Below are 48247 nucleotides of genomic sequence, written 5' to 3' on the forward strand. Positions count from 1 at the left end.
CGCGATGTTCTACCAGCGGGAATGGACTGGCGGGAAACTCGGCGTGGTGGAATATGAGCAAGGCAAACACAGCTTCACAGTAGAGAACGTACTAGGTGCCATTGGCTTTGCCGACAAGGACGAGCCCGAAGGGATCTACAGTTGGGACATCAGTTTCGGTGTCAGTGCTGAGCAGGCTGACGCGCACCAGCTTGCCCGTGATCGCGTCATGGAGGTCCTTGCCAAATTGCGGGCAGCGGGCTGGAAGCGATATATCGACGTAGAAGACCCACGCCTTACTGGCAAGCAGGCTTGGAATTTCGCCGCTTCGCGCGCAGCAAACTGGGCGTACTCGCTGGATTCTACCTACACGCCAACGCTGGATGAATGGATCGAAGCAAAAGGGAAATTTCCAAAGTGGGTTTTCTATGCGGATGGCGTATATCTTGAGTTTTCGATTTTTGAGAGCAACATGGGAGGCTTCGTCGGTAAGAGTACGTATCTTCTGGGTGTGAACGTAAAGAACGAGTACGCTTTTTATGGTCTTGGCTATTTCCCCGGCGATGCCGAAAAAATTCATAACTGGAAAACCCTCCTTCCCGCCGAACTCGAAAAATACCACGCGATGAGACTCAAGACGGAAGCCGCGCTCAAAGCCCAGGGCTTCACGATCGACACGACATATCAAGACCCGCCGATCAAAGCGCTCCAATCGCTTTCCGGTACGGCGACCCAATAGGCGAGAACCTGCAATGGAACGGGCAAACCTGCAAGGAAAAGCGCAGATTGTCGTAGGCGACACCACCAGTCACGGCGGCAAGGTGATTTCCGGCAGTCCCTCATCGACCTGGAGCGCAGCGGAAATTCCCATTGCCCGGAAGGGCGATCGGGTGACGTGTCCGCTGTGCGCGCCACATCTGTTTGAAATCGCCGAAGGTCTGGACGGCTGCGATGATTTCGGTCAGCCCATGGCGGTAGAAGGTCACAAAACGACCTGCAACGCGATCCTGATTGCGCAACCTACACCGCACGCTGATTGACTTCACGGCAACAAGGAACAAGTAGTGGCAGCCAATCTTCAGGCAAACGGGCAAACGAATCCGCAGCCGGACACGTGCGAGGATGCGCAGTACGACTGCAACATCATCCGGCCGCTCGTTCGACTCGGCCCGCCCCCCATCACGCCGGCAAAGGCACATCCTCAATCAACTCCACCCGCACCGCACGAATCCTGCGGTCGACGAAATACCCACCACCTTCCACATACCGCAAATAAAGTCGCCCGCACAACGAGCATTGCCACACGGCGCAGCGGTTATACGGAAAGTACCGCGGCGCGATAGGCGCATCCGCTGCCCAGTAACTGGTCTTTCCCGGCAGATACTCGCGGAACGTCGGCTCCGGATCGTCCTCCGGCAACAGCGTGCCGATTTCCTCGAACTGCGTTTCATCGAGCGACAAAGGCTGCGATTGCCAGCCGTCCAGTGGCGTCTTCGTGCACGAGCAGGGCGCAGTGGCGCGCGTCTGCGCATCGCGCGCGAGTTCGAGGAGTGTTGCAGCGGTCAGATATCGCGCCATGAAGTCCACTATCAGTTGTTCATCATCCGTTCCCGGTGCGGAACGACCCACGAGCGGTCGAACTTGCCGTCGGCAATCGACTTCAGCGCCGCCGCTTCCTTCGCGTGCTGACGGCGCGCGCCTTCGATCACCGCCTCCACATCGGCGGGGGCGATTGCGAGCAAGCCGTCTTCATCGCCGACAATGATATCCCCTGGATGCACTACCATGCCGCCGACCGTGACCGGCACGTTGATTTCCCCCGGTCCGTTCTTGTACGGCCCGCGATGCGTCACGCCGCGCGCATACACCGGAAACTCCCGCTGACGCAACGCACCGACGTCGCGGATCGCGCCGTCGATCACGAGGCCCTGCACGCCGAGACTTTCCGCGTAGCTCGCCATGATCTCGCCCATTAGCGCCTGCGTGAGATCGCCCGCGCCGTCGATCACCAGCACGTCGCCGGGCCGGCAAAAGTCGAACGCGCGATGAATCGCGAGGTTGTCGCCCGGCCGCGTGTGGACCGTGACGGCGGTGCCGGCCATCGGACGCGGCTGATGATAAGGCCGCAAGCCCACCATGCCGCTCGCGCGCGCCATGTTGTCGCTCAGCAGCGAGACGGCCAGCTCACGGAGTGCTTCGAGTGTGGCCGGGTTGGCCTGCTGTGCGGAGTCGTATTCGCGCCATCCGATTGGATTCATACCGTTGCCCCTTGAGTTCCTTGTGCTGCGAGTTGTCGATCGAGTTGACGCGAGAGCCGCGGATACACGGCGCGCGCGTTGTCTTCGTAAATACGCTGGCGGTCCGCGTCGCTGAGCCATTCGATGGCGTCGATATAACGGCGCGTGTCGTCGTAATAGTGGCCGGTCTCCGGATCGATGCCCTGTACCGCGCCGATCGTTTCCGACGCGAACAGGATGTTGTCAACCGGAATGACCTTGGCGAGCAGTTCGGCGCCGGGCTGGTGATACACACAGGTGTCGAAGAACACGTTCTTCAGCAGGTATTCACTGAGTAGCGGACGCTTCATGTCCTGCGCGAGTCCGCGATAGCGTCCCCAGTGATACGGCACCGCGCCGCCGCCATGAGGGATGATGAAGCGCAGCGTCGGAAAGTCGGCGAACAGATCGCCCTGCAGCAACTGCATGAACGCCGACGTGTCGCCGTTGATGTAATGCGCGCCCGTCGCGTGAAAATTCGGATTGCACGACGACGAGACGTGGATCATCGCCGGCACGTCGAGCTCCACCATCGCTTCATAGAGCGGATACCAGGAGCGGTCCGTGAGCGGCAAGCCGGACCAGTGGCCGCCGGACGGATCCGGATTCAGATTGCAGCCGATAAAGCCAAGCTCTTCGACACAGCGCCGCAATTCCGCGATGCAGTTCGAAGGCGGTACGCCGGGCGCCTGCGGCAACTGACACACACCAACGAAGTTGCGCGGAAACAGTTCGCATACGCGATGCACGAGGTCGTTGCATTCGCTTGACCAGAGCGCGTTGGCTTCGGCGGTGGCGAGGTGGTGGCCCATGCCGGCCGCGCGCGGCGAGAAGATCGTGAGGTCGGTCCCACGTTCGCGCTGAATCCGCAACTGGCCGCCCTCGATGCTCTCGCGGATCTCGTCGTCGGTAATGACAGGGCGCGGTGGCGGCGTGCCGCCGTCCTTCAGCGCGGCAATCTGCTGCGTGCGCCAGGCTTCGTGCTGACGCGGCGAGGTCGTGTAGTGACCGTGGCAATCAATGATCATGGTGTGCAAATCCTGTGAGTTGTCCTTGCGCGCGCACATGGCGCGCGCGCAGATTCAGTCCGCTGTTTTTCCAAACTGTGTGTGCGGCCGCTTCGCTTCTCAGGCGCGCGGGGCGGCGTCGCCGGTGGCGAGCGAATTCGCTTCGTCCTCAGCCGGTGTGACTCGCATGACGAGCGCGATGATCGTCGCGACAATCAGAAAGGCGGCGATCGTCAGCAAAGCCAGCTTGAAGTTGCCGGTGGCGTTGCGCACGAGGCCGATGCTCCACGGACCAACCAGCCCGCCGAACTGCGCGATGGTGTTGATCAGCGCGATCGTCGCGGCGCCCGCCGCGCCGGTTCTGAACGACGACGCGAGGCTCCAGAACAGCGGGTTGCCGGCATAGATGAACAAACCGGTCACGCACAGCAGCGCATAAGCGATCACCGGGTTCGGCGCATACGCGCTGCCGGCAATGGCTAGCGCGCTCATGCCGTACACGAATGCGAGGTGCTTCTTGCGATCGCCGGTGCGGTCGGAACTGCGGCTGATGAGGAAGGTGCCCAATACGCCGAGCAAGGGCGGCGCGGCCGACAGAAAGCCGACTTCGAGATTGCTCAGATGGCCGAGACTCTTGACGATCTGCGGCAGCCAGAGGAAGAGGCCGTAAATACCGACCAGCGCGCAACCGAACAGACACGCCAGGCTCCATACGCGGATGTCGCCCGCCACGCGCAGCAGCGGAAAATGCGTGTTGCCGCCCACGGCCTCGCGCTCGGCGGCGAGCGTCGATTCGAGCCAGCGCTTTTCGTCGTCGGACAGCCAGTCGGCGTCGGCGGGGCGTTCGGTCATGATGCGCAGCGTCAACAGGCCGAGCAGCATGGCCGGCACGCCTTCGAGGATGAACATCCACTGCCAGCCCTGCAAACCGAGAATGCCGTTCGCGTAGGTCATCAACGCGGTCGAGATCGGACCGCCCAGCACCGCCGAAAACGAACCAGCGATGATGTATCCCCCAACCGCGCGCGCACGGTAACGCACCGGAAACCATTTCGTCAGATAGACCGCGACGCCCGGCAGAAAACCCGCTTCCATCACGCCGAGCAGAAAGCGCAGCACGTAGAAGCTCGAATCGTTGAACACGAAGGCCGTCGCCGCGGCGACCGCGCCCCACGTCAGAAGAATGCGCACGATCCAGCGGCGTGCGCCGACACGATGCAGCAACAGGTTGCTCGGCACCTCCAGCACCATGTAGCCGACGAAGAAGATGCTGCCTGCGAAGCCGAACACGGCCGGGCTGAAACCGAGCTGCTTGTTCATGTCCAGCGCGGCGAAACCGATATTGATCCGGTCGAGATAGTTGAAGAACATCATCGCGAAGAGCAGGGGCATGAGGCGCCCGTAAACTTTTCGCATGGTTACGGCTTCGTTGATCGCGGTCATCCTGTCTCCTACCTTGCGGCGACGGCCGTAGCCGTGGCTGCGTTCTAATCATGTGTGAGGTCAATGATACGAACGCGCGGACAGGGAGTCCAAGACCGGTTGCTTATGCTTCTATAATTTTTTTCTTATAGTGTGCGTCGGTGAGCGGGGCGGGAAGGCAAGCCAGAAATGCCCGCAGATGAGGCGAAGCATCGTCGGTGCGAAAGGTGGCCGCGAGCGTGGAGCGGTACGACGAGCCCGGTCCCGTAAGGTGACGGTAAACCACGTCGGTGCGTCCGTGCCGCGCCACCGATTCGCCAATAAACGTCACGCCGAGACCCGCCGCAACCAGGGCAATCGCGGTCTGGATTTCATAAGCCTCATGCGCGACGAGCGGTGTGATTCCCGCATCGCGATAGAGCGACTGCACCGAGCGTTTGAACTGGGCGTTCTGATGCTTTGGATAGAGAATCAGCGGCGTATCGGCGAGATCGGCAATGCTCACCTTCTTGTGCGCAGCAAGCGGATGGCTGGGTTCGAGCGCGGCCACGACGCGCTCGCGCAGCAGCGGATACGACGTACAACCTTCAACCGTCAGCGGCTGCCGGCCGATGCCGATGTGAATGCGCATGTCGCGCAGCGCATCGGTCTGTTCCTCGGTGAGCATCTCGAAGAGTTTGAGTTCGACTTGCGGATACGCCTTGTGAAATGCCTTGAGCGCGGGCGGCAAAACGCTGTACATCGACGAACGGGTGAATCCGACGCTCAGCCAGCCGCGCCGGCCAACGCCGATTTCCTGCGCGACGAGCGTCACCTGTTCCAGAGAGCCGAGTATCTGACGCGCCTCGCTGCACAGATAATGGCCCGCTTCGGTCAGACTCAGCGGACGTCTTGCCCGATCGACCAGTTGCGTGCCGAGCCGTTCTTCGAGTGAACGGATCTGCTGGCTCAGCGCGGGCTGCGCGATATGCAGACGCTCGGCGGCACGGCTGAAATTGAGCTCCTCCGCGAGAATCACGAAGCACTGCAGGGCTCTGATGTTCATATCGGTTTTCCTGGTCTCCTGTTCAGGTGGCGGGGCAATCCTTGCGCCTGAAATAAGCCACTAGCCGCGAATCGGCCTGACGCCCTCACGATTCAGCCGGCGCTCGCGTCTTTGCGCTAATCGACGGTTGATGGAACATGCCGTAAATCTCATCGAGCAGCCAGGCAATGCCCGGATCCGCTGAAAATTGCGAGTGCGAGTGGACCTGAATTTCGATGGGTGGCAGCGCGAACGGCAAGGGCAGGATGCGAAATGCCTTGTTGCGGTTGAAGCGCTGCGCAATACTGCGCGGAAAAATCACGGCAAGGTCGGTATGCTGAACGATCTCCGGCGCCACCACGAAATGAGGCAGGCGCAGCACGATATCCCGGCGCAGATTCAATTCTTCCAGCCACTGTTCCACCATCCGGTGACCGGTCGCGTTGGTGCTGGCATACACATATCGCAAGCTGGCGAGGTCCTCCTTGGTCGGCTTCTGTTTGCGCAGCGGATGACCGGCGCGCACCACGCAAACATGTTCGTCGACAAAGAGCGTCTTGCTCACGCAACCTGGATCGAGACCGGGCACGTAGCCGAGCGCCAGATCGATCTTGCCGCTGCGCATGGCCGAACTCACCGAATCGACGGAAACATTCGCAATCTCCAGGCGAATGCCGCGCGCGCTGCGGTCGAGCATCGAAAGAAGCGGCGGCAGGAAATAGAACTCCGACATATCCGACATGGACACGCGAAACACGCGCTGCGCCGTGGCGGGATCGAACTTGGCGATTTGCTGGACCGCGTCGTTGATGATGCCGAACGCCTGCGTGAGCGGCGCGTGCAAGCGCAGGGCGGCGTCGGTGGGGACCATGCCGGTGGGCGTGCGAACGAACAGCGGATCGTCGAATAAAATGCGCAACCGGCGCAAGGCGTGGCTGACCGCCGGTTGCGTGAGTCCGAGACGCTCGCCCGCGGCGGTCAGGCTGCGCAGATCGGAGATGGCCAGAAATACGCGCAGCAGGTTCAAATCCGTAATGCCGGGGTGCGACTTGGTCATGACGTTCGGATCGCGGCGAGAGAGGGCATTTATTTGGGTTTCAGATTACCGTAAATGCTGCGCATAGGGAAATGCAGCGTCGCGCCGCTGTACGGCGGAAAGCTATTGAAGTCCTGCTTCATGCTGGCGCGAATCGGCGACGCCAGGGCAGCCGCTAGCGACGCGGGGTCGTCGAAGACGACTTTGTTGCGTTGCATGGCCGTGGCGCGTTCGATGCCGAGACCCGAGCGGTAATCGAGCCGCGTGTAGATTTCGAGTTCGCGAATGCCGGGCAATTGCGCCATTAGCGGTGGATGATGCGCGAGGTAATGCGAGAGCCATGCGTTGAAGTCCTGCGCTTCGCCTTCGTAGCTGACGAGGTAGGTGCAGCGGACGGCGCGAGTGCCGAAGTCGCCTGGATCCGGTGTGGTGAATCGCCTGACCGCCATCGCTTGCTGGGTGAAAGTGAGACCCGTGCTCGAAGATTCGTTTACGACGTCGTGTATTGCGCCCTTAGGTTGCAGCGCTTGTTCAAGCAGGTCGAGGTCGTCGAAGTACCCTTGCAGCACGCAACGAGGTCGCGCGGAAGCGTCGGACTTCGACAAAGGATCGCAGTCGTCCGATTCCGCGGGCAGGTGGATCACGAAACTGCGTAGTCCCTCTACGTTTCGCTGTGTAAGTTCGAACCGCGACAGATCGAGAGACCGCGCTTCACGCGCAGGCTTACCGTGGCCAACGAGAAAGAAGCAGACTTCCACATTCACCTCGCGCCTTGCGCGGCAACCGACGGCGAAGCCGCCGCTTGCGGCCGCGTCAACCGATGAAACTGCCTGCCGAAATAGATCAACCCATCGCCATCCGAGCGCAACGCAATGTGGTGGATCTGCGCGAACATGACCGAGTGCGAGCCGACCGTCTTGATGTCGACGATCTCGCCTTCGAGACTGGCGATCGCATCCGCGAGCACCGGCGCCGCCGACGCGCCGCTCGTCCATGCATGGCGCCCGAAGCGCTCGTCCATCGAGCACGTAGTCATGCCGGCGAAATCACGCGCGAGTTCCTGGCACTCGGCGGCAAGCACGTTGATGCACACGCTGCGGTTGCGATGCAGTACGTCGTGCACATAGCTTGCCTGATTGATACAGACGAGCATGGTCGGCGGCGCGTCCGTCACCGAGCACACCGCGCTCGCGGTGATGCCGCAGCGGCCGCCGGGTCCGTCCGTGGTGATGATGTTGACGGCGGCGGGCAGGCACGCCATCGCATCGCGGAAACGCTTTCTGGTGTCTTCGATCGTCACGTTCTTTTCCTGTTGCATGGCTTGAGGCAGGGCGTGCCGAGTCACGGAAAAGGCGTGACGGGCGGCACACCGGCGAACAATGCGCCCGACGCGTCGTACGTGCCTTCGCCCAGAAACGCATGCTGCGTCACCACGATCGAATCCCGCACGAGACGCTGCAACCGGTTCTCGCGATAGATCGCGGCGATGCCGGCCATCTGATAAGCCTGCATCACCACTTCGGCGCCGATCTGCGCGGCGTGCGTCGCGCTGAGGCGCAACAGATTGGCCTGTTCCTGCGAGACGGGATCGCCGTCGATAATCGTCTGCCACGCGGCTTCGGCGGATTCGTAGAAGAAGGCACGGGCACTGCGCCAGTTGGCCTCCGCTTTCGCGAGGCCCGAGCGGTAATAGCCGCGATCGGCGAGGCGCGGCGCGCCGGTGGTGGTTTTGGTCGAGCCGGACAGGCCCGTCAGCAGATCGAGCGCCGCGCGCGCGAGTCCGATGTTGACGGCCGCGTGCACCTGCGCCTGATAGGCGACGGCGGGGTAGCGGTAGAGCGGTTCGTCGATCAGCGCCGCGCCGCCGCGCACGAAGGTCCATTGCGCATCGACGAATTTTTCGCGCAGCCGCAAATCGTGGCTGCCGGTTCCCTGCATGCCGACCACGTTCCAGTTCTCGACGATCTCGACTTCATGCGCGGGGAACACGGCGGTGAACGGTTTGCCCGCGCCCGCATCGCCGGAATTGGCGGGCGTGCCGCCGATGCCGACGCCGATCCAGTCGGCGCCCTTGCAGCCGCTCGCGAAGCGCCACTGCCCGCTGACCACGAAGCCGCCCGACGCTTTGGTGGCGGGTTGCAGCGGATAGAGGCCGCCCGAGAAAACCTGGTCGGGGCCGGTGGCGTAAATCTGCTGCTGCGTCTCGATGGGCAATGCGGCCAGATAGGTATTCGCCGAGCCGAATGCGGCGACCCACGCGGCCGAGCCGTCGGCGATCGCGATGCGTTCGAGCATTCGCAGGAATTGCGCCGGCGGCAGCGCGTCGCCGCCGAAACGTTGCGGCGTGCTCGCGCGAAAGATGCCGGCGCGCTTCATCTTCGCGATCATGTCGCGCGGAACGTGGGAGAGTTGATCGAACTCGTCGCGGCGGCGCTCGATCTCGCCGATCAGCGCGTCGAGTGTGATCGGGCCGGCGTAGTCGGGATACGGATCGGCGTGATCGATTGCGCGAGGTTCGTAGGCGTAGGTCGAAAGACTGCTCATCTGAAGGCTTTGCATGATTCTGGCTTGAGAATGGGAGTGAATGAGTGCGGACGAAGTGGCGTCGATAGAGCGTTAAGCGCTTTCGTGCTCGACGTGCTCTCTGGCTTTCGCCTGAAGCCGCAGCGCCTTTGGAAAGGTCTCCGGTGCGAAGCAGGTGGCGAGGACTGTGATCAAACCGAGCACGACGAGATAAATCGCCACCGGCGCGGCGCTGCGGTAGTGCGCGAGCAGCGCGGTCGCCACCATCGGCGAAAGTCCGCCGCCGAGTACCGATGAAATCTCGCGGCCGATACCGAGCCCCGAGAAGCGCAGATGAACGGGCAGCAACTCGCTGATGAAAGCGGGCTGTGCGCCCTCCAGAATGCCGAGCGTGATGCTGTTGGCGAGTACGAGCGCGGTGATGACTTTCCACAGCACGCCCGAGCCGAGCAACGTGAAATACGGATAGGCGACCAGCACCATCGCCACGGCGCCGGCGAGGTAGACCGGCTTGCGGCCGACACGGTCCGTGAGACGGCCCATGAACAGGGACACGGGAATCATCAGCAGCATCGACACGGTCAGGCCGCCCAACACCCAGCTCGATTTCAGGCCGATGAACTGACCATACGCAATCGAGAACGCGAAGAAGATGTACGACGCCGCGCCTTCACCGAAGCGCAGGCCGAACACCGTCAGTACCTGGCGCGGACATTGGCGCAGCACTTCGACGATCGGCATGCGGGCATCGCGGCGAGTCGCCTTGACCTCGGCAAACTCCGCGCTTTCGTCGACGGAGCGGCGCATCCACAGACCGAGCGCGACCAGCACGGCGCTGCAGAGGAACGGCACGCGCCAGCCCCAACTGTGGAAGTCGGCGGGCGAGAGCGTTTGCACGAGCAGAAACGCGGCGGTGGACAGCACGAAGCCGAATGCAGCGCCGCACGGACTCCAGGCTGCCAGCCCACCGCGCCGGGAGGCGGGCGCGCTTTCGTGAATCAGCAGAATGCTGCCGCTCCATTCGCCGCCGGCGGCGAGACCTTGCAGAATGCGCAGCAGCACCAGCATGACGGGCGCCGCGAGGCCGATCTGCTGATACGTCGGCAGAAGACCCATGCAGACTGTAGCCGTGCCCATGACGAGCAGCGTCAGCATCATGACCGTCTTGCGGCCGTAGCGGTCGCCGATATGGCCGCACAACACGCCGCCGATGGGCCGCGCGATGAAGCCCACCGTAAAGCCGCCAAATGCCGCGATCGTACCCGTCAGCGGATCGCTGCCGACCGGAAAGAACAGCTTGCCGAATACGAGAGCGGCAGCGGTACCGTAGAGAAAAAAGTCATACCATTCGAGAACCTGCCCGAGCACGGCGGTCGTCACTGCGCGACGAACCTTGCTGGTGGGCCGGGTTGAGGTTAAGGATGTCAGAGCGGCTGTCGCGTCAGAATTCATGGCGGGTCATGGCAGGTGGAAGGTCACGATGTGGAGGGTCGCGCGTTCTCGCCATGTTGTTCGGCAGGATTGGCGAGACGAGCCCGGCAGGCATGATCGAACGATAGGACCGGGAAATAACGCGGTCAAATTCGGGCCAAAAATGGCCGTCATGAATCGTGTGCATGACGGTTACGGTATTTCGCGCGAGGCCGTTGCGGCGACGGGCGTGTTGGCGTTCTCTGGATAGGGGAACGGGTTTTGATTCGGGGGGCTGAGATTTGGCGGAGTGCAGAGCGAGCCGCTGAACGGCGGTCTTATCCTGCGAACAACGGAGGGGACCTGCATTGCAGCTGACCGACTTCGATACGCTGAGCTTCGACTACTTGCTTCTTTCACGACCATGAACCGGCGAAAGCGTTTGGGCCGGCGTCGTGCTGGATTTATCGCGGGCAAATGAGAACTGCCGCCTCGGCGCAGCGCCTCTTACGAGTGAGAAGCGATGGCGTTCGGCGGCAGAGCATTCGGGCATCAAGACATCAAAGCACGGGCAACGGGAGGCTCGTCAGTCAAGCCCGCCCTGGCACATGTACTTGATCGACATGTAATCGTCGAGTCCATATTTCGACCCTTCGCGGCCATAGCCCGATTCCTTCACGCCGCCGAACGGCGCCGCTTCGCTCGACACCGCGCCTTCATTGATGCCGATCACGCCCGCTTCGAGCTGCGCGGTCACGCGATTGATGCGCCGCACGTCCTGCGTGTAGAAGTAGGCGGCGAGACCGAACGGCGTGTCGTTGGAGAGGCGGATCGCTTCGGCTTCGTCGTCGAAACGGAATAGCGGCGCGACCGGGCCGAAGGTTTCTTCGCAGCAGACGAGCATGTCGTCGCGCGCGTCCGTCAGCACGGTCGGCGCGTAGTAGTTCGGGCCGAGTTCCGTCAAACGCTTGCCGCCGACCAGGATTTTCGCGCCGTGTTTGACGGCATCCTCCACGTGACGGGCAATCTTGTCGATCGCGCGTTCGTTGATCATCGGGCCGATCTGCGCGTCCGGGTCCGTTGCGGGCGCAACCTTCAAAGCGGCGACGCGTCGCGCGAGCAGTTCGGCGAAGCGCTCATAGACGCCAGCTTGCACATACACGCGGTTCGGACACACGCAGGTCTGACCGCCATTGCGGAACTTCGCCGCCATCAGGCCGACAACGGCCGCGTCGAGATCGGCGTCGTCGAACACGATGAAGGGCGCGTTGCCGCCCAATTCCAGCGAGAGCTTCTTTAGCGTGCCCGCGGATTCTCGCGCGAGATGCTTGCCGACCGGCGTCGAACCGGTGAACGTGATCTTGCGCACGCGCGCGTCGGCGAGCCAATCGGCCACGGCGGCAATGCCCTGTTCACGCGACGCCGACAGCATGTTCAACACGCCGTCCGGCAAACCGGCTTCCTGCGCGAGCGCGGCGAGGGCGAGCGCGGTGAGCGGCGTGTCTTCGGCGGGCTTGGCGACCACGGTGCAACCGGCCGCGAGCGCGGGCGCGATCTTGCGGGCGATCATGGCCAGCGGGAAATTCCACGGCGTGATCGCGGCGACTACGCCCACCGGTTCCTTCACCGCGCTCATGCGCTTGCCGCGCTGCTGCTGCGGAATCAGATCGCCGTAGATGCGGGTCGCTTCGTCGGCGAACCACGCCACATACGACGCGCCGTAAGCGACTTCGCCGCGGCTTTCCGCGAGCGGCTTGCCCTGTTCCATCGACATCAGCTTCGCGAGGTCGTCGGTATTGGCGACGATCAGCGCGTGCCAGCGGCGCAGAATCTCGGCGCGCTCGCGCGGCAGCTTGTCGCGCCATGCAGGGAAGGCGCGGGCGGCGGCGTCGGTGGCGGCGCGCGCGTCCACGGCGCCGCTGTTCGCGACTTCGACGATCGTTTCGCCGGTGGCCGGGTTGGTGACGGCAAAGCGGGCGCCGTCGGCGGCGCCGGTCCATGCTCCGTCGATCAGGTTTAGCGGGCGGATCAGTTCATTGCGTGTCAATGCGAGAGACATTCGGTTGCTCCTTCAGGTTGCCCTTGACGTAGCGAGGCTCGCGGCCGCGTACGCGCGTCGATTGATGGATCGATGCTACGCCTCTGCCTCAATCGATGAAATTGCCAATCGAGGCGCCGGCGGTTTGCACGCCGTTTTTTTTCGGCGATGACAGCATTTTCTGCTGATTACCCTGCAAATTCATTTCAGCCGTCGCGGGCCGGTCGACGCGCGCACCACTAAGGTGGGCGGCGGCGCCAGCACCATCGACGGCTGCTGGTGCGGCGTCTGGATCAGCCGGATCAGACTTTCGATCGACAATTCCGCGATCGCCGCGGTTTGAATCGCGACCGTCGTGAGGGCAGGGTGCACCTGGTGGGCGAGTTGAATGTCGGTAATGCCGATCACCGAAACGTCGTTGGGTACCGAACGGCCCAGCGTGATCAGGGCCTGCGCCGCGCCGATCGCGAGCAGGTCGTTGGTCGCGAAGATCGCGGTGAGGTGCGGCCGGTTCGCCATCAGTTGCATGCAGGCGGAGTAGCCGGCGTCGATCGAGTCGCGGATCTGCAGCACCGCGGCCGCATCGGTCTCGATGCCGGCGGCGCGCATCGCCGCGCGAAAACCGTTGGAGCGCGCGTCCTGCAAGCCGCCGCAACCGTCGCCGATCAGGAGGCCGATTTCGCGGTGGCCGAGTTCGAGCAGATGCCGCGCGGCCAACTCGCCCGCGTGGGCAAAGTCCACGGCGATGCAAGGCAGCGCGGGCGGCGCTTCCGGGTGCTCCCACATGGCCAGCAGGATCGGCGCGCTGTGCGTGGCCGACGCGCACAGGTCGTTGATCGTGATGTCCGTGTTCATGACGAGCACGCCGTCGGCCAGCGTGCCCGCGATCTGGTTCAGATAGGCGCGGCCGATCTCGGCGTCATCGTCAGTATTGCAAACCATCAGGAAGTGGCCGGCTTTGCGCGCGGCGCGCTCGGCGGCCAGCACGAACTCAGGATAGAACGGGTTCGATATATTCGACAGCATCAAGGCGAGCGTCGACGAGCGGCCCTCGGCCAGCGCACGCGCATTCAGATTGGGCCGATAGCCGAGATCGGCGATTGCCTTGAGCACGCGTTCAGCCGTTTCCGGGCGCACTTTCTCGCGGTTGCGCAGCACGTTGGAGACGGTCGCGGCGGTAACGTGAGCGCGCTTCGCGACTTCGGACAAAGTGACCATATGCGATTTATCCCATATTCAGGGAATGCGATTCAAATGTTGCAAGCTGAGGACGACGTTGATAACTTGCTGGAAAACACAGCGGAGACACCCACCATGACTTTTTCCTTCGAACTCGAATTTAAGCGATTAAATGCTTGCTGCACAAGGGCTAGCCACTTATTTTTCACAGAAATTTAAGCGGTTAAATCCGAAGGAGGCAGCATGGCAGCGATTCGCTTGACGAATGTGCAGAAGTCGTACGGTGACCATCCGCCGGTGATCCGACGCGTGAATCTGGAAATCGCGCAGCACGAGTTCTGCGTCTTTCTTGGGCCGTCGGGTTGCGGCAAGTCGACCCTGCTGAGAATGATCGCCGGTCTCGAAGACCTGAGCGAAGGCGAGTTGCACATCGGCGGCCGTCTCGTGAACGACGTGCCCGCCGCGGCACGCGGCGTGGCGATGGTGTTTCAGAGTTACGCGCTGTTTCCGCACATGACCGTGTTCGACAACATGGCATTCGGACTGAAACTCGCGAAACAGCCCAAGGACGTGATCGACAGCAAGGTCCGCGAAGCCGCGCGCATTCTGCAATTGGATGATTATTTGCAGCGCTATCCGAAGGCGCTTTCGGGTGGCCAGCGGCAGCGCGTCGCAATCGGCCGGGCGATCGTGCGCGAGCCCGGCGTGTTTCTGTTCGACGAGCCGCTCTCGAATCTCGACGCTGCGCTGCGTGGTCAGACGCGAGTCGAAATCGCGCGCCTGCATCAGCGCTTTGCCAACGCGAGCGTGGTGTACGTGACCCACGATCAGGTTGAAGCGATGACCCTCGCCGACCGGATCGTGCTGCTGCACGCCGGCGCGGATGCGGAGCGCTTCGGCAGCATCGCGCAGAGCGGCGCGCCGCTCGAGTTGTATCACCATCCGAAGTCGCGCTTCGTGGCGGGCTTCATCGGTTCGCCGCGCATGAATTTCATCGACGCCGTGGTCGACTCGATCGAACCAGGCAGTGTGACGGTCTCGTTGCTAAAAAGCGGCGAGCGCTTGATCGCGCACGTCGACGGTCAACGCTTGCAGCGCGGCCAGCCGGTCACGCTCGGCGTGCGGCCCGAACATCTGCGCCTCGATGGCGACGGGCAATTCGTGCAGTGCACGACGGTGCTCTCGGAACGGCTCGGCGAGCACAGCTATATTCACGCGGATCACGCGGCGGGCACGCTCATCGCCAAGGCTGCGGGCGATACGCCGATCGGTTCCGGCGAGCGCATCGCCATTCATGTTCCGCCTTCCGCGTGTCATCTGTTCGACGCGGATGGATTGGCATTGCGGCGAAGCACCTTCGAACCCGAGCGGGCCGCCGCTTGAGTTTTCATTTGTGAGCGCTGACAGCACTCACTGATTCATCAAAGCCGAATTCCGCCACAGAGCGGGTTACATCGCCGGCAGCCACACGCTGCCGGTCAACAAGGTATCAAGGAGACACAAGATGATTGCTCTTCGCCTTCGCCGTCTTGCACACGTGTCGATCGCAGCCGCGCTGGTTGCCGGCTCGCTCTGCTGTGCCGCCGTCGACGCCGCCACGCTCAACGTCAACGTATCGGCGCGCGGTAATCAGCGCTCGACGTGGCAGGACGCGTTCGACAAGTTCAAGAAAGCCAATCCCGATGTCGATCTCAAGGTGACCTACATCACCGAGGAAGCGTACAAGGTGCAGATGAGCGGCTGGCTCGCCACCGATCCGCCCGACGTCGTCTCGTGGCACGACGGCGAGCGCATGGCGTATTACGCGCAACGCGGCCTGCTCGAAGACCTGTCGTCGGACTGGAGCAAGAACGGCTGGTCGCAGCAGTACGCGTCGGTGAAGGAAGCGTCGACATATAAGGGCAAGCAGTACGCGGCGCCGCTCGGCTATGACGCCTACGGTTTCTTCTATCGCAAGGATCTGTTCGAGAAGGCCGGCATCAAGAGCGAGTTGAAGACGTGGGACGAATTCCTCGATGCCTGCAAGAAGCTGAAGGCGAGCGGCGTGGCGCCGATCGCCGTGGCCGCGCGCGATAGCTGGACGCTCGCCGCCTGGTTCGATTACCTCGATCTGCGCATCAACGGCAACGCATTCCATCAGCAATTGATGGCGGGCGAAATTCCGTACACCGATGCGCGCGTCAAGAAGGTCTACACCGCGTGGAAAACGCTGATCGACGATCACTACTTCATCGACAACGCGCTCTCCTACGACCTCGATTCGATCGCGCCGTTTCTCGTGAACGGCAAGGCGTCGATGATGCTGATGGGCACGTTCTTCTCCGCGAGCATTCCGGCGAACCTCAAACCGCAAACCGGCTTTTTCCGCTTCCCGGTGATCGACGCCAATGTGCCGATGGCCGAAGACGGTCCGGTCAACGTGCTGCTGATTCCCGCGAAAGCGAAGAACAAGGCCGACGCGCGCAGACTGCTCGCCTTCATGGAACAGCCGCAGATCAACGCCGATCTCGCGAAGGGCTGGGGCCAACTGCCGTCGAACAGCCAGTCGGCGGAACCTGAAGACGCGATTTCGAAGGTCGGCTTCCAGACGCTCGCCAACACCAAAGGCGGCATTGCGCAGTTCTACGATCGCGACATGCAGAAGGAAATGGCCGACGAAGGCATGAAGGCGATGCAGCAGTTCTACAGCGATCCGTCGCAACTCGACGCCGTGCTCGTGCGTCTCGAAGCGACCCGCAAGCGCATCTACCAGAAGTAAAGAAGTAAGCCTTGGAGCGCCGGCGACGTAGCAACGGCCGGCGCTCGTCCTCGATTCGTCTTCGATTTTCCGACGAGGCCCGATCCATGTCTCATTCCGCAGCGCGCCGCCTACCCGCGGCTTCGCACCGTCACGTCTCGACGACGCGCCGTCACCAGCACCGCGCCGCGTTTTTTTTCCTGTTGCCGGGTTGTGCGTTGTTCTGCCTGTGCGTGGTGTATCCGATCATCAGCAGCATTTCGCTCAGCTTTTACCACTGGGACGGCATGACGCCGAAGACCTTCGCGGGTTTCGACAACTACATCGAGCTGTTTCATGCCGACACGTTCTATACGGCGCTCAAGAACAATCTCATCTGGCTCGTGCTGTTCCTGCTCGCGCCGCCGCTCGGCCTGCTGTTCGCGTTGTATCTGAACCAGCATATCCGTGGCATGCGCGTCGTGAAGTCGCTGTTCTTCGCGCCATTCGTGCTCTCCGGCGTGGTGGTCGGTCTCGTGTTCAGCTGGTTCTACGACCCGGGCTTCGGCTTGCTTCGTTTGATTGTCGGCCACGGTATTCCCGTGCTCGGCGATCCGCACACGGTGACGTTCGGCATCGTCTTCGCCGCGCTGTGGCCGCAAACACCGTTCTGCATGGTGCTGTATCTCACGGGCCTGACCGGTATCAATCCGGAAGTGGTCGAGGCGGCGCGCATGGAAGGCGCCAAGGGCGTGAAGTTGCTGTGGTACGTGATCCTGCCGCAACTGCGGCCCGCCACGTTCATGGCCGTGGTGCTGACGGTGATCGGCGCGCTGCGCAGCTTCGATCTGATCGCGGTGATGAGCGGCGGCGGTCCGTTCGACAGCTCCACCGTGCTCGCCTATTACATGTACGACCAGGCCATCAAGTACTACCGCGAAGGCTATTCCGCGGCGATTGCCGTGGTGCTGTTCGCCATCATGCTCGTCTACATCGTGTTCCATTTGCGCCGCATGTTGCGCGAAGAACGCTGATCTCCAGGAGTTACGCGTCATGTATCCGCTTCCCGTCGAACGCTGGAAACCGCTCAATCGCACGCTTTACAAAGTGTCGCTGCCCATCGCGCTGCTGATCTGGCTGCTGCCGATGCTGGCCGTGCTCGTCACGTCGATCCGTTCATCGGACGAGCTTTCGCAAGGCGATTACTGGGGCTGGCCCAAACATTTCGCGCTGATCGAAAACTACGGTGCCGCGCTCACGCAAACGCCGATGCTGCATTACTTCACCAACAGCGTGCTGATCACGGTGCCCTCGGTGATCGGCGCGATCGTGCTGGCGTCGATGGCGGGTTTTGCTTTGGCGACCTATCGGTTTCCGGGCAATACGGCGGTGTTGTTCGCGTTCGTCGCCGGCAATTTCGTGCCGATCCAGATCCTGATGATCCCGGTGCGCGACATGGCGCTGAAGGTCGGACTCTTCAACAGCGTCTGGGCGCTGGTGATTTTCCACGTGTCGTTTCAGACCGGGTTTTGCACACTGTTTCTGCGCAATTTCATCAAACAGTTGCCGTTCGAAATGATCGAGGCCGCGCGCGTGGAAGGCGCGAGCGAATGGACTATCTACCTGCGCATCGTGCTGCCGCTGATCCGGCCCGCGCTCGCCGCGCTCGGCATTCTGGTGTTCACGTTCGTGTGGAACGACTACTTCTGGGCACTGTGTCTCACGCAAGGCGACGACGCCGCGCCGATCACGGTGGGCGTCGCGGCGCTCAAGGGCCAGTGGACGACCGCGTGGAATCTGGTCGCCGCCGGTTCGGTGCTGGCCGCGTTGCCTTCCGTGCTGATGTTCTTCGCAATGCAAAAGCATTTCGTCGCCGGTCTGACCTTCGGTGCAAGCAAGGGCTGAGCGCCTGTTCGACGTCATCCAACAACGAGACTTTCTCATGCAACTTGGTGTCTGTTATTACCCGGAACAATGGCCGCGCACGATGTGGGCCGACGACGCGAAACGTATGGTCGATCTCGGCATCACGCATGTGCGGATTGCCGAATTCGCGTGGAGCCGGATGGAGCCGCGCGCCGGCGAATTCGTGTGGGAATGGCTCGACGAAGCCGTCGCCACGTTGGCGGCCGCGGGGCTGAAGCTCGTGCTCGGCACGCCGACCGCTTCGCCGCCGAAGTGGCTGATCGACGCGTATCCGGAAGTGCTGCCGGTGCGCGCCGACGGCACGCGCTGGAATTTCGGCTCGCGCCGTCACTACGATATATCCAGCGAAACCTATCGCCGTGAATGCGTGCGAATCGTCACGGCGATGGCGCAGCGCTATGGGAGGCATCCTTCCATCGTCGCGTGGCAGACCGATAACGAACTCGGCTGCCACGATACCGTACCCAGCTATTCGCCAGCAGCGCTCGGGCGCTTTCAAAGCTGGCTGCGGCGGCGCTACGAAACCGTCGAGGCGCTCAACGACGCGTGGGGCAACGTGTTCTGGAGCATGGAGTATCCGTCGTTCGAGGCGATCGGCTTGCCGAACCTCACGCCGACCGACGCCAATCCGATTCATCTGCTCGACTTCCGCCGCTTCATGTCGGACGAGGTGGCGAGTTTTCATCGCGAGCAGATCGATGTATTGCGCGAGCACGCGCCGAAGGCGGACTTGCTGCACAACTTCATGGGTTTTTTCACGACCTTCGATCACTACCGCTTCGCCAAAGACAATGCGCTCGATGTCGCCGCGTGGGACAGCTATCCAATCGCGCGCACCGAATCGATCGCGCTGCCCGACGAGCAGAAGGCGCGTTATGCGCGCACCGCGCATCCCGACGTTTCCGCGTTTGACCATGACCGCTACCGCGCGATAGGCAACGGACGCTTCTGGGTGATGGAGCAGCAGGCCGGGCCGGTCAACTGGGCGCCGTGGAATCCGGTGCCCGCGAAAGGCATGGTCCGGCTGTGGGCTTACGAGGCGTTCGCGCATGGCGCGGAACTGGTGTCGTATTTCCGTTGGCGTCAGTGTCCGTATGCGCAGGAACAGATGCACTCCGGGCTCAATCTGCCGAATAACGAATTGTCGCCGGGCGGCCTCGAAGTGCAACAGGCGGCGCGCGAGATTGCCGCTTGCGCCGCGCTGTCGGAACTCGCCGCGCCGTCGCGCGCATCTGTTGCGCTCGTATTCGACTACGAGACGCAATGGATGTTCGAGATTCAGCGTCATGGCAAAACCTTCGATTATCAGACGCTCGCGTTCGACTACTACGAGTCGTTGCGCGAACTCGGGCTCGACGTCGATATCGTGTCGAGCCGCGCGGATCTAACGGGCTATGCCATGGTGGTAGTGCCCAGCATTGCGGTGATCGACGACGCGCTCGTGCATCAGATCGAGCGGAGCGAAGCGCAATGGGTCTTCGGCCCGCGCAGCGGCTCGAAAACCGACAGCTTCGCCATTCCTTCCACTCTGCCGCCCGGCGCCTTGCAACGCGTTCTGCCGATGCAGGTGCTCGAAGTCGAGACGTTGCGGCCCACGCTGGCGCCCGCGGTGTCGATCGGCGGCATGCATGGTGCGGCGATACATTGGCGCGAGCACGTGCGGGCCAACGGCGACACGCAGGTCGACGCGCAATTCGACGACACGTGGCCGGCGATTCTCTCGCACGGCAAGGTTCGCTATGTGGCGGGCTGGCTGTCGCACGCGTTGCATCGCACGGTATTGCAACAGGCGGCGCATGAGGCCGGCGTCGAGACGCAGCTATTGGCGGAAGGCTTGCGCATTCGGCGACGCGGCGATCTGACGTTTGCGTTCAATTTTGGCGCAGAGCCCGTGCATGCGCCGGCGCCGACAGGCACGACGTTCGTGCTCGGTAACGCGCTGTTGAAAACGGGCGATGTCTGCGCGTGGAAGAACGTCTGAGGCCGTTGGCTGTTCGACGGAATCGAATCGAACCGAGTCGAAAAAGTGTGTGTTTGTCGGAGGGTGAAACTCAAGCGCTTCAACCTGGGACCAGGCGGCCTTCAGACTAGCCGCCCATCAATAGATGGAGGATGACAGATGAACAGAAGAGAAATGCTCGGCTGGCTCGCATCGACGGCGGCGGCAGCCGGCGCCGGTGCAACGCTCGGCGCACCGGCGCTCGCGGCCGAACTGCAGGCCTCGGGCCGTGGCAGTCGCTTTGCAAAAGGCGCGGACGTATCGACGCTGCTCGAACTGGAGGCGAACGGTGCGAAATTCTATGAGCACGGCGTGCCGCACGACTGTCTGCTGCTACTGAGAAGCCACGGCGTCGATTCGATTCGTATCAAGGTCTGGAACGATCCTGGCAATCCGAACTTTTTCCCGGCCGATCAAAGTCCCGCTGCCGGCTACAACAATGCGGAGCATGTGCGTGTGCTCGCGCGCCGCGCCGCCGCGCTCGGCATGCGCGTGCTGATCGACTTCCATTACAGCGACTGGTGGGCCGATCCGGGCAAGCAGTATCCGCCGCACGCCTGGGCCGGCAAGGATATCGTGCAGACCTGCGCATTGCTGTCGGAGTACACGTCGAGCGTGCTGAAGATGCTCAAGCGCGACGGCGTGCATCCGGAGTGGGTGCAAGTGGGCAACGAGATCACCGGCGGCATGCTATGGCCGCTCGGCAAATACGATCAGTGGGACAACCTCGCGCAATTGCTGAAGGTGGGGCACGACGCGGTCAAATCTGTCGATGAACGCATCAAGGTCATGCTGCATGTGGACAGCGGCGGCAACAACGCGACGAGCCGCTGGTGGTTCGACAGCGCGACCCAGCGCGGCGTCACGTTCGATGTGATCGGTCTGTCCTACTACCCGCAGTGGCAAGGCTCGCTGAGCGACTTGCAGGACAATGCAAACGATCTCGCGACGCGCTATGACAAGGACGTGATGGTGGTCGAGACCGCATACCCGTGGACCACCAGCGACGGCGATTCCGAACCGAACTCGATGACCAATGTGGGGTCCGCGACTTACCCGCAGACCCCGGCAGGCCAGGCGCAGTTTCTCGGCGCGTTGACGGACATCGTCAAGGCGATACCGGACGGCCACGGCAAAGGCGTGTTCTGGTGGGAGCCCGAATGGATTCCGACGCCGAACGTCGGATGGAAAGTCGGCACCGGCGATCAGTGGGACAACAACACGTTGTTTGATTTCCACGGCAACGCGCTGACGTCGCTGGACGCGTTTCGAAAACGCTAGCGGCTAGAGCCTGCCGTTATTGCGTGGGCGCCTGCGCCTTATTACGGTTCGCGCAATCCGACGTGAACATCATGCTCGCCTGATCCGGCGTCATGTGCGGCGCGTCCGGGCTGTAGATCTTCTCGATGATGGCGCTGACCGCTTGCCGGTCAGCCGCATCCTTGTAGTACTTGGCGGCCTGATCGAGTGCTTGCGCCTTGGTCTTTTTGTGCGCGCGCCACGAGGCGACCTGCCCGGCGATATCGCCGATCGCAAAGCATTGGTCGCTGACGGTTTGCGCAACGGCTTGAACGGCCGGCTGCGCGAGACACACCGCAAGCAGCGCGGATACGACTACGCGTTTCATTCCCTGAATCCTGTGGTTAGATGAGCAACGGTGCAAAAGCGCTGGCATCTACCACCGCGGCAACCGAATGGGTCAACAACCGCGTAGTTTATCGGGAAGTGACGCGTCGCGTTTTCTGACGCGAGGCAGCAAAGAAAAAGCCGCCTCGAAAGGCGGCTTAAAACAACCGTCAGATCATCCCGCGCACGGCAACTCAATGCCCGAACGACTCCGCCTTCGACGCACCCACGTTCGTCACATGCGGCCGTGCCGCCTGCTTGATCAGCAAGGCCACGCAAGAAATCAGACCCGCCACCGCGACCATCGCGAAGATGCCCCCGAACGTGAAATGGCGGCGCGTCAGTTCGGCCACGAGGAACGAACCCGCGATCCCGCCGAAGCGCCCGATGCCGAGCATCCACGCCACGCCCGTGCCGCGGCCTTCGGTCGGATAGAACGCGGCGGCGAGCGCCGGCATCGACGATTGCGCGGTATTCATCAACACACCGGCGACGAACACGATGAACACCAGCGCGCCCACGTTGCCCACCGCCTGGCCGATGAAATACACGCTCACGGCCGTCAACGCATAGCAGGCCGCGATGATGCGGTTCGCGTTGAAGCGGTCCATCAGCACGCCGCACAGCACCGCGCCCACGCCGCCAAGCGGGAACAGCGCGGAAATCAGTGTCGCGCGCTGCGGCGTGAGGCCGGCGTCCTTCAGCAGGATCGGCATCCAGTTGATCGACGCGTAGAAGATCACGAGGCCCATGAAATAGGCGATCCACAGCATCACGGAGCCGATGATGTACGAGCGCGACAACACCACCGCCATGCCCTTGCCGCCGGTCTGCGGCGCGGTTTCGGTCATGATGAAGCTGCCCGCTTGCGCCGCTTCGCTCGAAATGCGCGCGAGCGCCGTGCGAATCCGTTCGACCGGCTGGCTATTGGCCACCATGTAGCGGACCGATTCCGGCATCTTGATCACGAGCAAGATCAGGAGCAGAAGCGGCGTGATGCCGCCGAGCAGCAGCACGCTGCGCCAGCCGAAATGCGGAATCATCCACGCGGCGAGGAACCCGCCGAACGCGGCGCCGAGCGGGAAGCCGCAAAACATCAGGTTGATCAAGGTCGCACGGCGGCGATCCGGGCAGTATTCGCCCATCATCGTCACGGCGTTCGGCATGGCCGCGCCGAGGCCGACGCCGGTGATGAAGCGCAGCGTCGTCAGTTGCTCGATGCTGGTCGAGAAAGCCGAGCCGAGGCACGCCACGCCGAACAGCAGCACCGAGCCGAGCAGCAGCGAGCGTCGCCCGAGCCGGTCGGACAGCGGTCCCGAGCCGAGCGCGCCGCAGGCGAGGCCGAACAGCGCCGCGCTCAGTACGGGCGCGAGCGCCGGCCTGGTGATGCCCCATTCGGCGATCAGTGAAGGCGCAATGAAGCCGATCGCGGCCGTGTCAAAACCGTCCAGCAGGACGATGATGAAACACATGAAGAACACGAGCCACTGGAACGGCGAAAACGGATGCTCGTTGATGAAGGTCTGAACGTTCACAGCGGTGCTGCGGTTCATGATGGTCTCCTCACTGCTGAATACGGAAAGGCTCGTGAGTACGAGCCTTTTCTTTTTATACGATCGGACGCCGTTTTAGAAGCGGTGCACGATGCCCACGCCGGCGGCGAACTGGCTGCGCGACGACGACGGCGCGCTCTGGAAGCCGTCGCCGATGGTTGCCGTCGCGCTGATGATGTGGCCCGAACCGGCGGTGCCCAGCGTATTGCCGTTGGTGCGCTGGAATGCCTGCAACGCATAGAGGCCGGTGCGCTTCGACAACGCATAGTACTCGGACAGGTTGACCTGCTGGTACTGCGCCGAACTCGTGATGCCATTCGCCTTGGTGGCGCGCGTGTAGCTGTAGCCGGTCGCGAAGTCCCACGAAACGGTCGGCTTCCAGTGCAGCACGACGCCGCCCGTGTTGAAGATCGCCGTATCGCGGAAGCTCGAGCCGACACCCGGAATGTACTGCACATTCGAGTAGGCCGCGGACACGTCCCAGCCATTGCCGAAGTTATAGCCGCCGGTCACGGCAAAGCGCTGTTGCGCCTGCGCCGTCTGATAGCCGTTGGTCACGGCCGACACGCCCGGCTGTGCGCCGTTGTTCGAGACGGTCGAGTCCGCGCCGTATGCGCCGCCGCCGAGGGTCGAGTTGTTGATGCGCATGAAGCCGACCGCGACGCCGACCGGGCCGTTGATGTACTGCACCGCGCCGCTCCACGTCGAGCCGCGATTCAGGCTGCCCGGCACGCCACCGAGCGAGTACGAGCCGCTGAACGTGAAGCCGTACAGTTTCGGCGAGGTATAGACCAGCGAGTTGTTCGCGCGGTAAATCGTGTCGAGCGCGTCGACGTCGCCCGGGTGTGCGCCGTAGAAGCCGGTGAGCCACGTGGTCGGGCTATACGGCGACAGCAGCGAGTAGTACGCGGTGTACTGGCGGCCGGCCTGCAGCGTGCCGTACGTCGGGTTCGTCACGCCGACCCATGCCTGGCGGCCGAACATCGCGTTCGTATATTGCTGCGCGCCGGTGGCGGAATTGAAACCCGACTCCAACTGGAAGATGGCTTTGGTGCCGGCGCCGAGGTCTTCCGCGCCCTTCAGGCCAAAGCGGCTGCCGGCCCACACGCCTTGCACCATCTTCACGTTCGATTTGCCGCCCGAGGTCGAGCCGAGCGAAGGGGCCTGGCTGCTTTGATAGCCGATACCCGTATCCACGATACCGTACAGCGTCACGCTGCTTTGCGCGAAAACCGGTGCGCTGGCCAGAGCGGCGATCGCGCAGGCGAGCCGGGTCATTGTGATATTGCGATTCAAGAGGTGTTCTCCAATTCGACCTGCCGCGACTGCGACGGCAGTCCCGGCGACCCGGTCGTCATCAAATTCTTGTGTGCGTGTTGTTCGCATATAGAACTGTGATTCTTTATACGAACAAGTGTGCACTGTAAGTAATATGACAAGGAAGGGTCAACGCGGGATTACCCGACTTTGTTGCGGACGCACATCGGTTGGAAAAAGGCGCTGGACAGCGAGAACGATCACGCAGGCCGCGACGCGCGTCGGCGCGCCGGGAGGGGATGGGATTGGGAAGAGAGAGGAGCGCCGGCCTGACAGGCACCGCATGGTGCGGCGCGGCGCCCGGTGCGACGCGTGACGTGTAACGCGGCGTTCAGAAGATGACGTAGACCTTGCGCATCGTCTCCTCGACTTCCCAAAGCCCTTCGGTATTGGCTTCGAAGAAGAGCGTGTCGCCGCTCTCGAAGTGGATGGTCTCCTCGTTATCGGGCGTGAAGCGGCCGCGCCCCGCGATGAAGTGCATCACCTCGGCCTGCTTGACCGAGCGGCGGTACGTGCCGGCGGTGCATTCGAAAATGCCGGTATCGATGGATTCGCTGCCCTTGATGACGCGTTGCACGCCCGACACCTGAATCGGCGTCGTGCCGGGCAGCCCGGCCTTGCCCCAGTCCTCCAGATTCTGCAGATTCACGCTTTGCTTGAGCTGCTGTACCTTCATCTTCTCGTTACCTTTTTGAGTGTGCACGGGCCGTGTCATTGGCCGCTGGTTTGGGTGCTCGTCACGGTCTGCTCGATCTTGCCCAGCCGTACGACGGTCACGCCGGGCCGCAGTTGCCGCAGCGAAGGCATGACGAGCATGCAGTTGTCGTAGGGCGTGGTGACCGCCTCGCCGTTCGACCAGCCAATCACGGCGCCGGCCTCGGCGAAGATCTCCAGCCCCGTGTAGGGCGCCGCGAATCGAAAATCCATGCTGGTGGCCACCACCGGCTGCGTCACGCGGACGATGTGCTGCGCGGGCGGCAACGGCGCGAGCCAGCCCGCCGGCAGATCCGCTTCGTCGACCACGCCGGCCAGCAACAGGAAGCGCGCGGTGGTGTCGCGCGCGACCGCAACGGCGCTTTGTTCCCAATGCTGTCCGCATTCGATCAGCAGCGCGTTCTTCGCGCTGGCGGGGTCGCCGAAGCCTTCGTAGTCGCGCATGCGGCGGCCTTCCGGGTGGCCTTCGTCGCAGATCACGGTGGCGGGCGCGCCGAGCCGCACGGCGAGGTCGATGCCTTTTGGCAGCGGTCCCGCGACGATCAACGGTTTGCTCTTCTCGTGCATGGAATGCAGATCGAGCAGGGCGTCGACCGTGTCGATCACCGGCCGCATTGCGCGTGCACGCGCCAATTCACTGGACGTGCGCGACGCGTCGTCGAGCACCGCGGCGGTCCACACGCGATTGAAATCCTGATCGACGAAGCGGGCCGCATCGGGCTCGGCGGGATCGAAGCGCTGATACGCAGCGACGTTCGCGAACGCCAGCGTGAGGCGCCCACGCCGCGGCCGCAACTCGCGCCGCAGCAATTCGTCGACGACGATCGCGCCGCACACCTCGTTGCCGTGCGTGAGCGCGTTGATCATCACGTGCGGACCCGGCGCGCCCGAGTCGAACGTATGGACGTAGGCGATGCCGGACGCCGATTGTTCGTGGCGCGAAATATCGGGGAATTCGACTTCGATGGGGTAGGCTTCCATGCTCATGCGAGTTGTCCTGGCAGAGAGTGAGCGAAAGACTCAGGCGAGCTTTGCCGCGATCGCCTGGCCGACTTCGGTGGTGTTCGCTTTGCCGCCGAGGTCGCCGGTATGCGGGCCTTCCACCAGCGTCGCTTCGATCGCGGCGAGAATCGCGTCGTGCGCCTCGCGCTCCTTGCCGGCGTGATTGCCGAGGAAGTCGAGCATCATCGCGGCCGACCAGATCATCGCGATCGGATTGGCGATGTTCTTGCCTGCGATGTCCGGTGCCGAGCCGTGCACCGGCTCGAACAGCGAGGGAAACTTGCGGTCCGGGTTCAGATTGCCCGACGGCGCGAGACCGATCGTGCCCGTGCAGGCAGGACCGAGATCAGACAGGATATCGCCGAACAGATTGGTGGCCACCACCACGTCGAAGCGATCCGGATTCAGCACGAAGCGCGCGCAGAGAATGTCGATGTGCTGCTTGTCCCACGTCACGTCCGGATACTGCGCGGCGACGCCGGCCGCGCATTTGTCCCACCACGGCATGCTGATCGCAATGCCGTTGCTCTTGGTGGCCACCGTGATCTTCTTGCGCTCGCGCCGTTGCGCGAGATCGAACGCGAACTTCAGCACGCGTTCGCTGCCGTGCCGCGTGAAGACGGATTCCTGCAGCACGAATTCGCGCTCCGTGCCTTCGAACATCACGCCGCCCACCGACGAATATTCGCCCTCGGTGTTTTCACGCACGATCCAGAAGTCGATGTCGCCCGCCTTGCGGCCCGCGAGCGGCGAAGGCACGCCGGCAAAGAGGCGGGCCGGGCGCAGGTTGATGTACTGGTCGAATTCGCGGCGGAACTTCAGCAGCGATCCCCACAACGAAATATGGTCGGGCACCGTGTCGGGCCAGCCCACCGCGCCGAACAGGATCGCGTCGGCCGATTGCAGTTGCGCTTTCCAGTCGTCCGGCATCATCTTGCCGTGCTTCGCGTAGTACTCGCAGCTCGCCCATTCAATGTGCTGATACTCCAGCTCGATGCCGAAGCGCGTTTTCACCGCTTCCAGCACGCGAATGGCTTCGGGCATGACTTCGACGCCAATGCCGTCGCCGGGGATGACTGCGATCCGATATTTCTTCGACATGTTGTGCTCCTCCGTTGGGCTTCTGGATGATTCGACAAGGGCTATTTTATTCCTGCTGTTTGAGACTAAAATGGTCGCTTTAGTTAAGCCACTGTGCACGATTCGTGTACAAACGCCGCTGCCATCCATCAACCTATGAGCGCCGTCCCATCACCCGATCTCGGCGATTTGCGCGTGTTTTGCGAAGTCGCGCGCAAGTCCAGTTTCAGCGCGGCGGCGGAGGCCTTGTCGGTGTCCGCGGCGTACGTCAGCAAACGCATCAACGTGCTCGAGACTACGCTCGGTACGCGTTTATTGCACCGTTCCACGCGCCGGGTCGCGATCACGGAAGCGGGCGAGCGCGTCTACACGTGGGCCGAAAAGATTCTCGACGATGTCGATCAACTCGTGGAAGACGTCTCCACCACGCGCCGCATTCCCGGCGGCAAGCTGCGCATTTCCAGCAGCTTCGGCTTTGGCCGGCGCTTCGTGGCACCCGCGCTCGCGCGCTTTTCCGAGCGCTATCCGCAATTGAGCGTGCGGCTCGATCTGTTCGACCGTCTCGTCGATGTGGGCGGTGAAGGCTTCGATCTGGATGTGCGCATCGGCGACGAGATCGCGCCGCATCTGATCGCGCGGCGGCTCGCGTCGAACTATCGCGTGCTGTGCGCGTCGCCCGGCTACCTCGCGCGGCATGGCGCGCCGCGCCAGCTCGCCGAGCTGTCCTCGCATGCGTGTCTCGCCATCAAGGAGCGCGACCATCCGTTCGGTCTGTGGCGTTTGACGGTGCGCGGCGAGGCGGTCTCGATCAAGGTCACGGGACCGTTGTCGACCAATCACGGCGAAGTGGCGGTGGAGTGGGCGCTGGCAGGACGCGGCATCGTGCTGCGTTCCATGTGGGACGTGCGGCCGCTGCTCGAAAGCGGCCAGTTGCAGCAGGTGCTGCCCGAGGTCACGCAACCGGCGAATCTGTGGGCGGTGTATCCGGCGCGGCTCGCGCAATCGGCGAAGGTGCGGGTCTGCGTGGACTTTCTCAGCGAGGAATTCGCGCAATCGAGTCCGCCGGCAAACGGTGCAGCAGGCGCGGACATGGCGGAACGTTGAACGCCGAACCCTGAGCGACAAGGTCCGGCGGATCAAGGACAAAGCAATGCCTAGTGATGATTCTGCGAGAACAGCGTTTCGAGCGGGTAATGGCTCTTCACGAACGGCGACTTGATGATCACGTAGCTGAAGTACTTCTCGATGCCGATATCGCGTTCCAGCAAACCTTCCACGATGCTCTGGTAATGGCTCACGCTGCGCGTGACGAACTTCAGCAGGTAGTCATAGCCGCCGCTTGCCAGATGGCACTCGACAATCTCGTCGACGTCGCGAATCGCATTCACGAACTTGATGAAGTCTTCCCGCCGATGATCGGCGAGCGTGACTTCAGTGAACACGATCTGCACGTCGCCGAGCTTTTCGAGCTGGATCTGCGCACCGTAGCCGATGATGTAGCCGGCTTTCTCCAGACGCTTGACCCGGATCAGGCAAGGACTGGGCGACAGGCCGACCGCGTCGGCAAGCTCGACGTTGGTTATGCGGCCTTTCTTCTGCAATTGGGAAAGTATGCGCAGGTCAATCCGGTCTAGCTTGCAGTCGCTGCTCATCGTAACGTTGTCGCTCCGGCGATCGGTGTGTGGGGCTGGGATGGCCCTCTACTCTAGCATGCGGTGGCATGAATTTTGACCTTCAACGCGGCGCGCACGTCGGCTTGTGCGAGAACGTCGTCGAGGGTCTTTTCAAGCCGTTCGAACATCAGATCGAACTCGGCCTCGGTGTACGAGAGCGCCGGTGCGAAGCCGAGAATGTTGTCGCCGAAGGCGCGGAAAATCAGGCGGTTTTCATACGCGGCGGCGGCGATCCGTTCGGACAGTTTCAACGCCGGGTCGAAGCCCGCCTTGCTGTCCTTGTCGGCGACGAGTTCGAGCGCGCCAAGCAGGCCACGGTGGCGCGAGTCGCCCACCAGCGGATGCGCGAGCAGCGCGTCGAGGCCTTGCGCGAAACGCGGCGCGCGCGCCACGCCGTTCGCGAGCAGCCCGCCTTCGTGATACAGGCGCAGCACTTCGAGACCAATGGCCGCGCTCACGGGATGCGCCGAATACGTATGGCCATGACCGACCACCGCTTCAGCGTCGCCGTTCGCAATGCCCTGATAGATTTCGTCCGACATCAGCACGGCGCCCATCGGCGCGTAGCCCGAGGTCAGGCCTTTGGCCACCGTCATCAGATCCGGCTCGACGTTTTCCCCTTGGCACGCAAACAGCGGACCGGTGCGGCCGAATCCGGTGATGACTTCATCGGCGACGAAGAGGATGCCCAGCTTACGGCAACTTTCACGCATCGCCTTGAGCCAGCCGACCGGCGGCACGATCACACCGCCCGAGCCCTGAATCGGTTCGCAGAAGAACGCGGCGACGTTCTCAGCGCCGAGTTCGGCCACCTTCGCTTCGAGCGCGGCCACCGAGGCGGCGATCAGCGCGGTGTCGTCGGCGAAATCGCTGCGGTACGCGTACGGCGACGGCAGATGATGCTGGTTCGGCAGCGGCAGATCGAAGTTGCGGTGGAACGCGGGCAGGGCGGTGAGGCCGGCGCCGGTCGTCGACGAGCCGTGGTAGCCGCGTTGCAGCGCGATGATGTGCTTCTTCGACGGACGCCCTGTGGCGTTGAAGTAATGCGTGATGAAACGCAGTGCCGAGTCCACCGCGTCAGAGCCGCCGAGCGTGAAGTACACGTGTTGCAGCGAAGCGGGCGACACCTCGACCAGCTTTTGCGCGAGTTCGATGGCGGGCTCCGAGCCGAAATGGAAGTAGCCGGTCGCGTAGGGCAGCTTCTGCATCTGCGCGGTCGCGGCATCGACGATGCTCTGCTGGCCGTAGCCGACGTTCACGCACCAGAGTCCGGAAAACGCGTCGAGCAGTTCGTTGCCGGCCGCGTCGCGCAGAAATGCGCCGCTGGCGGACTCGAGGACGGTGACGCCGCGTGCTTCGTGCACGCGGTAGTTGATGACCGGATGAATCAGATGCTTGCGGTCGGCTTCAATGAGCGATTGAATCGGCATGATGGTTTCTCGTCGCGGGAAGGGGCTGTTGACCGTTCCATACTACTGATCAGCGACGATCGCCTGCTCACCTAAACAATTGCCTGAAAAGCGCGCACGACGCGTTTTGATGCGCGGTCTTGGCATTTTCTGCTGCGGACGCTGAATAGCGGCGCCGCGCGGGCGTTTCATGCGGTGCTGCCCTCAATAGCCTTGCGCGCGGTCGATCTGGCCGACCATCGGCAAGCCTTCGCGATGGCGGCGCAGGTTGTCCAGCACCACCTCGACGGCGGTTTCGGGCCGCGTCGCGCTGGCGATATGCGGCGTGATGCGCACGCGTGGATGCGTCCACAGCGCATGCCCAGCGGGCAATGGCTCGGGATCGGTGACGTCGAGAATGGCGTTCTGCAACTGGCCGCTCTCGAGCGCCGTCAGCAGGTCCTGCTGATTCAGATGCGGACCGCGGCCCGTTTGAATCAGCGCCGCGCCGCGCGGCAGCTTCGCGAACAACTGCGCGTTGAGCAGCCCGCGAGTGGCAGGCGTGAGCGGCAACAAGCAGATCAGAATATCGGTGCGCGCGAGAAACGCATCCAGTGCGCCTTCACCCGCATAACACGCCACGCCTTCGATCTCGCGACCTGAACGGCTCCATCCCGCACAGTCGAAGCCGAACAACCGCAGCCTTTCCAGCACGGCCGTGCCCAACACGCCAAGCCCGAGCACGCCGACGCGGCGTTGACTGGCTGGCTTGAGCGGCAGCTCGCGCCAGACCTGCTGCTGTTGCTGAAGACCGTAGTCGAACAGATCGCGATGAATCGTCAACACGGCTTGCGTGACGTATTCGACCATGCCTTCGACGATCCCCGGCTCGATCATGCGAACGACCGGCACATGCTCCGGCACGCCCGACAGATCGAACTGGTCGATGCCCGCACCGACCGAGAACACGACTTCCAGATTAGGGAAGGTGCGCGTCGGATCTTCCGGCGGCTGCCAGGCGGCGAGATAACGGATCGCGGCCGGGTCGCCGAGATCGGGCCAGATATGAAACGGCAACTCCGGCGCCTTCTGCGCGAAGAGTTTCGCCCACTGGGCGCCGCGCGCCGGGTCGGCTTTATAGAGGAAGGCCATGATGGTCAGCAGATTGCCTGGTTGATGATGCCGTATTGCAGGTAATGCGCGTCCTGTGCGCCGCTCGCGGGCTCGCCCGGCGTGGCGGGGCGGACCATTTTGACGACCGTGTCCACGCGCGGCAAGCCCAACTGTTCCAGCCACTCAGTCAGACCGCTATCGCCGGGTGTATCGATACGCACGAACACGCCTTCATTCAGCGCCAGCCAGTGACTGATGAGCGCCTTGGCGCGGCTCGAATCCTCGGAGGCGGGCGCGACCACTGGACCGATCGCAAAGCCGCGTCCGAAGCGGCGAAACAGTGCGAAGCCGATCAGTTCGCCGTCGCGATCGAGCGCAATGCCGTCGGCGGTGCCGAGCAGCGCGGGCAAAACTTCGCCGCGATCCAGACCGCTGGCCCGCGACGCCAGTTCGACCAGCCGCGCGGTATCGCTCGAACCGAGCGGGCGCAAACGCTCGCCCGGCGGCAGCGACACGAGCGGTGGCTGGAACGCCGCGCCCTGATGCTGGTCGAGCGTGCCGGCCGCGCGAAAGCCGAGCTTTTCATAGAGCGGCTGGCCGGCGGTGGTGGCGTGCAGGAACGTGACGCGGCCGCCCAGTTCGTCCAGCACCAGGTCCATCAGCTTTCTGCCGATACCGCGCCCCTGGCTTGCCGGCGACACGATCACCATGCCGAGCGAGGCGCGCTCGGCGCCGTATTTCCAGCACAGGGCGGTGCCGATCACGCCGCTCGTGTCTTCCGCGACGAAACCCACGCCCAGCTGCGCGACGAATCTCCAGTCGTCCGCGCGATGCGGCCATTTGAGTTCGACCGTCAACGCGTGCGCGGCGGCGATGTCGTCGAGGGTGAAGCGTCTATAGGTAATCGAATCGGACACGCCGTACTCCCTGATTGACTGAAGGCTTACGCCGTCACTGTGTCATCCGGTGCGCGGTGTGACTAGGACGATCTTTTTATCGCGGGCCCCGGAAAGAGCCCCGTTCAAATTCGATGCAAAACGCCAGGTCTGGGCGCGCATTACAGGTGAGTTCTGCTGCGTGGCGATTTTTGTCGGCGACATATGCCACGCCCGCGGCTCTACGATTTTGTCATGGCGGGGGCGTTCACGAAACGCACCGCACGGACCACCAGCCAGTCACACAGGAAACCTTGCTCATGGACAGCTTCAATCCGGACGACGTCGCGATTCGCAGCGGCCATTACATCGGCGGTGAATATGTAGATGTAGAGGCGGGCGAGCGCCGCATCGAGGTGGCGCGGCCGTCGGACGGCGTGGTGTACGCGTCGGTGCCGCTCGCCGATGCCGGCATGGTGGACCGCGCGGTCGAGAACGCGTGGCAGGCTTTCAAGCACAGTGGCTGGGCGCGCATGGCGCCGCGTGAGCGCGCGAAGATCCTGCGCCGCTTCGCCGAGCTGGTCGAAGCCGATGCGCCGATGCTCGGCCGGTTGGAAGCGCTCGGCTCGACGCGCCCGATTGCGCAGGCAATCGGTTGGGACGTGCCGTTCACCGCCGAGGGCATTCGCTTTTACGCCGAATTCGCCGACAAGCTGGGCGGCGACGTCGCGGCCACGGATCACGATCATCTCGGCATGACGATCGCCGAGCCGTACGGCGTGATCGGCGCGATCGCACCGTGGAATTTCCCGCTGGTCATGGCCTCGTGGAAGATCGCGCCCGCGCTGGCGGCGGGCAATGCGGTGGTGCTGAAGCCTTCGGAGATGACGCCGTTCTCGGTCCTGCGGCTCGCCGAACTGGCGGTGCGGGCGGGCGTGCCCGCGGGCATCTTCAACGTGATTCAGGGCGATGGGCGCGTGACCGGCGACGAACTGGTGCGTCATCCGAAGATCAGCAAGGTCACTTTCACGGGTTCTACGCGCACCGGCGCGTCGATCATGGCCGCGTGTGCGAACAGCGGCACCAAGCCGGTCACGCTCGAACTGGGCGGCAAGAGCCCGCAAATCGTTTTCGCCGACGCGCCGCGTCTGGACGACGTGGCGCGCCGCATCGCCGGCGCGATCACGGGCAACGCGGGGCAAGTGTGCGTGGCGGGCTCGCGTCTGCTCGTCGAGCGAAGTCTCGCCGAGCCGCTTGCCGAGCGTATCGGCAAGATCTTCGCCGAGCTGAAGCCCGGCGCGACGTGGGCCGCCGGCACCACGCTTTCGCCGATCATCTCGGCGCCGCAGGCTGCGCGCATCGAAGGCATCGTGGGACGCACGCTGGAAGCCGGCGCGACGCTGCGCTACGGCGGCGTCAGGGCCGACGGCGGCGCGGACGGCGCGTTCTACAGCCCGACCTTGCTGACGGACGTCACGGCGCACTCCGAAGCGGTACGCGAAGAAGTCTTCGGCCCGGTGCTGACGCTGCAAACCTTCGATACCGAAGAAGAAGCGCTCGCGCTCGCGCAGCATCCCGAGTACGGCCTCGCGGCTGGTGTGCATACCGCCGACCTCGGCCGGGCGCTGCGTTTCGTGCGTGGACTCGAAGCGGGCACGGTGTGGGTCAACCGTTATGGCCGCACCTCGGACTTCATGATTCCCACGGGCGGCTTCAAGCGTTCCGGCATCGGCAAGGACCTGGGCCGCCAGGCCTACGAGGCCAACCTGCGTTTCAAGAGCGTCTTGATCGACCTGCGCGCCTGATCGCGTGTCATCCGCCTGGCATGCCGGCCGCAAACCCATTATGGGCAAGGCTTTCAGGCCGATCACCGCATTCTGTGCTGTCCGCGGCCTCAAAACGCCTGGTTTGTGTCACCAGCCATGCCCTAATCAGGAACATCTATGTTTTTGCGCTGATTAAATCTTTAACAGGAATGAGCTTTTGCCTGTTTTCGCCAATGAGCTCCGACAGCGAGTTCACCATCACGATAGGACTGCACCATGATCGAATTCGAACCGAAATACATCACCTTCGACTGCTACGGCACGCTGACGAAATTCCACATGGCCGACATGACGCGCGAACAGTACGGCCACTTGCTGAACGGCGAAGACCTGGAAAAGCTCATCGCGTTTTACTCGGGCTATCGTCGCGATGAAGTGCTCGGTGCGTGGAAGCCGTACCGCGAGGTGGTGGTCAATGCGCTACGCCGTGCCTGCAAGCGCATGAACGTCGAATTCAACGAAGCGGGCGCCCAGAGCATCTATGACGCAGTCCCGACGTGGGGTCCGCATCCGGACGTGCCGGAAGGCGTCGCTCGTCTGGCGAAGAAGTACAAGCTGGTGATTCTCTCGAACGCTTCGAACAACCAGATCCAGAGCAATGTCGACAAGCTCGGCGCGCCGTTCCATAAGGTCTTCACGGCGGAGCAGGCGCAGTCGTACAAGCCGCGCATGCAAGGCTTCGAATACATGTTCGACCAGCTCAACTGCAATCCGGAAGACGTGCTGCACGTGTCGTCGAGCCTGCGCTACGACCTGATGACCGCGCACGACCTGGGCATCAAGCACAAGGTGTTCGTCAAGCGCGGCCACGAACCGTCGACGCCGTACTACCAGTACTACGAGGTCAACGACATTCCGCATCTGGCTTCGGAACTCGGCCTGTAAGCGCCGTTTTTTCACGCGCCAAAGACTGCCTGCCGCCTCACTCATTGCCCATCTCAAGGACAGACCGGATGAAGCTCGATTCCTACTGGCTCGACACCGCGCCGCCACTGCTGTCGGCGTGCGAGGGTCCGGTCGACGGCCAGACCGATGTGGTGGTGATCGGCGGCGGCTTCACCGGACTGTCGGCGGCGCAAGCGTTGGGTAAGCGCGGCGCCGCGGTGACCGTGCTCGACGCGGGCCGCATCGGCGGCGGCGCGTCCGGGCGCAACGGCGGACAGGTCAATACCGGGGTCGCGCAGGACTTCGTCGCGCTGGTCGCGCAACTCGGTGTGGAGCGCGCGAGCGCGTGCTACCGCGCGTTTTCGGATGCGGTCGACACGGTCGAGCGTCTGATCCGCGAGGAAAACATCGACTGCAATTACATTGCGACCGGCAAGCTGAAGCTGGCCTCCAAGCCGCATCACCTCGCGCATCTGGAGAAGACGGCGGAGGCAATCCGCCGTGAAGTCGATACGGATATCGAACTGATCGACCGCAGCCGCATCCGCAGCGAAATCCAGTCCGACAGTTTTTACGGCGGATTGCTGCAACGGCACGGCGGCCAGATGCATATGGGCAAGTTCACCGTCGGTCTCGCCGAGGCCGCGGTGCGCCGCGGCGCCAAGTTGTATGAGAACGCGGCGGTCACCGCCATCGTGAAAGACGGCGGCGGCTTTCGCATCACCACGGCGCGCGGCGAAGTGCGCGCGAAGCAGGTGCTGATCGCGACCGGCCCGTCGCGGCATGGTCCGTTTGGTTGGTATCGGCGGCGTCTCGCGCCGGTCGGTTCGTTCATCGTCGTGACGGAGCCCGTGTCGCCGGAGTTGCTGGCGCAAGTGTTTCCGAACCGGCGCGCGTATACCACTACGCGTTTGATGCACAACTACTTCCGCGTGACGCCCGATTCGCGTTTGCTGTTCGGCGGCCGCGCGCGCTTCACGGCGTCCGAGCGGCCGTCCGATGCGAAGAGCGGACGCATCCTGCAGGAAGGCCTCGCCGCGATGTTCCCGATGCTCGCGAGCGCGCGCATCGACTATTGCTGGGGCGGTCTGGTGGATATGAGCGCCGACCGTTTGCCGCACGCCGGCCAGCACGACGGCATCTATTTTTCTATGGGCTACAGCGGTCACGGCACGCAAATGTCGACGCACATGGGCCAGGTGATGGCCGACGTGATGGACGGCCATGAAGACCAGAATCCGTGGCGCGAGTCGGAGTGGCCCGCGATTCCCGGCCATACCGGCAAACCCTGGTTCCTGCCGCTCGTGGGCACGTACTACCGCATCAAGGACATTTTTTATTGATCGTTCGTTGTTCGATTGGCAATTAAAACCACGCAGCCAAGTCTGCTCAACCCCCATTGCTCACCCTCGCGGAGAAGTTCGATGAATAAGGAAAACTCGCAACATGGCGCTCTTCATCTCGGCAGCGAGTTGGAGCGGTTGACCGCCAAAGGTGCGTCGCGGCGCGGTGTGCTGCGCGCGATGGCCGCAGCCGGGATGATGTCAGTGACAGGCGCCGGTCTTCTGACCGCGAGCGGCGAGGCACTGGCGCAAGCCAAGCCGAAGCAGGGCGGCAAGATCCGCGTGGCGACGCAGTCCGCCTCCGCGGCCGATACGCTCGATCCCGCGAAGGGCGCGCTCGGCACCGACTACGTTCGTGGCTTCATGTTCTACAACTGCCTGACCGAGCTCGACCCGCATCTGGGCGCGAAGATGTCGCTGGCGACCTCGCTCGATACGAAAGACGCGACCGTGTGGGTCGTCAAGTTGCGCAACGGCGTGCAGTTCCACGACGGCAAAGCGCTCGCCCCGGCCGACGTGGTGTACTCGATCATGCGCCACAAGGATCCGGCGACCGCTTCGAAAGCGAAGACACTGGCCGACCAGATCAAGGAAGTGAAGGCGACCGGCCCGAATGAAGTGACCATCACGCTGGACGGCCCGAACGCCGATCTGCCAGTGATTCTCGCCACCTCGCATTTCCAGATCATCAAGGACGGCACCAAGGATTTCAAAACGGCGGTCGGCACGGGCCCGTTCAAGCTCAAGGAATTCTCGCCGGGCGTGCGCACCGTCGGTGTGAAAAACGAGAAGTACTGGAAGCCGGGCATGCCGCATCTCGACGAGGTCGAACTGATCGGCATCGGCGACGAATCGGCGCGCGTGAACGCGCTGCTTTCCGGCGACGTGCAACTGATCAACGCGGTGAGCCCGCGTTCGACCGCGCAGATCAAGGGCGCCGGCGGCTTCTCCGTGCTGGAGACGAAGACCGGCTTGTACACCGATCTGATCGTGCGCGACGAAGGCGGCCTGACCGGCAACGACGATTTCCGGCGCGGCATGATGTACCTGCAGGACCGCGAGCAGATGCGTCGCGCGATCTTCCAGGGTTACGGCACGATCGGCAACGACCAGCCGATCGATCCGACCAACAAGTACTACCTCGCTGGCTTGCCGCAGCGCGCCTTCGATCCGGACAAGGCGAAGTTCCATTTCCAGAAGGCCAAGGTCGGCAGCGCGCCGATCCAGATCTTCGCGTCGCCGGCTGCGGAAGGCTCGGTTGAAATGGCGATGTTCCTTCAGCAGGTCGCGCCGCAAGCCGGCTTGAATCTGCAGGTCTCGCGCGTGCCGGCCGACGGCTACTGGTCGAACCACTGGATGAAGCATCCGCTGGGTTTCGGCAACATCAACGCGCGGCCGAGCGCCGACGTGATTTTCACGCAGTTCTTCAAGTCGGACGCACCGTGGAACGAAGCGAACTGGAAAAGCCCGAAGTTCGACCAGATGCTGGTGGCCGCGCGCGGCGAGCCGGACGACGCCAAGCGCAAGAAGATCTACGGCGACATGCAGGTGCTGGTGCATGAAACGGGCGGCATCGGCATTCCTCTGTTCCAGAGTTCGCTCGACGCGTATACGAACAAGCTGAAGGGCCTCGGCTCGATTCCGCTTGCCGGGCTGATGGGCTTCATGTTCGCGGAAAACGTCTGGCTCGAAACCTGAGCCGGACCCAGGTCACACCCTGCAACACGCGCGCCGCGGATCGAGCGGCGCGCGGCTTTAACTGCAACTACGTTGCATGGGACCAGAGTAAGCGCAAAAGCGCTAACTCTGGTCGACAGAGGAGACTCACGATGAAAGCACATGCGCAACGTCTCATCGCCGCACGCCTCGGCCTCGCGCTGCTCACGCTGCTGCTGGTGTCGGCGGTCGTGTTCGCCATCACCGGGCTGCTTCCCGGCGACGCGGCCCAGCAGGCGCTCGGCCAGGCGGCGACGCCCGAAGCCGTGGCCGCCTTGCGGCATCAGTTCGGCCTCGACCAGCCCGCGCTGCAACGCTACTTCGTGTGGCTGCTTCACGTGGTGAGCGGCAACTTCGGCACGTCACTATCGAACAATCTCCCCGTCAGTCAACTGATCGCGACGCGCCTGCCGAATTCGCTGGTGCTGGCCGGTCTGACGGCGCTGGTTTCGGTGCCGGTGGCGCTGTTGATCGGTATTTCGTCGGCGATGTTCCGCGGCTCGCTGCTCGATCGCACGCTCAACGTGCTGACCCTCTCCACGGTGGCCGTGCCGGAATTCCTGATCGCGACGATCGCCGTGCTGATCTTTGCCGTCAAGCTGCGCTGGCTGCCGGCGCTGTCGTATCTGTCGGAGGTGCATTCGTTCGGCGCGCTGCTGCGCATCTACGCGATGCCGGTGATGACGCTGTGCTGCGTGCTGGTCGCGCAGATGGCGCGCATGACGCGCGCCGCGGTGCTCGATCAGCTCAATTCGTCGTATGTGGAAATGGCCTTGCTCAAGGGCGCCTCGCCGGTGCGCGTGGTGTGGCGGCATGTGTTGCCGAACACCATCGGCCCGATTGCCAACGCCGTGGCGCTGAGTCTGTCGTATCTGTTCGGCGGCGTAGTGATCGTCGAGTCGATCTTCAACTATCCCGGTCTCGCGAGCCTGATGGTGGACGCGGTGACCAACCGTGACATGCCGCTCGTGCAGGGCTGCGTGATGGTGTTCTGCGCGGCGTATCTCGCGCTCGTGCTGATCGCCGACCTGTGTCAAATCATATCCAACCCGAGGCTGCGTCGATGATGAGCCAACCTACCAATCCCCACCACGTGCCTCACGCCGGCACGGAGCTGTACGACGTGCGCCGTGACGAAGTGGTCGTCGAACCGGCTCCTGTTGAAGCGCCGGCGCTGAAACACGGCGTGCTCAAACGCCTCGTGCACCGCTTCTCCATACTCGGCCTGATCGGTCTGCTGATGGTGGCGTTCTGGCTGCTGGTCGCGTTCATCGGACCGCTGGTCGCGCCATACAAAGGCGGCGCGCTGACCTCGACGGAAATTTTCGGCCGCTACAGCGCGGCCTATCCGCTCGGCACCGACTATCTCGGCCGCGACATGCTCAGCCGGATTCTCTACGGCGCGCGCTACACGGTCGGCCTCGCGCTTGCCGCGGCGGTGCTCGCCAGCGTGATCGGCACGTTCTTCGGGCTGCTCGCGGCGGTGTCGGGCCGCTGGGTCGATGAAATCCTGAGCCGTCTGTTCGACGCGCTCATCTCGATTCCGAGCAAGGTGTTCGCGCTCGTCGTGATCGCCGCGTTCGGTTCGTCGATCCCGATGCTGATGACGGTGGCCGCGGTGGCCTACATTCCCGGCGCGTTCCGCATTTCGCGCTCGCTCGCGGTGAACGTGATGGGCCTCGAATACGTGCAGGTGGCGAGAGCGCGCGGCGAAGGCATTTTCTATATCGCGCGGGTCGAGGTTCTGCCCAACATGATTCATCCGATGCTCGCCGATTTCGGTCTGCGCTTCGTGTTCATCGTGCTGCTGCTGAGCGGGCTGAGCTTCCTCGGTCTCGGCGTGCAGCCGCCGAACGCCGATTGGGGTTCGCTCGTGCGCGAGAACATCGGCGGCCTGTCGGAAGGCGCGCCCGCCGTGCTGATGCCGGCCGTCGCGATCGCGACGCTGACCATCGGCATGAATCTGCTGATCGACAACCTGCGGCGTCGCAGCCGTAGCCACGGAGGTGCGTGATGGCTGATCGCGACATGATCGAAGTGAAGGGCCTGAGAGTCGTCGCGGGGGCCGCGCCGGGGCCGGTGACGGAGATCGTCAAGGGTGTCGATTTTTCGGTGAAGAAGGGCGAAGTGCTCGCACTGATCGGCGAGTCCGGTTCGGGCAAGACCACCATCGCGCTGTCGCTGCTCGGCTATGCGCGTGCGGGCTGCGCGATCAGCGGCGGATCGGTGCGCATCGGCGAGCTCGAGGTGTTGTCGCTCGATGCGAAGGGCCGCCGCGCGTTGCGCGCGCGTACCGTGGCGTACGTCGCGCAGAGCGCGTCGGCCGGCTTCAATCCGGCGCGTACGATCATGGATCAGGTCACCGAACCGGCGCTGCTGCATCACCTCATGACGAAAGAGGCGGCGCGCGCCAAGGCGATCGGGCTGTTCCGCGCGCTCGCGCTGCCCGCGCCGGAAACGATCGGCGAGCGCTATCCGCATCAGGTGTCCGGCGGCCAGTTGCAGCGTTTGATGGCGGCGATGGCCTTGATCACCGATCCGGCCGTCGTCGTGTTCGACGAGCCGACCACCGCGCTCGACGTCACCACGCAGATCGAAGTGCTCGCGGCCTTCAAGAAGGTGATTCGCGAACTCGGCACTACGGCCGTGTACGTGTCGCACGATCTGGCGGTGGTTGCGCAGATGGCGGACCGCATCGTCGTGTTGAACGGCGGCGCGGTGAAGGAGAACGGCGCGGTCGCGCAAGTGCTCGACGCGCCGGTGGATGCGTACACGCGTCAGTTGCTGGCGGCCACGCGTCGTCCTGAAGCCGTGCTGACGTTGCCGCCGAACCTGGGCAAACATGTGCCGCCGCTGCTGGAGATTCGCGGACTGTCCGCGGGTTATGGCCGCATCGACCGCCACGGCGCGCCCGCCGTGCGTGTGCTGGACGACGTCAGTCTGTCGATTCCGCGCGGCAGCACGCTCGGCGTGATCGGCGAATCCGGCTCCGGCAAGACGACACTCGCGCGCGTGGTGGCGGGTCTCGTCGACCGGGCGCGCGGCGAGGTGCTGTTCAACGGCGAACCGCTGCCGGCGCAAATCTCGCGCCGCACGCCGGAGCAGTATCGGCAGATTCAGATCGTGTTTCAGAACGCCGACACGGCGCTCAACCCGAGCCATTCGATCGCCGATATCCTCGGCCGGCCGCTCGCGTTCTATCACCATTTGCGCGGCTCGGCAGCGAAGAAGCGCATGCTGGAACTGCTCGATCTGGTGAAGCTGCCGGCCGGCATCGCCACACGCACGCCGGCCGGACTGTCGGGCGGCCAGAAGCAGCGCGTGAATCTGGCGCGTGCGCTCGCCGCGGATCCCGCCTTGATTCTGTGCGACGAAGTGACCTCCGCGCTCGACACGGTGGTCGGCGCGGCGATCCTCGATCTGCTCGCCGAATTGCGGCGCGAACTCGGCGTGTCGTACATGTTCATCAGCCACGATATTTCGACGGTGCGCGCGATCTGCGACGAAGTGATCGTGCTGTATGCGGGGCATCGTGTGGAAGCGGGCCAGCGCGAGGTGCTCGCGGCGCCGCCGTATCACCCGTACACGGGCTTGCTGGTGGATTCGGTGCCGGCATTGAAACCCGGCTGGCTCGACGCGCGCCGTGACATCGTCGCGACGGCCTTGCCGGCGATGGGCGAGAGCGCCGACGTTGCCGAGTTGTGCTCGTTCCGCGCGCGTTGTCCGGTGCGTATCGACGGCAAGTGCAACATGACGCCGCCCTCGTTGAAGAAGCTGCCTTCCGGCGCGGAGATTCTGTGCCACCATCCGGTCGCCGAACTGAACCGTTTGCAGACCGTGGAGGCGACCCCGGCATGAGCGGACGATTCGTGCGCCTTGCGGAAACGGGCCGCAAGACCTTTCCGATCACCGTGGACGGCATCGTGCGCGAGGCCGCCGAAGGGGACACGCTGATGGTCGCGTTGCTCACCGGCACGGCCACCTTACGCGATTCCGAATTCGGCGACGGCCGGCGCGCCGGTTTCTGTCTGATGGGCGCCTGCCAGGACTGCTGGGTGTGGACCGCGCAAGGCGAGCGCGTGCGCGCGTGCAGCACGCCGGCCGTGCCGGGCATGTCGATCGTTACGAAGCTGGCGGAAGCCGGGGAGGGCGTATGGCCCCGCGCGTAGTCATCATCGGGGCCGGGCCGGCGGGCGTGCGCGCGGCGCAGGCGCTGGTCGAAGCGGGGCTGCGGCCTGTCGTGGTCGACGAAGGGCGGCGTGACGGCGGGCAGATTTATCGACGTCAGCCGGAAGGGTTTTCGCGCAGCTACGAGACGCTTTATGGCACCGAGGCCGAGCGTGCCGCGGCGCTGCATCAGAGCTTCGATGCGTTGAAGAGCCGCATCGACTATCTGCCGGAAACGCTGGTCTGGAACATCTCGCCGAATACCGTGCATCTGGTGAGCGGCACGCGCTATCACACGCTCGCGTTCGACGCGCTGATCGTCTGCAGCGGCGCGACGGACCGGCTGATGCCGGTCAAGGGCTGGCACCACGCGGGCACTTATAGCCTGGGCGGCGCGCAGGTCGCGCTGAAATCGCAAGGCTGCGCGATCGGCTCGCGCATCGTCATGATGGGCAGCGGTCCGCTGCTGTATCTCGTGGCCGCGCAGTACGTGAAGGCGGGCGCGCAGGTTGCCGCGGTGCTCGACACCTCGACGTTCATGCAGCGCGTGGCCGCGCTGCCGCGCCTGCTGGCGATTCCCGCCGCGCTCAGAAAAGGCATTGCGTTGACGCGTGTGCTGGCCGACGCGCGCGTGCCGGTTCATCGCGGCGTAGAGCCGCTCGAAATCAAAGGCTCGCCGCAAGACGGCGTGAACGCGGTTGAAGTCGCGCTACCCGGCGGCCAGCGCCTCGAACTCAAGTGCGATGCCGTCGCGCTCGGTTATCACTTGCGGCCCGAGACGCAACTCGCCGATCTCGCGGGTTGCCGTTTCCTGTTCGACGAAAACGCTCAGCAGTGGCTGCCGCAAATCGACGCCGACGGGCGCAGCAGCATCAAGGGCGTCTATCTGGCGGGCGACGGCGCACGCGTGCGCGGCGCCGACGCGGCGGAGCGCTCCGGCCGTCTCGCGGCGCTGGCCGCCTTGCAGGATCACGGCCTGCCGGTCAACGGCGTGGAGCGCTTGCGCGCCGAACTCGCGCGCTTCTCACGATTTGCCGCAGGCTTGCGTGAAGCCTTCCCGTGGCCGGCGAAATTCGCCGCGTCGCTGCCGGACGAAACGATAGTTTGCCGATGCGAAGCGATCACGGCCGGGGAATTGCGCCGCGTGGTGCAGGCGACCGGCGCTAAAGAGGCCAATCGCGCGAAGGCGTTTTCGCGCGTCGGCATGGGCCGTTGCCAGGGACGCTATTGCGGCCACGCGGGCGCGGAGATCATCGCGGCGGCCGCATGTGTGCCGCTGTCTTCAGTGGGACGGCTGCGCGGCCAGGCGCCGGTCAAACCGCTGCCCGTGGCGCTGACCGAAGAGGTGAGCGACGAGGTGAGCAAATGAGCGCGACGACCCGCAACGAAGCCGATGTGATCGTGATCGGCGGCGGCATCATGGGAACGACGACGGCGTTCTTCCTGCGCCGGCGCAACCGCTCGGTGATTCTGCTCGAACGCGGACTCACCGGCCAGCAGGCGAGCGGCGTGAACTTCGGCGGCATCCGCCGTCAGGGCCGCGCGCTGCCGCAGCTGGCGATGGCCAACCGCGCGCTGCGCACGTGGCAACGCTCGGCGGAACTGCTCGGCGAGGACATCGAGTTTCTGCCATCGGGCCACACGCGCGTGTGCTACCACCAGAAGGACGTCGAGAATTTCGATCAGTACGCCATCGACGCGCACGCCTACGGTCTCGAACTCGAAGTGCTGCACGGCGAAGCGCTGTTCAGGCGTTTTCCGTTTCTCGGCCGCGAGGTGCTGGCGGCTTCGATCTCGCCGCTCGACGGCCACGCCAATCCGCGCCTCGCCGCGCCCGCGTTCGGCCGTGCGGCGGCGCGGCTCGGCGCGCAGGTGATCGAAGACGCGGAGATCGTGCGCGTCGAAAAAGACGGCAGCCGGTTTCGCGTGGAAAGCGCGCGCGGCGACGTGTACTGGGCGGCACAACTCGTGATCTGCGCGGGCGCGTGGGCGAGCCGGCTGACCGAACAGTTCGGCGAACACGTGCCGCTGACCGCGCGCGGGCCGCAAATGTGCGTGACCGAACCGGTGCCCTACGTGTTCAAGTCGTCGATGGGCGTGTTCACGTCGATCAAGGAAGAGAGCATTTACTTTCGCCAGATTCCGCGCGGCAACATCATCGTCGGCGGCGGTCCGGCCGGTCCCGCCGACGCCGTGACGAGCCGCGCCTCGGTGCTGCCGGTCAACACCGTGCGGCAAATGGCGCAGATGCGCCGGCTCGTGCCCGCGTTGGCGCCGCTGCATGTGATTCGCGTGTGGAGCGGCGTGGAAAGCTATTTGCCCGACAGCGAGCCGGTGATCGGTCCGAGCGGCCAGGTCGACGGTTTGTTCTACGCGTTCGGCTTCAGCGGGTCGGGTTTTCAGATCGGGCCGGGCGTCGGCGAGACGCTGGCGGAGCTCGTCGATACGGGCAGTACGGCGATTCCTCTCGACGCGTTTTCCATCCGGCGTTTCACGACACAACCGGCGGCCCGCTCGAGCATCGTGACGTCATGAAACAGTCCATCAGCCTCAATGCCGCCCGCGCCTTCATCGAAGCCCATTTCGACGAACCGGTGACGCTCGCCCAACTCGCCGCGCTGTCCGCGCTCAGCGTGTCGCGCTTCGCCACGGTGTTCCGGCAGCAATACGGATCGTCGCCGTATCGTTATCTGTGCGGCCTGCGGATTCAGCGCGCGCAGACGCTGTTGCTCGAAGGCGTGCCGGGATCGGTCGTCGCGACGGAGGTGGGCTTCTTCGATCAAAGCCATTTCGGCCGCCATTTCAAGCGATGCTGCGGCATGACGCCCAGCATGTTCATCGCGCGCGCCGCAGCCAATGCGGCGCGGCATGGCTGCGCGAGTGGTTCGATCGGCTTGAGTGGCGCGCCTACGGCGTCGCGTTCAGCTTCCGCCATAACGTCGTCTTGCTGATGCCGAGCGCCTCGCAGACTGCGTCGCGATCGCCGTCGTGCGCGGCAAGCGCGGTGCGAATTTCGTCGGCTTCCACGTGACGGCTGCGTTCGCGCAGGGTTAAGGCTGACTTCTTCGCACGCGCGTGCGGCTCGACGATTTCAGGCGCGACCGTGCGCAACATGTCGCGTGTGAGAACGGGTTCGGTGGCGTCTTCGGGCAGTGCGTCTACGTCCACGTCGGCGAGTTCGACCGCGATCCGTTCGATCACGTTCTGCAATTCGCGCACGTTGCCAGGCCACGCGTAACGCTTGAATGGCTCGTCGAGCGCGGCGAGCAGGCGTTCGGCGGCGGCCGCGTCCGGCAGGCGCTCCGCGAGCCTCGGTTCGCGCGCCGCGGCTTGCAATAGCAGTTCGACGGCGAGCGGCAGCAGGTCGGTCGGCCGCTCGCGCAGCGGCGGCAGCGCGATGCTCAGAATGTTGAGCCGATAGTAGAGGTCGGCGCGAAAGCTGCCCGCTTCGATGCCCTCGGTCAACGCGCGATGCGTCGCCGCCACCACGCGGATATCGACCCGCGTCGGCTCCGTCGAACCGAGCCGCACGACTTCGCGCTCTTGCAACACGCGCAGGAGCCGGCTTTGCAACGACAACGGCATCTCGCCGATTTCATCGAGAAACAGCGTGCCGCGGTGCGCCACTTCGATCAGCCCCGCCTTGCCGCCCTTGCGCGCGCCGGTGAACGCGCCTTCTTCGTAGCCGAACAGTTCGCTCTCCAGCAGCGCCTCGGGAAACGCGCCGCAATTGATCGCGACGAACGCGAAGTCGCGCCGCGCGCTCAACTGATGCATGCTCTGCGCGACCATCTCTTTACCCGTGCCGCTTTCGCCGAGAATCAGCACGGTGGCGTCCGATCGGGCATAACGTCGCACGAGCGCGCGCACCCGTTCGATCGATTCGGACGCGCCGACGATATCGTCGAGCCGGTAACGCGCGCTGAACTGCTGCACGCGCTGGCGTGAACGCAGCGTCCGGTCGAGCCGTTCGACCGCCCGCGATTCCTGAAACGTCAGCACCGTGCCCGCCGCCGCGCTGCTGCTGGCAAGCGGCCCGCGATGCACGACATAGCTCACGCCACGTACCGTGCATAACGTGTCGCCGTCCGCGTCCGGCAGGCTGCCGGCGAGATCGGGCGCGAGTTCGAGCAGCACGCGGCCCACGGCATTCGCCGCGTCGAGGCCGAGCACGCCGGCGAGGCGCTGGTTCATCGCTTCGACGCGGCCTTGCGCGTCGAGCGCGACGACGCCGTCGCGCAGATGCTGCAGCAGATTGTCGAGCCGTTGACGCCGGATCGTTTCGCGGCGCGTGGCCTGGGCGACTTCGAGCGCGGTGTCGAAGGCCGCGCGCACCGACGCGCGCGAATACAAAAATACCGCCCCCATGCCGGCATTCGCGGCGAGATCGGTCACGAGTCCTGGGCCGACCACCACGTCGATGCCGCGATCGCGCAGATCGAGCACGACGCTCTCCGCGTCCTGCGCCGATTGATAGGAAGCGAACGTGACGTCGAGTGCGTAGGAGGTCGCGAAACGCCGCACTTCGTCAGGCGTATTGCCGTGTGTGACGAGCGCGACCTTCGCGCCGTCGCGGCGCGCTCGCGCGAGCGCATGCATCACGTCGAAGCCGGTCGGGCCGATCAGCACGACCGGCACCGATACGCGCGTCTTCAGATACGCGCCGTTCGAGCCGCCGGCAATCACCACATCCGGACGGCCCGCGCCTGCGGCGTCGACTTCGCGCACGGCGTCTTCGAAGCCGTGCGCGACGATACGCAGGTCCGCGCGTTCGACATATTCGCCGGCGATGTCGAAAAACAGATCGCGCAGGCGGCTGATACTGACCGCCCAGATGCGGGGGCGCTGGGCCGGTTCGAAAAGAGGTGTGCTCAAGGCTGGGCGGCTCGCGGCGGGGTGAGAACGTCCGCCTATTATGCGCGCATCCATTTCCAATTTGAAATTCGCATTTCAGTTATGAAACGAAATGCAAACCATCGTGGACGTCCGTCTTTTGTGAAATCAGGCACTTAGCGTGCGTCGGAGCGGCTGGCCCATTCTTTGCTCTTAAGGCTGCGGTCAAAGCATCCCCCCATGCATCAGGAGACGAACCCATGAGCGAAGCAGACAACAGCACGCCGAACGCAGGCGCATTCAAACCGAAGAAATCCGTCGCCCTGTCGGGCGTGACGGCCGGCAACACGGCCCTTTGCACGGTCGGCAAGACCGGCAACGACCTGCACTATCGCGGCTACGACATTCTCGATATCGCCAGCGCCTGTGAATTCGAAGAGATCGCGTACCTGCTCGTGCACGAAAAGCTGCCGACCCAGGCCGAACTGACCGCCTACAAGACGAAACTGAAAGCGCTGCGCGGCCTGCCCGCCAACGTCAAGGCCGCGCTCGAATGGATTCCGGCCGCCGCCCATCCGATGGACGTGATGCGCACCGGCGT

General features: G+C 63.7%; 44 protein-coding genes. 21 read left to right on the plus strand and 23 right to left on the minus strand.

Annotated features, from left to right (window positions below):
• Together ACQKRQ_RS33010 and ACQKRQ_RS33015 are read left to right on the plus strand one after the other, a co-directional pair.
• Positions 1-718: hypothetical protein (locus ACQKRQ_RS33010; RefSeq protein WP_427481596.1), on the plus strand; the 718-nt coding region annotated here is incomplete at its 5' end.
• 13 nt (positions 719-731) lie between these two features.
• Positions 732-1019 (plus strand): PAAR domain-containing protein, encoded by a 288-nt coding sequence (locus ACQKRQ_RS33015; RefSeq protein ID WP_427481598.1) that lies wholly within the window; start codon positions 732-734, stop codon positions 1017-1019.
• Between the two features lie 139 nt (positions 1020-1158).
• On the opposite strand, the gene ACQKRQ_RS33020 is transcribed toward ACQKRQ_RS33015, so the two are convergent.
• From ACQKRQ_RS33020 to ACQKRQ_RS33075, 12 genes are all read right to left on the minus strand, one after another.
• Positions 1159-1557 (minus strand): hypothetical protein, encoded by a 399-nt coding sequence (locus ACQKRQ_RS33020; RefSeq protein ID WP_427481600.1) that lies wholly within the window; start codon positions 1555-1557, stop codon positions 1159-1161.
• A gap of 11 nt (positions 1558-1568) precedes the next feature.
• Positions 1569-2237: an RraA family protein gene (locus ACQKRQ_RS33025; RefSeq protein ID WP_132381854.1), complete on the minus strand. Its 669-nt coding sequence runs from the start codon at positions 2235-2237 to the stop codon at positions 1569-1571.
• On the minus strand, positions 2234-3283 hold the full coding sequence (locus ACQKRQ_RS33030) for an amidohydrolase family protein (RefSeq protein ID WP_427481602.1): 1050 nt from the start codon (positions 3281-3283) through the stop codon (positions 2234-2236). Before ACQKRQ_RS33030 ends, ACQKRQ_RS33025 begins: the two co-directional genes overlap by 4 nt.
• A gap of 99 nt (positions 3284-3382) precedes the next feature.
• Positions 3383-4705 (minus strand): MFS transporter, encoded by a 1323-nt coding sequence (locus ACQKRQ_RS33035; protein ID WP_427481603.1) that lies wholly within the window; start codon positions 4703-4705, stop codon positions 3383-3385.
• Between the two features lie 103 nt (positions 4706-4808).
• A complete protein-coding gene (locus ACQKRQ_RS33040) occupies positions 4809-5729 on the minus strand; it encodes a LysR family transcriptional regulator (RefSeq protein ID WP_132381860.1) in 921 nt (306 codons plus the stop codon).
• 85 nt (positions 5730-5814) lie between these two features.
• Positions 5815-6765, minus strand: a complete 951-nt coding sequence (locus ACQKRQ_RS33045) for a LysR family transcriptional regulator (RefSeq protein WP_427481604.1) — start codon at positions 6763-6765, stop codon at positions 5815-5817.
• Between the two features lie 29 nt (positions 6766-6794).
• Positions 6795-7502: an EthD family reductase gene (locus ACQKRQ_RS33050; RefSeq protein ID WP_427481606.1), complete on the minus strand. Its 708-nt coding sequence runs from the start codon at positions 7500-7502 to the stop codon at positions 6795-6797.
• Between the two features lie 2 nt (positions 7503-7504).
• A complete protein-coding gene (gene hpaC, locus ACQKRQ_RS33055) occupies positions 7505-8062 on the minus strand; it encodes a 4-hydroxyphenylacetate 3-monooxygenase, reductase component (RefSeq protein ID WP_427481607.1) in 558 nt (185 codons plus the stop codon).
• A gap of 23 nt (positions 8063-8085) precedes the next feature.
• Positions 8086-9303 (minus strand): acyl-CoA dehydrogenase family protein, encoded by a 1218-nt coding sequence (locus ACQKRQ_RS33060; protein WP_427481609.1) that lies wholly within the window; start codon positions 9301-9303, stop codon positions 8086-8088.
• Positions 9304-9360: 57 nt separating this feature from the next.
• Positions 9361-10719 carry an MFS transporter gene (locus tag ACQKRQ_RS33065; RefSeq protein WP_427481611.1) on the minus strand — a complete coding sequence of 453 codons (1359 nt, stop codon included), beginning with the start codon at positions 10717-10719 and terminating at the stop codon, positions 9361-9363.
• Between the two features lie 544 nt (positions 10720-11263).
• Positions 11264-12736: an NAD-dependent succinate-semialdehyde dehydrogenase gene (locus ACQKRQ_RS33070; protein ID WP_427481612.1), complete on the minus strand. Its 1473-nt coding sequence runs from the start codon at positions 12734-12736 to the stop codon at positions 11264-11266.
• A gap of 180 nt (positions 12737-12916) precedes the next feature.
• The gene (locus tag ACQKRQ_RS33075; RefSeq protein ID WP_427481614.1) at positions 12917-13933 is read right to left on the minus strand and encodes a LacI family DNA-binding transcriptional regulator; all 1017 of its coding nucleotides are present in this window, start codon (positions 13931-13933) and stop codon (positions 12917-12919) included.
• Between the two features lie 204 nt (positions 13934-14137).
• On the opposite strand from ACQKRQ_RS33075, the gene ACQKRQ_RS33080 reads away from it, so the two are divergent.
• The 6 genes from ACQKRQ_RS33080 to ACQKRQ_RS33105 all read left to right on the plus strand — a co-directional run bounded on the left by ACQKRQ_RS33080 (position 14138) and on the right by ACQKRQ_RS33105 (position 21816).
• The gene (locus ACQKRQ_RS33080; RefSeq protein ID WP_427481616.1) at positions 14138-15277 is read left to right on the plus strand and encodes an ABC transporter ATP-binding protein; all 1140 of its coding nucleotides are present in this window, start codon (positions 14138-14140) and stop codon (positions 15275-15277) included.
• A gap of 121 nt (positions 15278-15398) precedes the next feature.
• Positions 15399-16652, plus strand: a complete 1254-nt coding sequence (locus tag ACQKRQ_RS33085; protein ID WP_427481618.1) for an ABC transporter substrate-binding protein — start codon at positions 15399-15401, stop codon at positions 16650-16652.
• 86 nt (positions 16653-16738) lie between these two features.
• Positions 16739-17644, plus strand: coding sequence for a carbohydrate ABC transporter permease (locus ACQKRQ_RS33090; protein WP_132381878.1), 906 nt, complete (start codon positions 16739-16741; stop codon positions 17642-17644).
• A gap of 19 nt (positions 17645-17663) precedes the next feature.
• A complete protein-coding gene (locus ACQKRQ_RS33095; protein ID WP_427481619.1) occupies positions 17664-18515 on the plus strand; it encodes a carbohydrate ABC transporter permease in 852 nt (283 codons plus the stop codon).
• 37 nt (positions 18516-18552) lie between these two features.
• Positions 18553-20517, plus strand: a complete 1965-nt coding sequence (locus ACQKRQ_RS33100) for a beta-galactosidase (protein WP_427481621.1) — start codon at positions 18553-18555, stop codon at positions 20515-20517.
• A 138-nt stretch (positions 20518-20655) separates the two neighbouring features.
• A complete protein-coding gene (locus ACQKRQ_RS33105; RefSeq protein WP_427481623.1) occupies positions 20656-21816 on the plus strand; it encodes a glycoside hydrolase family 53 protein in 1161 nt (386 codons plus the stop codon).
• 16 nt (positions 21817-21832) lie between these two features.
• On the opposite strand, the gene ACQKRQ_RS33110 is transcribed toward ACQKRQ_RS33105, so the two are convergent.
• From ACQKRQ_RS33110 to ACQKRQ_RS33135, 6 genes are all read right to left on the minus strand, one after another.
• Complete coding sequence (locus ACQKRQ_RS33110; RefSeq protein WP_132381884.1) at positions 21833-22162, minus strand: hypothetical protein; 330 nt, start codon at positions 22160-22162, stop codon at positions 21833-21835.
• Between the two features lie 193 nt (positions 22163-22355).
• Positions 22356-23714: an MFS transporter gene (locus ACQKRQ_RS33115; RefSeq protein ID WP_132381886.1), complete on the minus strand. Its 1359-nt coding sequence runs from the start codon at positions 23712-23714 to the stop codon at positions 22356-22358.
• A 75-nt stretch (positions 23715-23789) separates the two neighbouring features.
• A complete protein-coding gene (locus ACQKRQ_RS33120; protein ID WP_132383248.1) occupies positions 23790-24992 on the minus strand; it encodes a porin in 1203 nt (400 codons plus the stop codon).
• A gap of 370 nt (positions 24993-25362) precedes the next feature.
• Positions 25363-25707 (minus strand): cupin domain-containing protein, encoded by a 345-nt coding sequence (locus ACQKRQ_RS33125; protein ID WP_132381888.1) that lies wholly within the window; start codon positions 25705-25707, stop codon positions 25363-25365.
• A 35-nt stretch (positions 25708-25742) separates the two neighbouring features.
• Positions 25743-26732, minus strand: coding sequence for a succinylglutamate desuccinylase (locus tag ACQKRQ_RS33130; RefSeq protein ID WP_427481625.1), 990 nt, complete (start codon positions 26730-26732; stop codon positions 25743-25745).
• Between the two features lie 33 nt (positions 26733-26765).
• Entirely contained in the window at positions 26766-27848 is a 1083-nt protein-coding gene (locus ACQKRQ_RS33135) for a tartrate dehydrogenase (RefSeq protein ID WP_408177848.1), read from the minus strand.
• A 135-nt stretch (positions 27849-27983) separates the two neighbouring features.
• Between ACQKRQ_RS33135 and ACQKRQ_RS33140 the strand changes: the two genes are divergently transcribed.
• The gene (locus ACQKRQ_RS33140; protein ID WP_427481627.1) at positions 27984-28931 is read left to right on the plus strand and encodes a LysR substrate-binding domain-containing protein; all 948 of its coding nucleotides are present in this window, start codon (positions 27984-27986) and stop codon (positions 28929-28931) included.
• A gap of 50 nt (positions 28932-28981) precedes the next feature.
• On the opposite strand, the gene ACQKRQ_RS33145 is transcribed toward ACQKRQ_RS33140, so the two are convergent.
• The 4 genes from ACQKRQ_RS33145 to ACQKRQ_RS33160 all read right to left on the minus strand — a co-directional run bounded on the left by ACQKRQ_RS33145 (position 28982) and on the right by ACQKRQ_RS33160 (position 32918).
• Positions 28982-29479, minus strand: a complete 498-nt coding sequence (locus ACQKRQ_RS33145; RefSeq protein ID WP_011491802.1) for an Lrp/AsnC family transcriptional regulator — start codon at positions 29477-29479, stop codon at positions 28982-28984.
• Positions 29480-29532: 53 nt separating this feature from the next.
• Positions 29533-30930, minus strand: a complete 1398-nt coding sequence (locus ACQKRQ_RS33150; protein ID WP_427481629.1) for an aspartate aminotransferase family protein — start codon at positions 30928-30930, stop codon at positions 29533-29535.
• 183 nt (positions 30931-31113) lie between these two features.
• On the minus strand, positions 31114-32040 hold the full coding sequence (locus ACQKRQ_RS33155) for a 2-hydroxyacid dehydrogenase (protein ID WP_427481631.1): 927 nt from the start codon (positions 32038-32040) through the stop codon (positions 31114-31116).
• A gap of 5 nt (positions 32041-32045) precedes the next feature.
• Complete coding sequence (locus ACQKRQ_RS33160; protein WP_427481633.1) at positions 32046-32918, minus strand: GNAT family N-acetyltransferase; 873 nt, start codon at positions 32916-32918, stop codon at positions 32046-32048.
• Positions 32919-33196: 278 nt separating this feature from the next.
• Here ACQKRQ_RS33160 and ACQKRQ_RS33165 point away from each other — a divergent pair, with 278 nt between their 5' ends.
• The 11 genes from ACQKRQ_RS33165 (at position 33197) to ACQKRQ_RS33215 (ending at position 45764) form a co-directional block, all read left to right on the plus strand.
• Positions 33197-34681, plus strand: a complete 1485-nt coding sequence (locus tag ACQKRQ_RS33165; RefSeq protein WP_427481635.1) for an aldehyde dehydrogenase family protein — start codon at positions 33197-33199, stop codon at positions 34679-34681.
• A 237-nt stretch (positions 34682-34918) separates the two neighbouring features.
• Positions 34919-35587, plus strand: a complete 669-nt coding sequence (locus ACQKRQ_RS33170) for a haloacid dehalogenase type II (protein WP_132381904.1) — start codon at positions 34919-34921, stop codon at positions 35585-35587.
• 68 nt (positions 35588-35655) lie between these two features.
• Positions 35656-36930: an NAD(P)/FAD-dependent oxidoreductase gene (locus tag ACQKRQ_RS33175; RefSeq protein ID WP_408286446.1), complete on the plus strand. Its 1275-nt coding sequence runs from the start codon at positions 35656-35658 to the stop codon at positions 36928-36930.
• Between the two features lie 81 nt (positions 36931-37011).
• A complete protein-coding gene (locus ACQKRQ_RS33180; protein ID WP_408177854.1) occupies positions 37012-38628 on the plus strand; it encodes an ABC transporter substrate-binding protein in 1617 nt (538 codons plus the stop codon).
• 131 nt (positions 38629-38759) lie between these two features.
• Positions 38760-39713 (plus strand): ABC transporter permease, encoded by a 954-nt coding sequence (locus ACQKRQ_RS33185; RefSeq protein ID WP_132381910.1) that lies wholly within the window; start codon positions 38760-38762, stop codon positions 39711-39713.
• Complete coding sequence (locus ACQKRQ_RS33190) at positions 39710-40660, plus strand: ABC transporter permease (protein ID WP_427481639.1); 951 nt, start codon at positions 39710-39712, stop codon at positions 40658-40660. Before ACQKRQ_RS33185 ends, ACQKRQ_RS33190 begins: the two co-directional genes overlap by 4 nt.
• Complete coding sequence (locus ACQKRQ_RS33195) at positions 40660-42504, plus strand: ABC transporter ATP-binding protein (RefSeq protein WP_427481641.1); 1845 nt, start codon at positions 40660-40662, stop codon at positions 42502-42504. The genes ACQKRQ_RS33190 and ACQKRQ_RS33195 overlap by 1 nt, the downstream gene beginning before the upstream one ends.
• Complete coding sequence (locus tag ACQKRQ_RS33200) at positions 42501-42815, plus strand: (2Fe-2S)-binding protein (protein WP_132381916.1); 315 nt, start codon at positions 42501-42503, stop codon at positions 42813-42815. The genes ACQKRQ_RS33195 and ACQKRQ_RS33200 overlap by 4 nt, the downstream gene beginning before the upstream one ends.
• Positions 42800-44182, plus strand: a complete 1383-nt coding sequence (locus ACQKRQ_RS33205) for an FAD-dependent oxidoreductase (RefSeq protein WP_427481643.1) — start codon at positions 42800-42802, stop codon at positions 44180-44182. Before ACQKRQ_RS33200 ends, ACQKRQ_RS33205 begins: the two co-directional genes overlap by 16 nt.
• On the plus strand, positions 44179-45348 hold the full coding sequence (locus ACQKRQ_RS33210; protein WP_427481645.1) for an NAD(P)/FAD-dependent oxidoreductase: 1170 nt from the start codon (positions 44179-44181) through the stop codon (positions 45346-45348). The genes ACQKRQ_RS33205 and ACQKRQ_RS33210 overlap by 4 nt, the downstream gene beginning before the upstream one ends.
• Positions 45345-45764 (plus strand): helix-turn-helix domain-containing protein, encoded by a 420-nt coding sequence (locus tag ACQKRQ_RS33215; RefSeq protein ID WP_427481647.1) that lies wholly within the window; start codon positions 45345-45347, stop codon positions 45762-45764. Before ACQKRQ_RS33210 ends, ACQKRQ_RS33215 begins: the two co-directional genes overlap by 4 nt.
• Here ACQKRQ_RS33215 and prpR read toward each other — a convergent pair.
• Positions 45721-47688 (minus strand): propionate catabolism operon regulatory protein PrpR, encoded by a 1968-nt coding sequence (prpR, locus tag ACQKRQ_RS33220; protein ID WP_427481648.1) that lies wholly within the window; start codon positions 47686-47688, stop codon positions 45721-45723. The genes ACQKRQ_RS33215 and prpR overlap by 44 nt on opposite strands.
• Positions 47689-47906: 218 nt before the next feature.
• Between prpR and ACQKRQ_RS33225 the strand changes: the two genes are divergently transcribed.
• The coding region (locus ACQKRQ_RS33225; RefSeq protein WP_427481650.1) for a citrate/2-methylcitrate synthase at positions 47907-48247 on the plus strand (341 nt) is incomplete at its 3' end.

Origin of the sequence: Paraburkholderia sp. NPDC080076, assembly GCF_050281145.1 — a bacterium.
Classification (GTDB): domain Bacteria; phylum Pseudomonadota; class Gammaproteobacteria; order Burkholderiales; family Burkholderiaceae; genus Paraburkholderia.

Bases quoted from the DNA above. Each gene is read 5' to 3' on its own strand.
- ACQKRQ_RS33125 (WP_132381888.1), bottom strand. From the start codon at position 25,707: ATGAAGGTACAGCAGCTCAAGCAAAGCGTGAATCTGCAGAATCTGGAG.
- ACQKRQ_RS33020 (WP_427481600.1), bottom strand. From the start codon at position 1,557: ATGGCGCGATATCTGACCGCTGCAACACTCCTCGAACTCGCGCGCGAT.
- ACQKRQ_RS33075 (WP_427481614.1), bottom strand. From the start codon at position 13,933: ATGGTCACTTTGTCCGAAGTCGCGAAGCGCGCTCACGTTACCGCCGCG.
- ACQKRQ_RS33085 (WP_427481618.1), top strand. From the start codon at position 15,399: ATGATTGCTCTTCGCCTTCGCCGTCTTGCACACGTGTCGATCGCAGCC.
- ACQKRQ_RS33025 (WP_132381854.1), bottom strand. From the start codon at position 2,237: ATGAATCCAATCGGATGGCGCGAATACGACTCCGCACAGCAGGCCAAC.
- ACQKRQ_RS33045 (WP_427481604.1), bottom strand. From the start codon at position 6,765: ATGACCAAGTCGCACCCCGGCATTACGGATTTGAACCTGCTGCGCGTA.
- ACQKRQ_RS33210 (WP_427481645.1), top strand. From the start codon at position 44,179: ATGAGCGCGACGACCCGCAACGAAGCCGATGTGATCGTGATCGGCGGC.
- ACQKRQ_RS33155 (WP_427481631.1), bottom strand. From the start codon at position 32,040: ATGGCCTTCCTCTATAAAGCCGACCCGGCGCGCGGCGCCCAGTGGGCG.
- ACQKRQ_RS33215 (WP_427481647.1), top strand. From the start codon at position 45,345: ATGAAACAGTCCATCAGCCTCAATGCCGCCCGCGCCTTCATCGAAGCC.
- ACQKRQ_RS33100 (WP_427481621.1), top strand. From the start codon at position 18,553: ATGCAACTTGGTGTCTGTTATTACCCGGAACAATGGCCGCGCACGATG.
- ACQKRQ_RS33165 (WP_427481635.1), top strand. From the start codon at position 33,197: ATGGACAGCTTCAATCCGGACGACGTCGCGATTCGCAGCGGCCATTAC.
- ACQKRQ_RS33175 (WP_408286446.1), top strand. From the start codon at position 35,656: ATGAAGCTCGATTCCTACTGGCTCGACACCGCGCCGCCACTGCTGTCG.
- ACQKRQ_RS33185 (WP_132381910.1), top strand. From the start codon at position 38,760: ATGAAAGCACATGCGCAACGTCTCATCGCCGCACGCCTCGGCCTCGCG.
- ACQKRQ_RS33140 (WP_427481627.1), top strand. From the start codon at position 27,984: ATGAGCGCCGTCCCATCACCCGATCTCGGCGATTTGCGCGTGTTTTGC.
- ACQKRQ_RS33115 (WP_132381886.1), bottom strand. From the start codon at position 23,714: ATGAACCGCAGCACCGCTGTGAACGTTCAGACCTTCATCAACGAGCAT.
- ACQKRQ_RS33035 (WP_427481603.1), bottom strand. From the start codon at position 4,705: ATGACCGCGATCAACGAAGCCGTAACCATGCGAAAAGTTTACGGGCGC.
- ACQKRQ_RS33070 (WP_427481612.1), bottom strand. From the start codon at position 12,736: ATGTCTCTCGCATTGACACGCAATGAACTGATCCGCCCGCTAAACCTG.
- ACQKRQ_RS33105 (WP_427481623.1), top strand. From the start codon at position 20,656: ATGAACAGAAGAGAAATGCTCGGCTGGCTCGCATCGACGGCGGCGGCA.
- ACQKRQ_RS33190 (WP_427481639.1), top strand. From the start codon at position 39,710: ATGATGAGCCAACCTACCAATCCCCACCACGTGCCTCACGCCGGCACG.
- ACQKRQ_RS33195 (WP_427481641.1), top strand. From the start codon at position 40,660: ATGGCTGATCGCGACATGATCGAAGTGAAGGGCCTGAGAGTCGTCGCG.
- ACQKRQ_RS33145 (WP_011491802.1), bottom strand. From the start codon at position 29,479: ATGAGCAGCGACTGCAAGCTAGACCGGATTGACCTGCGCATACTTTCC.
- ACQKRQ_RS33060 (WP_427481609.1), bottom strand. From the start codon at position 9,303: ATGCAAAGCCTTCAGATGAGCAGTCTTTCGACCTACGCCTACGAACCT.
- ACQKRQ_RS33110 (WP_132381884.1), bottom strand. From the start codon at position 22,162: ATGAAACGCGTAGTCGTATCCGCGCTGCTTGCGGTGTGTCTCGCGCAG.
- ACQKRQ_RS33040 (WP_132381860.1), bottom strand. From the start codon at position 5,729: ATGAACATCAGAGCCCTGCAGTGCTTCGTGATTCTCGCGGAGGAGCTC.
- ACQKRQ_RS33200 (WP_132381916.1), top strand. From the start codon at position 42,501: ATGAGCGGACGATTCGTGCGCCTTGCGGAAACGGGCCGCAAGACCTTT.
- ACQKRQ_RS33130 (WP_427481625.1), bottom strand. From the start codon at position 26,732: ATGAGCATGGAAGCCTACCCCATCGAAGTCGAATTCCCCGATATTTCG.
- ACQKRQ_RS33090 (WP_132381878.1), top strand. From the start codon at position 16,739: ATGTCTCATTCCGCAGCGCGCCGCCTACCCGCGGCTTCGCACCGTCAC.
- ACQKRQ_RS33095 (WP_427481619.1), top strand. From the start codon at position 17,664: ATGTATCCGCTTCCCGTCGAACGCTGGAAACCGCTCAATCGCACGCTT.
- ACQKRQ_RS33015 (WP_427481598.1), top strand. From the start codon at position 732: ATGGAACGGGCAAACCTGCAAGGAAAAGCGCAGATTGTCGTAGGCGAC.
- hpaC (WP_427481607.1), bottom strand. From the start codon at position 8,062: ATGCAACAGGAAAAGAACGTGACGATCGAAGACACCAGAAAGCGTTTC.
- ACQKRQ_RS33135 (WP_408177848.1), bottom strand. From the start codon at position 27,848: ATGTCGAAGAAATATCGGATCGCAGTCATCCCCGGCGACGGCATTGGC.
- ACQKRQ_RS33150 (WP_427481629.1), bottom strand. From the start codon at position 30,930: ATGCCGATTCAATCGCTCATTGAAGCCGACCGCAAGCATCTGATTCAT.
- ACQKRQ_RS33120 (WP_132383248.1), bottom strand. From the start codon at position 24,992: ATGACCCGGCTCGCCTGCGCGATCGCCGCTCTGGCCAGCGCACCGGTT.
- ACQKRQ_RS33170 (WP_132381904.1), top strand. From the start codon at position 34,919: ATGATCGAATTCGAACCGAAATACATCACCTTCGACTGCTACGGCACG.
- ACQKRQ_RS33205 (WP_427481643.1), top strand. From the start codon at position 42,800: ATGGCCCCGCGCGTAGTCATCATCGGGGCCGGGCCGGCGGGCGTGCGC.
- ACQKRQ_RS33030 (WP_427481602.1), bottom strand. From the start codon at position 3,283: ATGATCATTGATTGCCACGGTCACTACACGACCTCGCCGCGTCAGCAC.
- ACQKRQ_RS33065 (WP_427481611.1), bottom strand. From the start codon at position 10,719: ATGAATTCTGACGCGACAGCCGCTCTGACATCCTTAACCTCAACCCGG.
- ACQKRQ_RS33080 (WP_427481616.1), top strand. From the start codon at position 14,138: ATGGCAGCGATTCGCTTGACGAATGTGCAGAAGTCGTACGGTGACCAT.
- ACQKRQ_RS33180 (WP_408177854.1), top strand. From the start codon at position 37,012: ATGAATAAGGAAAACTCGCAACATGGCGCTCTTCATCTCGGCAGCGAG.